Source organism: Sphingomonas lacusdianchii, assembly GCF_022664395.1.
Lineage (GTDB): Bacteria > Pseudomonadota > Alphaproteobacteria > Sphingomonadales > Sphingomonadaceae > Sphingomonas > Sphingomonas lacusdianchii.
In genome coordinates this window covers 1-53,791 of the sequence record NZ_JAKRET010000022.1, presented here as the reverse complement: position 1 = coordinate 53,791, position 53,791 = coordinate 1, and the positions used below count along the sequence as shown (strand labels likewise).

The 53,791-nt window shown below is 63.9% G+C and carries 52 protein-coding genes and 1 pseudogene; 41 read left to right on the top strand and 12 right to left on the bottom strand.

Annotated elements, in window-relative coordinates; genetic code table 11:
• The first annotated feature begins 195 nt into the window (after positions 1-195).
• Positions 196-765 (top strand): annotated as a pseudogene (locus MF607_RS19965) (tyrosine-type recombinase/integrase).
• Between the two features lie 628 nt (positions 766-1,393).
• Here MF607_RS19965 and MF607_RS19960 read toward each other — a convergent pair.
• Together MF607_RS19960 and MF607_RS19955 are read right to left on the bottom strand one after the other, a co-directional pair.
• Positions 1,394-2,233, bottom strand: a complete 840-nt coding sequence (locus MF607_RS19960; RefSeq protein ID WP_242121914.1) for a hypothetical protein — start codon at positions 2,231-2,233, stop codon at positions 1,394-1,396.
• Entirely contained in the window at positions 2,233-2,667 is a 435-nt protein-coding gene (locus tag MF607_RS19955) for a hypothetical protein (protein ID WP_242121913.1), read from the bottom strand. The genes MF607_RS19960 and MF607_RS19955 overlap by 1 nt, the downstream gene beginning before the upstream one ends.
• A 475-nt stretch (positions 2,668-3,142) precedes the next feature.
• On the opposite strand from MF607_RS19955, the gene MF607_RS19950 reads away from it, so the two are divergent.
• The 3 genes from MF607_RS19950 to MF607_RS19940 all read left to right on the top strand — a co-directional run bounded on the left by MF607_RS19950 (position 3,143) and on the right by MF607_RS19940 (position 9,725).
• A complete protein-coding gene (locus MF607_RS19950; protein ID WP_242121916.1) occupies positions 3,143-4,162 on the top strand; it encodes an IS110 family RNA-guided transposase in 1,020 nt (339 codons plus the stop codon).
• Positions 4,163-4,687: 525 nt separating this feature from the next.
• The gene (locus MF607_RS19945; RefSeq protein ID WP_242121912.1) at positions 4,688-8,422 is read left to right on the top strand and encodes a hypothetical protein; all 3,735 of its coding nucleotides are present in this window, start codon (positions 4,688-4,690) and stop codon (positions 8,420-8,422) included.
• A 137-nt stretch (positions 8,423-8,559) separates the two neighbouring features.
• Positions 8,560-9,725, top strand: a protein-coding gene (locus tag MF607_RS19940; protein ID WP_431311980.1) for an IS3 family transposase whose coding sequence is annotated in 2 segments (ribosomal slippage) — positions 8,560-8,821 and positions 8,821-9,725 — 1,167 coding nt in all. Because the reading frame shifts where the segments join, the coding sequence is not laid out codon by codon here.
• Positions 9,726-9,777: 52 nt separating this feature from the next.
• On the opposite strand, the gene MF607_RS19935 is transcribed toward MF607_RS19940, so the two are convergent.
• Both MF607_RS19935 and MF607_RS19930 read right to left on the bottom strand, forming a co-directional pair.
• Positions 9,778-11,208, bottom strand: a complete 1,431-nt coding sequence (locus tag MF607_RS19935) for an SIR2 family protein (RefSeq protein WP_242121910.1) — start codon at positions 11,206-11,208, stop codon at positions 9,778-9,780.
• Positions 11,209-11,303: 95 nt separating this feature from the next.
• Positions 11,304-11,801 (bottom strand): TIR domain-containing protein, encoded by a 498-nt coding sequence (locus tag MF607_RS19930; protein WP_242121909.1) that lies wholly within the window; start codon positions 11,799-11,801, stop codon positions 11,304-11,306.
• Between the two features lie 406 nt (positions 11,802-12,207).
• Here MF607_RS19930 and MF607_RS19925 point away from each other — a divergent pair, with 406 nt between their 5' ends.
• Positions 12,208-12,648: a hypothetical protein gene (locus MF607_RS19925; RefSeq protein ID WP_242121908.1), complete on the top strand. Its 441-nt coding sequence runs from the start codon at positions 12,208-12,210 to the stop codon at positions 12,646-12,648.
• An 81-nt stretch (positions 12,649-12,729) separates the two neighbouring features.
• Here the strand turns inward: MF607_RS19925 and MF607_RS19920 are convergent, their stop codons facing one another.
• The gene (locus MF607_RS19920) at positions 12,730-12,900 is read right to left on the bottom strand and encodes a hypothetical protein (RefSeq protein ID WP_242121907.1); all 171 of its coding nucleotides are present in this window, start codon (positions 12,898-12,900) and stop codon (positions 12,730-12,732) included.
• A 310-nt stretch (positions 12,901-13,210) separates the two neighbouring features.
• Positions 13,211-13,831 carry a recombinase family protein gene (locus MF607_RS19915; RefSeq protein ID WP_082450963.1) on the bottom strand — a complete coding sequence of 207 codons (621 nt, stop codon included), beginning with the start codon at positions 13,829-13,831 and terminating at the stop codon, positions 13,211-13,213.
• A gap of 233 nt (positions 13,832-14,064) precedes the next feature.
• On the opposite strand from MF607_RS19915, the gene MF607_RS19910 reads away from it, so the two are divergent.
• The 3 genes from MF607_RS19910 to MF607_RS19900 all read left to right on the top strand — a co-directional run bounded on the left by MF607_RS19910 (position 14,065) and on the right by MF607_RS19900 (position 16,048).
• Positions 14,065-14,358, top strand: coding sequence for an AbrB/MazE/SpoVT family DNA-binding domain-containing protein (locus MF607_RS19910; protein ID WP_062126271.1), 294 nt, complete (start codon positions 14,065-14,067; stop codon positions 14,356-14,358).
• Entirely contained in the window at positions 14,355-14,741 is a 387-nt protein-coding gene (locus MF607_RS19905) for a type II toxin-antitoxin system VapC family toxin (protein ID WP_062126268.1), read from the top strand. Before MF607_RS19910 ends, MF607_RS19905 begins: the two co-directional genes overlap by 4 nt.
• A gap of 191 nt (positions 14,742-14,932) precedes the next feature.
• Entirely contained in the window at positions 14,933-16,048 is a 1,116-nt protein-coding gene (locus MF607_RS19900) for a site-specific integrase (protein WP_242121906.1), read from the top strand.
• On the opposite strand, the gene MF607_RS19895 is transcribed toward MF607_RS19900, so the two are convergent.
• The 3 genes from MF607_RS19895 to MF607_RS19885 all read right to left on the bottom strand — a co-directional run bounded on the left by MF607_RS19895 (position 16,045) and on the right by MF607_RS19885 (position 18,490).
• Positions 16,045-16,713, bottom strand: coding sequence for a hypothetical protein (locus tag MF607_RS19895; RefSeq protein WP_242121905.1), 669 nt, complete (start codon positions 16,711-16,713; stop codon positions 16,045-16,047). The two genes, MF607_RS19900 and MF607_RS19895, sit on opposite strands and share 4 nt — an antisense overlap.
• 120 nt (positions 16,714-16,833) lie before the next feature.
• Entirely contained in the window at positions 16,834-17,328 is a 495-nt protein-coding gene (locus MF607_RS19890; protein ID WP_242121904.1) for a DUF4411 family protein, read from the bottom strand.
• 10 nt (positions 17,329-17,338) lie between these two features.
• The gene (locus tag MF607_RS19885; protein ID WP_242121903.1) at positions 17,339-18,490 is read right to left on the bottom strand and encodes an ImmA/IrrE family metallo-endopeptidase; all 1,152 of its coding nucleotides are present in this window, start codon (positions 18,488-18,490) and stop codon (positions 17,339-17,341) included.
• Positions 18,491-19,115: 625 nt separating this feature from the next.
• Between MF607_RS19885 and repC the strand changes: the two genes are divergently transcribed.
• From repC to MF607_RS19870, 3 genes are all read left to right on the top strand, one after another.
• Positions 19,116-20,465 carry a plasmid replication protein RepC gene (gene repC / locus MF607_RS19880; protein ID WP_242121902.1) on the top strand — a complete coding sequence of 450 codons (1,350 nt, stop codon included), beginning with the start codon at positions 19,116-19,118 and terminating at the stop codon, positions 20,463-20,465.
• 185 nt (positions 20,466-20,650) lie between these two features.
• A complete protein-coding gene (locus MF607_RS19875) occupies positions 20,651-21,538 on the top strand; it encodes a replication initiator protein A (protein ID WP_242121901.1) in 888 nt (295 codons plus the stop codon).
• Between the two features lie 92 nt (positions 21,539-21,630).
• Complete coding sequence (locus tag MF607_RS19870) at positions 21,631-21,906, top strand: hypothetical protein (protein WP_242121900.1); 276 nt, start codon at positions 21,631-21,633, stop codon at positions 21,904-21,906.
• Here MF607_RS19870 and MF607_RS19865 read toward each other — a convergent pair.
• Positions 21,873-22,748, bottom strand: a complete 876-nt coding sequence (locus tag MF607_RS19865; protein ID WP_242121899.1) for a lytic transglycosylase domain-containing protein — start codon at positions 22,746-22,748, stop codon at positions 21,873-21,875. The genes MF607_RS19870 and MF607_RS19865 overlap by 34 nt on opposite strands.
• A 255-nt stretch (positions 22,749-23,003) precedes the next feature.
• Here MF607_RS19865 and MF607_RS19860 point away from each other — a divergent pair, with 255 nt between their 5' ends.
• From MF607_RS19860 to MF607_RS19790, 15 genes are all read left to right on the top strand, one after another.
• Positions 23,004-23,678, top strand: coding sequence for a ParA family protein (locus MF607_RS19860; protein ID WP_242121898.1), 675 nt, complete (start codon positions 23,004-23,006; stop codon positions 23,676-23,678).
• On the top strand, positions 23,675-23,986 hold the full coding sequence (locus MF607_RS19855; protein WP_242121897.1) for a hypothetical protein: 312 nt from the start codon (positions 23,675-23,677) through the stop codon (positions 23,984-23,986). Before MF607_RS19860 ends, MF607_RS19855 begins: the two co-directional genes overlap by 4 nt.
• A 42-nt stretch (positions 23,987-24,028) precedes the next feature.
• Positions 24,029-24,865 carry a DUF7146 domain-containing protein gene (locus MF607_RS19850; protein WP_242121896.1) on the top strand — a complete coding sequence of 279 codons (837 nt, stop codon included), beginning with the start codon at positions 24,029-24,031 and terminating at the stop codon, positions 24,863-24,865.
• Between the two features lie 60 nt (positions 24,866-24,925).
• A complete protein-coding gene (locus MF607_RS19845; protein ID WP_242121895.1) occupies positions 24,926-29,167 on the top strand; it encodes a strawberry notch-like NTP hydrolase domain-containing protein in 4,242 nt (1,413 codons plus the stop codon).
• Between the two features lie 134 nt (positions 29,168-29,301).
• The gene (locus tag MF607_RS19840; RefSeq protein WP_242121894.1) at positions 29,302-31,386 is read left to right on the top strand and encodes a ParB/RepB/Spo0J family partition protein; all 2,085 of its coding nucleotides are present in this window, start codon (positions 29,302-29,304) and stop codon (positions 31,384-31,386) included.
• 99 nt (positions 31,387-31,485) lie between these two features.
• On the top strand, positions 31,486-32,448 hold the full coding sequence (locus MF607_RS19835) for an ArdC family protein (RefSeq protein ID WP_242121893.1): 963 nt from the start codon (positions 31,486-31,488) through the stop codon (positions 32,446-32,448).
• Between the two features lie 24 nt (positions 32,449-32,472).
• Positions 32,473-32,961, top strand: a complete 489-nt coding sequence (locus MF607_RS19830) for a hypothetical protein (protein ID WP_242121892.1) — start codon at positions 32,473-32,475, stop codon at positions 32,959-32,961.
• Positions 32,958-33,155, top strand: a complete 198-nt coding sequence (locus tag MF607_RS19825) for a hypothetical protein (RefSeq protein WP_242121891.1) — start codon at positions 32,958-32,960, stop codon at positions 33,153-33,155. The genes MF607_RS19830 and MF607_RS19825 overlap by 4 nt, the downstream gene beginning before the upstream one ends.
• A 71-nt stretch (positions 33,156-33,226) precedes the next feature.
• Positions 33,227-33,871: a hypothetical protein gene (locus MF607_RS19820; protein ID WP_242121890.1), complete on the top strand. Its 645-nt coding sequence runs from the start codon at positions 33,227-33,229 to the stop codon at positions 33,869-33,871.
• 4 nt (positions 33,872-33,875) lie between these two features.
• Positions 33,876-34,313, top strand: coding sequence for a hypothetical protein (locus MF607_RS19815; protein WP_242121889.1), 438 nt, complete (start codon positions 33,876-33,878; stop codon positions 34,311-34,313).
• Between the two features lie 27 nt (positions 34,314-34,340).
• Positions 34,341-34,631, top strand: coding sequence for a hypothetical protein (locus tag MF607_RS19810; protein ID WP_242121888.1), 291 nt, complete (start codon positions 34,341-34,343; stop codon positions 34,629-34,631).
• 591 nt (positions 34,632-35,222) lie between these two features.
• Positions 35,223-37,145 carry a reverse transcriptase domain-containing protein gene (locus MF607_RS19805; protein ID WP_242121915.1) on the top strand — a complete coding sequence of 641 codons (1,923 nt, stop codon included), beginning with the start codon at positions 35,223-35,225 and terminating at the stop codon, positions 37,143-37,145.
• Positions 37,142-37,510: a DUF6927 domain-containing protein gene (locus tag MF607_RS19800; protein ID WP_242121887.1), complete on the top strand. Its 369-nt coding sequence runs from the start codon at positions 37,142-37,144 to the stop codon at positions 37,508-37,510. Before MF607_RS19805 ends, MF607_RS19800 begins: the two co-directional genes overlap by 4 nt.
• A 33-nt stretch (positions 37,511-37,543) precedes the next feature.
• Entirely contained in the window at positions 37,544-37,753 is a 210-nt protein-coding gene (locus tag MF607_RS19795) for a hypothetical protein (protein WP_242121886.1), read from the top strand.
• Positions 37,750-38,265 carry a thermonuclease family protein gene (locus MF607_RS19790; RefSeq protein WP_242121885.1) on the top strand — a complete coding sequence of 172 codons (516 nt, stop codon included), beginning with the start codon at positions 37,750-37,752 and terminating at the stop codon, positions 38,263-38,265. The genes MF607_RS19795 and MF607_RS19790 overlap by 4 nt, the downstream gene beginning before the upstream one ends.
• 64 nt (positions 38,266-38,329) lie before the next feature.
• Here the strand turns inward: MF607_RS19790 and MF607_RS19785 are convergent, their stop codons facing one another.
• Complete coding sequence (locus MF607_RS19785) at positions 38,330-38,851, bottom strand: hypothetical protein (RefSeq protein ID WP_242121884.1); 522 nt, start codon at positions 38,849-38,851, stop codon at positions 38,330-38,332.
• A gap of 76 nt (positions 38,852-38,927) precedes the next feature.
• Here MF607_RS19785 and MF607_RS19780 point away from each other — a divergent pair, with 76 nt between their 5' ends.
• Positions 38,928-40,238, top strand: coding sequence for a DUF8535 domain-containing protein (locus MF607_RS19780; RefSeq protein ID WP_242121883.1), 1,311 nt, complete (start codon positions 38,928-38,930; stop codon positions 40,236-40,238).
• A gap of 39 nt (positions 40,239-40,277) precedes the next feature.
• On the opposite strand, the gene MF607_RS19775 is transcribed toward MF607_RS19780, so the two are convergent.
• Positions 40,278-40,466 carry a hypothetical protein gene (locus tag MF607_RS19775; protein ID WP_242121882.1) on the bottom strand — a complete coding sequence of 63 codons (189 nt, stop codon included), beginning with the start codon at positions 40,464-40,466 and terminating at the stop codon, positions 40,278-40,280.
• Positions 40,467-40,553: 87 nt separating this feature from the next.
• Between MF607_RS19775 and MF607_RS19770 the strand changes: the two genes are divergently transcribed.
• From MF607_RS19770 to MF607_RS19705, 14 genes are all read left to right on the top strand, one after another.
• A complete protein-coding gene (locus MF607_RS19770; protein ID WP_242121881.1) occupies positions 40,554-41,195 on the top strand; it encodes a DUF7007 domain-containing protein in 642 nt (213 codons plus the stop codon).
• Between the two features lie 69 nt (positions 41,196-41,264).
• Positions 41,265-42,056: a hypothetical protein gene (locus MF607_RS19765; RefSeq protein ID WP_242121880.1), complete on the top strand. Its 792-nt coding sequence runs from the start codon at positions 41,265-41,267 to the stop codon at positions 42,054-42,056.
• An 80-nt stretch (positions 42,057-42,136) separates the two neighbouring features.
• The gene (locus tag MF607_RS19760; RefSeq protein WP_242121879.1) at positions 42,137-43,813 is read left to right on the top strand and encodes an ATP-binding protein; all 1,677 of its coding nucleotides are present in this window, start codon (positions 42,137-42,139) and stop codon (positions 43,811-43,813) included.
• Positions 43,810-44,745, top strand: coding sequence for a hypothetical protein (locus MF607_RS19755; RefSeq protein ID WP_242121878.1), 936 nt, complete (start codon positions 43,810-43,812; stop codon positions 44,743-44,745). The genes MF607_RS19760 and MF607_RS19755 overlap by 4 nt, the downstream gene beginning before the upstream one ends.
• 38 nt (positions 44,746-44,783) lie before the next feature.
• On the top strand, positions 44,784-45,143 hold the full coding sequence (locus MF607_RS19750; protein WP_242121877.1) for a DUF3768 domain-containing protein: 360 nt from the start codon (positions 44,784-44,786) through the stop codon (positions 45,141-45,143).
• 23 nt (positions 45,144-45,166) lie between these two features.
• Positions 45,167-46,201: a deazapurine DNA modification protein DpdA family protein gene (locus tag MF607_RS19745; protein WP_242121876.1), complete on the top strand. Its 1,035-nt coding sequence runs from the start codon at positions 45,167-45,169 to the stop codon at positions 46,199-46,201.
• 69 nt (positions 46,202-46,270) lie between these two features.
• The gene (locus MF607_RS19740) at positions 46,271-48,673 is read left to right on the top strand and encodes a DNA cytosine methyltransferase (protein ID WP_242121875.1); all 2,403 of its coding nucleotides are present in this window, start codon (positions 46,271-46,273) and stop codon (positions 48,671-48,673) included.
• Positions 48,661-48,921, top strand: a complete 261-nt coding sequence (locus MF607_RS19735; RefSeq protein ID WP_242121874.1) for a hypothetical protein — start codon at positions 48,661-48,663, stop codon at positions 48,919-48,921. The genes MF607_RS19740 and MF607_RS19735 overlap by 13 nt, the downstream gene beginning before the upstream one ends.
• A 31-nt stretch (positions 48,922-48,952) precedes the next feature.
• Positions 48,953-49,759 (top strand): Mom family adenine methylcarbamoylation protein, encoded by an 807-nt coding sequence (locus MF607_RS19730; protein ID WP_242121873.1) that lies wholly within the window; start codon positions 48,953-48,955, stop codon positions 49,757-49,759.
• Between the two features lie 62 nt (positions 49,760-49,821).
• A complete protein-coding gene (locus MF607_RS19725; protein ID WP_242121872.1) occupies positions 49,822-50,112 on the top strand; it encodes a hypothetical protein in 291 nt (96 codons plus the stop codon).
• A 31-nt stretch (positions 50,113-50,143) separates the two neighbouring features.
• A complete protein-coding gene (locus tag MF607_RS19720) occupies positions 50,144-50,458 on the top strand; it encodes a hypothetical protein (RefSeq protein WP_242121871.1) in 315 nt (104 codons plus the stop codon).
• Positions 50,459-50,857: 399 nt separating this feature from the next.
• Positions 50,858-51,367 (top strand): hypothetical protein, encoded by a 510-nt coding sequence (locus MF607_RS19715; protein WP_242121870.1) that lies wholly within the window; start codon positions 50,858-50,860, stop codon positions 51,365-51,367.
• A gap of 27 nt (positions 51,368-51,394) precedes the next feature.
• Positions 51,395-52,099 (top strand): hypothetical protein, encoded by a 705-nt coding sequence (locus MF607_RS19710; RefSeq protein ID WP_242121869.1) that lies wholly within the window; start codon positions 51,395-51,397, stop codon positions 52,097-52,099.
• 64 nt (positions 52,100-52,163) lie between these two features.
• Positions 52,164-53,486 (top strand): hypothetical protein, encoded by a 1,323-nt coding sequence (locus tag MF607_RS19705; protein ID WP_242121868.1) that lies wholly within the window; start codon positions 52,164-52,166, stop codon positions 53,484-53,486.
• Positions 53,487-53,791: the final 305 nt, after the last annotated feature.

Below are 53,791 nucleotides of genomic sequence, written 5' to 3'. Positions count from 1 at the left end.
GCGCTTCGCCAGGTCGATGGCGAGGATGTGGACGTCGGTCATCTGCTCCTCCTTCGCTTGGCACCTCCCGGTGCCGGTCCGGCATCATACGACGCCGCTCGAAGGGGGCATCCACCCCATCAGTTCAGATCGATGGGGCACTCGTCGTTGGACCCCGCCTTTCACGAACTTCGACCCTAGAACGAGGGCCGGCTTATCGGTGCGAAGCGGGCGCTGAAACAGCAACAGGTCTGGGCTATTTGCTTCTGGCTCGACCAGCATAGACGACTGCGTGACCGAGCGTTGTTCGACTTCGCCATCGGTAGCAAACTGCGCGACTGTGATGTGGTCAAGGTGAGGATCGGCGATGTAGTTTCCGGCAGACGCGTCCGTGACCGCGCCGTTGTGGTTCAGCAGAAGACCAAACGGCCGGTCCAGTTCGAGCTGATGGATACGGCACGATAAACGATGCGAGCATGGTTGGAGCGACGTCGCGGGACGCTGAACGACTTCGGCTTCCTGAGCCGAAACGACTACATGGCCCACATGAGCACGCAGCAGTATGCCCGCCTCGTTCATGGGTGGGTGGTCGGCATCGGCCTTCCGGCTCAGGATTACGGGACGCACTCGCTCCGGCTCACGAAAGAATCGATTATCTACAAGGCCACGGGTAATCTCCGCGCCGTTCAAATCCTTCTAGGCCATGCCAAGATCGGCAGTACGGTCCGCTACTTGGGCGTCGACGTGGAGGACGCCCTAAAACTGGCCGAACGCACTGAGGTCTGAGCCGACCCAATTTCAGTCGTTCGATGTGCCGCATGGCTGTTCCAACTTCAGTCACTCGTTCAGCTTAAGCAGACCTTTCGCATGGCTGAGCAGAAGCGGTCGGCCGGCGGCACATTTGGGTGATACGCAGGACAAGAAGTTGGAGGCGCCGCATTGCCGTTAGCGGCTCCTAGCTACCGAAGGTGAGCCACTGGAACCGGCGTTCTTTGTGACCGATCAAGTCTCACATTGTCGAGCTCAGCGCCCGATCACAGCACATCGGGTCCGACCGCGCGGTCCTCACGAAGGATGTGATCCCGGACACGATCTCAAACGCGTGTCGCTGAGGAGCGCTGCGGCCGGCAGGCCAGATTCAAAGCGGTCGCTGGGCTCGGAGGAGGCAAAAGGGGTACTTTTAGGTGCTCTCGGGACCAGAAATCTTGACTTTTCCTCGTCTCTGCCATAACTGCAACCCGTCTACCGATTCTTCATGTGCTTCGAGAGCCTTGAGCCTGGAAGCACCGAGCGATCGTACGGATGGGTCGAAATAGGGAGGTTCACCTCATGCTCAACCCAGACCGCTTTCGGTGAAAGATACTCGTTAGACCGGCACCAGGGAGCTACATCGCTACTTCCCTGTGCACGTGATCTAAAAGTAGTCGTTCGTGAACATGTTGACGTGCGACGCGGTCGGATGACCCCGCACCGTCCCATGGCAGTCGGGGTACTGCCCAACCATCGATCCACCGCCGTCGCGGCTGACGTTGAAGTGACGCCTGCCGTCGAACGCTCTCCCAAATCGGAACGCGTTTCCCAGGATGCAGAGCTCGTTGTGCGGCGGCATGGCCGTCTCGGCCTGCGCATGGAGCTCGTGTCCTAGCGTGAAGTGCTTCGCCGCGTCGTCGACGAGATAGGTGGCGGGGGCGGACTGCGCCTTCTTCGGGCGCTGACGCCCACGCAGCCGCTTGAGCACCGCCTCAAACTCCTGACCGAAATTCGCTCGGTTCATCATGTCGCGGCACGCAGTCTGCAGTTCGCTGATCTCGGGCGCGTCGAAGTTCCGTAGCGGCAGGCGCAACACCTGCTGATACTTCAGGTCGTCAAACCGGTTCTTGTAGACCCTAAACGTTCTCAGCGCCTTCGACAGGACGGCCTGCAAAAGATTTACGACCTTCTGACCGTAGCCGGGAGACGCGAACCTGTTGACGCTGAACACGTCGCCGAGAAGCGCGACAAGCCCAGCGAGGGCATCGTCCGTAAGGATCACGACTCCTGACGCGCGCCCCAGGTCTAGGCTCTGGAGATGGTCCAAGAATGTCTGATGAGTGCACCCAAGCTCGACCCTGAAACCCGACACGGAAACCTCCTCGCCGCCAAGAGCCGCGAAGGCGTTGTCGCGAAGGTCTACCGGCACGAGCGAGGAGCGACGCTCGTTGACGACATCGATGACGTCCCCGCTCCCGGTGACGAACACAACAAGCAGGGGCATCAGCGTTGCAGCAGGGCGATCAGTGTCTTCGCGGGAACGCTGAGGTCGGCAACGGCGTCCTCAGGAAGGTCAGCCAGGGTTTGGACGAACTGGACCAACGAGCGCGTCCGCACGTTGAGTCCCTTCGGCCGGCTTTCGCCTTCCGACGCCGCCTCGGCCGTATCGAACTCAAAACCGGAGTCGGAGGGCACGAAGCCAATGCGCGCGCGCTGGGTCGGATGCGATACGAGCACCGTGTCTGGAACCTCGCTAGAAGCGGCCCATTGGCTGAGCTTCAGAGGGCCGACGAACTCCCTGTAGTCGACGCCGAGCTTCTTCAAGTCGGTCGCGACGTAGCTCAGGTAATAGGGAGATTGCCGCTCATCCCAAGTCTCCCTCGTGCGATCGCGGAGGAAGGTCTTAAAGGTGTCGAGGTCTGTGACTGGTTCGCTCATGCCGAAGGGGGTGTCCTGAATCGTTCGCCGCACACTAGCCGTTTGAGTCTGCGAGCCCAACCGCAAAGGAAGTCGGGGGAGACCCTATGAGCGTTGTCAAAGCAAAGGCACTGGCAAGTTTCAAGGCGAGATTCTGCCCCGTTTGCCTGCCCGTCGGCAGCCAAACGGCAGCGATCACTGAACGAAATCGAACAAGTCAGCAGCACTGACGGCGTGATCGACATGCCAGATGCGCTCTGAAGAAAACGTCAGCGGAGAGCAGATCAAGCCGATGCATTACGTTTGACAGCACTCCGACAAGCGCTAGCAGCCGTCACCCAAAGCTGACAATCTGACCCAAACTCGGCCGTTCTGACCGCCATCCCCGCTCCCCAACTCCTGCCATTATGGGATGGCTCGCCCCTTATCCAGCATCGGATATGATGCGGATCTTTGAAAATGAAGGAGCGAGTCGATGTCTATCGCGTCTATTGCAATCCTTGGAATTGATCTGGGCAAAACCTCTTGCAGCATGGTCGGTGTCGATGAGCGGGGCACAGTTGTCCTGCGCCGGTCGCTGCGACGCCAGACACTGATCGACTACGTGGCAAAGCTTCCGAGCTGCGTGATCGGGATGGAAGCCTGCTGCGGAGCGCATCATCTTGGCCGGCTGTTTGCTGCAAGCGGTCACGAGGTACGGCTGATGTCGCCGGAGTATGTCCTTCCGTACGTGAAGGCGCAGAAGAACGATGATCGGGACGCGGAGGGGATTGCTGAAGCGGCCTCTCGACCGACGATGCGCTTCGTCGAGCTGAAGACGCAGGATCAGTTGGACATCCAGACCCTACACCGCGCGCGGTCCCGTCTGGTGGCTGAACGGACCAACTTGATAAATCAACTTCGTGCGGTTCTGTTTGAACGTGGGGTGAGCTTTCCGGTCGGACGGCGCAAGCTCGAGCAGGGCATCGACGACTTGCTCACTGACGGTGACAACACCCTATCTTCGCGGATGAGCCGGTTGATCGCGGAAATGCGTGCGGAATGGAAGCAACTCGATACGAAGATCGAGATGTTAAATGGGGAGTTCGTCGAGATGGCGGGCAGCGACGCTGCGATGCGTCGACTGACGACCATTCCAGGCATTGGCGTACTCAATGCAACCGCGCTGGTAGCCGCGGTCGGCGATGGTAGCAGCTTCAGCAAAGCCCGAGATCTCGGCGCTTGGCTCGGCCTAGTCCCTCGCCAACACACAACGGGCGGCAAGCCGCGCCTCTTGGGTATCTCGAAACGCGGCAACACGTATTTGCGTACGCTGCTCATCCATGGCGCCAGAGCTGCATTGCCGTCCCTGTCCAAAGGCGACACGCCGCTTGGACGATGGTTACAGGGGATGATCGAACGAGACGTGCATCGCAATGCCATCGTGGTGGCGCTTGCCAACAAACTCGCTCGCATCGCGTGGGCTGCCCTGCGAAGGGACATGCCATTTCAGCGTAACTACCCCGTTGCAATATAAACAGTTCGGCAGCGTGAGGTATCACGCGTAGCCCACGAGGTTTGCAGGAAGGATTGGAGATGGCCTGATAGTCGATCGGCGTTTGGAAGGCCCGATGAATGAATTGGCACTCGATGCCGTGGCCATTATGAGGCTCCAAACGCGCGGATTTCCATCTTGGCCGTGGGCTTGCCTACGAGACCGCATACGTTGGCGCAGACTAATCAGCTCATCAAAAATCTCACTTGCAAACGGGGCGAGCCATACGTTCATTCATAATCTGAATTGGGCTTTGAGGCCTAAGCGGCTTCCGATACTGACACGGCGAGATTTGGAGACTTCCCTGCCGTTCCCACTTAAATTTTCGAACGGCAGGTCTTGCCAAGAGCCGACGTCCGGTGTTTCCCCGACCGATCATCGGAGTGCGGCCGGTGAGGACCGTGAGGGGCTTGGCGGCTTTCGGCATTGCCACGGCTCAAGCAGACGTTGCTTGGCTAAAGGTCCAGACGACGGCAGAAAGTAGTCAAGTCCGTCGAGAGAAACCTTATGCAGTGGATTAATCAGGCCGAGCTCCGGAATTGGGCGGACCGTATTGGTTCACGCGAGCAGTTCCCCGTCATGATCCGCGACCTCATTCTCGCGTCGGTCCGCGACGTCGGTGACATACATCACATGCGGTTTCCCGGAGGCGAGGCCGGACAGGTTCGCGGATATGACGGTGACCTGACGATGGCAGTGGGAACACCATATACGCCCGTGGGCCGGTCGATCTGGGAATTCGGGACGAACGACAAGCCGGCCGCGAAATTCAAAAGCGACTATGAAACTAGGGTGGAAGACACCGATGCGGAGGTCCGCAGGGATCTGACCTTCGTGTTCGCGACGCCGCGAAACTGGGACAACGCCAACCTCAAGCTTCCGGACTTCGTCAAAGAATACAAGGATAAGGGCGATTTCGCCGACGTCCGCTACATTGACGGCGCTATGCTCGACACTTGGCTGCAGGAACATGGCGCGGTCGGCGCGAAGCACGCGCGCCTGGTCCTCGGCACGGTCCCGAACCGCGGTGCGCGCAGCACCGAAGAATTCTGGAACGAGTTCTCCAGCCGATACAGGCAGCAGCTTACCGAAGAGGTCGCGCTCGCCGGCCGCACCGACCAGGCTAAGCAGATCGTCGATCACCTGATGAGTGCCCGAGGCCCCCTCGTGTTCGTTGGAGACGGCCCGGACGAGGTGAGCGCCGTAGCTGTAGCCGCCATCCGGAAGGCGGACAAAACCACCCGGGAGTTCATTGAGGCTCGGACGCTGATCGTCGACACCGACGATGCTGGGCGGCTGCTCTCGAAGGCTGACCGCTACGGATACATCCTCTCCCCAACGGTGAAGGAGGTTGGGGAATCGCTAGCGAGCTTCGGCCCGACCGTCTCGACCCTCGACTACCGACCGACAGGCTCCGGCTACTCTCGCCTGGAACGGCCCTCGATCCGGGAGATGAGCGAGGCCCTCAAGTCGATGAGCTACGGCGAGGAGGAGGCCGAGACGCTCGCGCGGAAGTCAGGCCGAAGCCTCACCATCCTCCATCGTCACGCCCACCGATCCGGGTTCCGCCCGCCTTCCTGGGCGCAGGGAGGAGAGCGGTTGGTGCCGGCCCTACTCGCCGGCGCCTGGAGCACGCAGCAGGCAGGCGATCTCGAGATCATCGCCCAGCTCAGTGGTTCAAGCTACGAGGATTACGAGCAGACGCTGCGCAGCTATCTTCCTCTCCAAGATACCCCGATTGACCTGAGAGGCGGGTTCTGGAGACTGGCGGCGCCGGTGGACGCCTTCGTAAACTTGTCGCACCTCATCACTCGCCGACACCTTGAAGCCCTCGGTGAGGCGACGATCAAGGTGTTCACGGCCGAGATACCCCCGGACATTGCCGAGGAGCGCTTCGGTAGATCGACAGCGCCATACAGCTCTCTCCTGCGCGAGGGTATTGCCACGACGCTGCTCATCATCGCCGCGATGCATGAGGAGGTGGGCCTTGAGGTCGGCCTAAATCCGGAAGATTTCGTGAACAACCTCATCGCGAGTATTCCTGGGCTTAGCGACGACGTGCGGGTCGTTCTGGGCCTCGAGCGTCAGCTGACGTATTTGATGGAGGCAGCCCCCCGCCCTTTGCTCTCAGCCCTCGAGCACCTGCTCGAGGGCGATGAGGCGCCTGCGCTCCTGTTCAAGGAAACCAGCAGCTACGGCGTGGCGCGTTCGCAAATCCCAAACCTGCTCTGGGCACTCGAGCTCCAGGCATGGGACCCGGCCTTCTTCAGGCGGAGTGCGCTTCTCCTCGCCAAGCTGGCATCCAAGGATCCAGGCGGCAAGTCCGGGAACCGGCCGATCTCAAGCCTGCGCGACCTGTTCACGGCCTGGTCGCCCGGCACTAACGCGCCGATGGCGGAACGCATCGCGGTCATCGACGAGATCATCGCCGAGCACCCGCAGATCGGATGGCAGCTTGTCACCATGCTGCTTCCAAAGCTCCAGGACGTGAAAGGGCCGACCCAGCGCCCCCGCTACCGGGATGCCGGGGCGTCCGACAAGGAGATCCTCACATACGGCATCGTCGGGGAGACCTACAACGCGATGGCCGACCGGGCGCTTTCGCTCGTCGGCGACGACAACGCACACTTGATCGAGGTCGCCGAGGCCTTCCCGCGTTTCTCGCCCGATCGGCGCGCCCAGTTCCTGGCGATGCTTGCCCCACACGCCGAGCACACCGCCGGCGAGGAGCGCGTCGAGCTCCGCCGCGCCCTTTGGCGGCTTGCGGACCGCCACGCGCGCTTCAGGCAGGCGGACTGGGTCCTGCCGGACGAGGAGCTGAGACGCCTGCAGGAGATCGTCACGTCCATGGACACCCTGGACCCGTTCGACCAGGCCCGTACGCTCTTCGACGATTGGGCCCCCTACCCCGTCGAAGACATCACTGCCTCTGAGCGCGCGATCGAGCAGCGACGCGCCAACGCGGTGGCCAACCTCGCCGCGACATCTGGAGCCGAAGCCGTCATACGGCTCGCGGGGGCTGTCCGCTTCTCGCGCGGCGTGGCCTTCTCGGCCGCCATGGGCATCGAGGATGAGTCCATCCTCGAACGCATTCTGGTCGATGGCGACCCGCAGGCTCCCGCACCTGATCTGTCGACGGCCGTGGCCGGGATGCTTCGGCGCCGTCGCGGCGACGGATACGATGCGGAGATCCTTTCGCTAGCCGAGCGATCGGGCTGGAACGCCGTGCGCACCGCTTCGATGCTGCTGGACTGGCCCGAGGAACGGCGCACCTGGGACCTGATCGCTACGCTGGGCAGGGAAGCCGAGCAGTATTTCTGGCAGAACCGCCGTCCCTTCAGGTTCGAGGGTTCGGCGGAAGAGCTGGAGGAACTGGTGCACCGGTTCGTTGCCGCCGGCCGCGCCGGCAGCGCACTTTCGATCGTCCATCCGCGCGAGCGCGAACTCTCGTGGTCGGCCATCACCGCCATGCTTGGCGGGCGAGTCGCCGAGATCAACGATGGCAAGATGGACAGCGATATCGACGGCTACCTCCTCGGCGAGCTCTTTAAATCCCTCCGGGGCCGTGAAGATGTCGATCCGCTTGAACTTGCGCACTGGGAGTATGCCTTCTTCCCGGTTCTCGAATATCAGGACGGAGATCTCGCACTCTATGACCGGATGGCCAGCGATCCGGAATTCTTCGTATCGATTATGAAGGACGTGTTCGTCGCCGACGATGTCGATCCCGGCGAAGAGGAGACGACGCCGGAGCAGCGCAACCGCGGCTCCATCTCGCACAGGATTCTCATCCACAACGAGCGCGTCCCGGGGCAAAAGAACGGGAAGATCGATCAGGCTGAACTCGACGCCTGGATCGACGGGATGAACGAGGAAGCAGTCAAGCAGAAGCGCACGAAGATCGTCCCAAGCTACATCGGCCGCACGCTCGCTCATGCCGCCGAGGCGGATGGGACATGGCCGCCGCCCGAGGTCGCCAGCGCCATTGAGCGCCTGCGCTCTGACGATGTCGAGCAGTCGATAATGATCGAGCGCTTCAACATGCGAGGCGTCTACAGAAAGTCACTTTTCGAAGGCGGGGTTCAGGAGCGTGAACTGGCCGCACAGTATCGCCGCTGGGCTGCAGCGAACGTGAAGTTTCCGCGCACCAAGGCGATGCTGGCCGCCGTCGCCGAGCGCTGGGACCGGGATGCTAAGCGGGCGGACGAGGACGCAGAACGCGACAAGGTCCGTTTCGAATAGCTGCCGTTGCGCTTCAGATGAGAAAGCGTCGCTTACGCCATTGAGCGGCCGAGCCGATTCCACCTATGAAGATGACGTGCCCCCCGTTTCTTCATCCAGGTGGAACTAGAGACCGTCCCCTTGAAGGGACGGACGGAATGAAGCGGAAGCAGTTTTCGGAAGAGCAGATCATCGGCATCCTGAAGGAGGCCGAGGCGGGTGCGGTGGTGACGGAGCTGTGCCGCAGGCACGGCATGTCGAGCGCGACCTACTACGCATGGAAGGCGAAGTTCGGCGGCCTGGAGGTGTCCGACGCAAAGCGTCTGAGGTCGCTCGAAGAGGAGAACGCCCGGCTCAAGCGGCTGCTCGCGGACACGATGCTGGACAACGCGGGGTTGAAAGACCTGCTGTCAAAAAAGTGGTGACGCCCGCCGCGAAGCGACAAGCGGTCGCGCATCTCCAGGCGACGTTGGGGATGAGCGAGCGGCGGGCGTGTGCTGTCGTCGGGGCGGATCGCACGAGCATGCGGTATCGCTCGTGCCGGGCAGATGATGGCGACCTGCGGTCGCGGCTATGCGAGCTGGCGCAGCAGCGCCGGCGGTTCGGCTATCGACGGCTGCACATCCTGCTGCGCCGCGACGGCATCACGATCAACCGCAAGAAGACCCAGCGGCTCTACCGTGAGGAGGGGCTGACGGTCAGGCGCCGGAAGGGACGAAGGCGCGCGGTTGGCGCGCGGGCACCCGCGCCGGTGCTGGCGCTCCCCAACCAGCGCTGGAGCCTGGACTTCGTGCACGACCAGCTCGTTACCGGTCGACGGTTCCGCGTGCTCAACATCGTCGACGACGTGACGCGCGAATGCCTCCGGGCGGTGGTGGACACGTCGATCTCGGGCCGGCGGGTCGTGCGCGAGCTGGCCGATCTGATCGTCGAACGTGGCAAACCGACGATGATCGTCAGCGACAACGGGACCGAACTGACGTCGAACGCGGTGCTCGCCTGGTCCGGCGACGTAGGCGTCGAGTGGCATTACATCGCGCCGGGCAAGCCAACGCAGAACGGGTTCGTCGAGAGCTTCAACGGTCGCATGCGCGACGAGCTGCTCAACGAGACGCTGTTCTTCACCATCGGTCAGGCCCGCTCGGTTCTTACCCGCTGGGTCGAGGACTACAACACCGAGCGGCCGCACTCGTCGCTCGGCTACGCTACCCCGGCAGCCTTCGCTGCCGGGCTCGAACAGCAACGGGCGGGGTTGACCCCGCCCGTTGCTTCACCTGCGCTCATGCGCCACAACACCGGTCGGTCTCTGGTTGCCGCTGGATGAAAGACCGGGGTCACGTCACCGCGTATACGGACCACAATGGCGGACTTTTGAATTATGCGGCGTCTGGCGACGGCTCGCGCAAGCGCGCAACTAAGGCGGCAATGGGCTCGACGAGGTCTTTTAAGTCCTCAACCGGCTGTGACAGCTCCTGAATTTTTGCCAGCGCGGCGTCGTCCAAATGTAGTCGGGCCGCACCGTCATCCGCCTGGAGGGCAGCCAGCTTGGCCGCCATGCTGCCCGTGGCACCAATTGGGATGAGGATTGCGTCGAGTTCGCGGGCGATGTCCCACTCGCTCCGCATGCCGTTCGCTTCCACAATGGCGTCCCCGGCCTTCTTGTTGCCAAACAGGAATAGAGCAATGCCAGCTTGGCCAATCAGGTCGCGACGATAGGCAGCCCAGAACGCCTCGCGCTGGACGGGGTCGGGAATTGCTTGCGGGAAGGGTCTGAGGACGAGCGTTTCTTCGATTCGCGTTCGCCGGTCCCCGACTACCCGCTCCACGGCACCGGTAAACAGCGCGTTTCCCACGCCCAAGCCCAGCCCTGTGGCCACCCGCATGTCGCGGGCGACTAGCGCATTACCGAGCGCACGCATGAAGCTGGTCACAGCCTCTTCACCCCAAGGTTCAAAGTCGGCCGCGCTGGAGGACACGAATACGGTGCGGCGGCGGTAGCGGCGTTCGAGTTCTCGGAGGATCGTCGTGATCTCGGCGTACTCCTTCACGAGCAATACGCGGATGTTGAAGCGCTTCAGGTCCTCAACGACGTGAAGCTGGCGCGCCTTGGCGTGAGCATACTGCTCTTCGGTTTCCTTGTCCGGATTGCGTGTACGTTCCTTAAAGATGGCAAAATGTCGACGCTGGTTGTTTGTGAAGCTGATCCTGACGCGTGATAGGATCAGGTCGAGGTTGGGATCGGTGAAGCTAAAGCCCAAGAATAGAAACGTCTTAGAAACGAGGTCGCCCGCGAGCGCCGTAACGAATGCGCCGCGGTCGGTTGAGTAGCGTTCGTAATCGTCACGGGTGACAACCGCCTCATTCGGGCGGTCGATGTCACCATGCATCTTGTAAACGATAGCATCGCGTCGTGGCCGGGTGTTGGCGAGCTGCGCGACATCCGATTTCACGTCCACGACCTTGCCCGCATCGCGAAGGGCGCGCTCGATCAGCTGGTCGTAGTTGGTCGTCCACCAGGTGGTGATCGGAAGGCGGGAGAGCAGCCGGTGGTTCTCCGTCGGCTCACGTTCTGCTGAGAGCGCACCAATTATCGCTTGGTTGATCTGGTGACGGTTGTTGCGGTGATGGTTAACGTGAAACTGGGCAAGCGACACCAAATCCGTCTCGAGGTCGACATCTAGGTCGAGTTCGTCAGCTACGTCGCGCAGAAGGTTGCGCCAATCGACGTGGCCGGCGGCTGCGGAGAGTCCGGCACCGGCGAAGACCGCAGCATCCCCCGCATCCACTTCTTTAAAAAAAAGCGTCAATGAAGCGAAGAGTATCGCGATTCAAGCTGAGCCTCCTCTCAAAAGTACGCCTTGGCCATATGACCAAATATTTATAGTAGACAAATGATTTTTGGCTAATTCAAGTTGCGGACTCGAATTGCCTCCTCAATCCAATCACCGATGTTATCGCGTATAGACGCGTAAACTGCCTTGCTGTCACTTCCAGCCGGGGTTTTAAGTGGCGCAAATGCAGACAGCTTCTTGCCTGTTGATCCGTGGGTAACGCTGTCGAATGGGTTGTCACCCGCTATTGAGGCGCTGCCGGATGTGTCTAGCAACTTGTTAATCCGGATGCCGAGCACTCCCTTCTTGGCATCCCAACCTTTGACGATCTCGCGTTGCACCCAGGGCCGTGAAGCGGTCTGCGATCCGACCAGCACGACAACGCAGCTCTTGCCCCACATGTTATCGTCGATCCATTCTTCGATGGCGGTCTTACCCTTACGTTTGACCTCCTCCCAAACGTTGGGGGTGCATACTTGACCGCCCTCCAATGCATTCATGTTGCGAACCTGCTGGGTACGCCAGAAGTCATTGTCGAAATGAAAGCTGAAAAAGACCTTCCGCGCCATAGAGCCAGCTCCAATCTGTCCGAGTGCTTATTACCCATTCTGGAACAAAGCGGCAACCGGTCACGCTTTAAGATAGGGCGTTTGCGAGAGGTCAAAACCAGACGGTTGTAGCCCTGCCCGTTGATGCACGAGTTCGTGCCGGTTTCAAAGTGTCAAAAGGGCGCATCACCAGTCCGCTCACGTTTCAAGGGGCGACCCGTTCACGCCTCATGCCCTCCCGACTGAACGAGCGTCCGCTTTGTCGTGATCGACGCCCGAAAGTGGAAAGGCAGCTATCCACCATGAACGCACGTCTGCTTCCTGCGCCTGAGCCTACTTTGCTTGGCCGCAACCGTTCGTCGCGGGAACGATTCGTATCGACTCATAGGATTTGGCAGTCGGTGGGCGATGCGGCAGCCTCGGAAGCATGGAACAGCAGATTATTCATGCCTGCGGCCACAAGCAGGTTCATGTCATTTACGGCTTCGACTCTCAGGTCGCGCGCAAGGCACGCTGGCTGCGGACAACCAAATGCCGAGCCTGTTTCGTCGCTGACAAGAAAGCCGAACAAACCGAGGCTGCGGCACGTGACAGTGCGACGATAGCGCATCTCGTCCTGCCGCCACTGACCGGGAGTGAGCGGCAGGTGAGTTGGGCCGAAACTATTCGCATCAATCGTTTGGCCGCGCTGGTGGCGACCCCACACACAACCACCGATGCCGACTGCAGCCTTTGCCTGCGCATAAGCGATGCGAAGTGGTGGATCGATCACCGGGACCTGCCGAACGCAGATCTCGTGGTTCAGGCGACCGAGCAGCTGCAAATTGCTGCCATGCCAGCTAATGGGCAACAGTCCGCAGCGGCATGATCAGGACCCCAGCGCTTACTTACTCAATAGCACGAACCTGCCGGCATACCATCTGAACTCCAACGCAACGCGCCGCTTAGCTCAGACCTGAAAGTAAAGTAGCCGTGGATCATCGAGCATGCTGGCTGGCGTCGGAGTAATCCAATCGGCACCATGTTCGGGATAGGGGCCGTAGAACAGGTCGCCCAGCGCCCGACGGAAATGGGCATTCATCCACCGACGTCGCCGATGCTCGGGGGCATCGTGGATCATGTGGCATCGCTGGCAAAGCGCAGCCAGCTTTTCGAAGCGACTGTCGCTTGGATCGTGATGGAGATGGGCGCACGCTAGAACCACCGATGTCCACTTACCAACGTGCAGAATATCGTTGGTCGGGCGACGAACCCGCCTGCCCTGCCCGTTCCGCCAATAGCCGCGTTCCGCATCCCACCACCGTCCGTCACCCATGTGGAAGACGCGCTTCAGATGTCCGCGACCACAATGCTCGCAGCACCCTTTGGCACGGACAAACCGAACGAAGTCGGAAATATGCCGCCAATCGATCGGGTACAGAAAAACATGCTCAGGACGGATCGGCATCGGTAGCAGCGCTATGCAGTAGAGCGGATTCCGATGGCAAGGCACCGTTTGGCCCGAGAGACGCTGCAGGTAGGAAGCGATAAACCGTCCCTCGCGAGATCCCCAGTTCGCGGGCGATGTGCGCCGGGCGCATCCCCTGCGCCGCGCGCGTGCGCACCGCCTCCGGATCGATACGCGGTTTGCCGCCCTTATAGACGCCGCGCGCCTTGGCAGCCGCGATCCCCTCCGCCTGCCGTTCCTTACGCAGATTCGTCTCGAACTCGGCAAAGACGCCGAGCATATCGAGGAACGCTTTACCGGCGGCAGTGCGGGTATCGATCGGCTGCTCTGTAGCCTTTAAGGCTACCCCCCTGCCCTTCAACTCGTGGACGATGTCCTGAAGGTCCTTCATCGACCGTGCGAGCCGGTCGATCCGCGTCACAACCAGCGTGTCGCCCTCGCGCAGAAAATCGAGCAGGACTTGTAATTCGGTTCGAGCTTCGCGCCCGGACCCGGACTTTTTCTCCGACCGGATCGTCTGACATCCAGCTGCGCGTAAAGCGGCTTCCTGGATGCCGAGATCCTGATCCGTCGTAGAAACACGGGCATATCCAAAAAGCGCCATCGAACCCTCATTCTGTTCGAACAGCTTCTAAACCCAACGGATCAACTGTTCAATATCCCTGCAACCCACCCCGATTAGACGCTACCAGCGTTTCATACTGATTGTCCGATACGGGTATACCCAGATGGACGGACAATGAAGACTGAGTCCGCGTATCTGCCCCACCGATAGGCTTTGCCATAGTCCTGGATGTGGCATACTACGCCTATGACGTAGATGTAGGACGAAGAACGATGGCAACGCAAACCATGGATATTAAAGTGGCGGGCAACGGTCGCATGGTCCTGCCTGCATCAGTGCGGAAAGCGATGGGGCTGCATGGCGATGCTAAGGTCATCCTGACTGTAGAGGATGATCAGGTCCGTCTGACTCCGATCGGACACGGTGTGTCACGTGCACAGGCGCTCTACCGCGAACATGCCAAACAGGCGCGCACGACCGACGACTTCCTCAGTGACCGGAAGGCCGAAGCTGCCGTCGATCTCGGTGAGGTCGCATCCAATGATAAGGATCGGGACGCGCAATGACGTCCGTCGTCTTTGATGCATCCGCGGTACTGGCACTGGTTCGGGACGAACCCGGTGCCGACAAGGTCGCACCTCATGTCGGGCGTGCTGCAATCTCGGCGGTCAACCTCCAGGAGGTCGTCAAGGAGCTCCTGCTCAGCGGGCTCGACGAACCCACTACCCGCGAACTGCTGGACGAACTCCGTCTCGACGTCCGCGCGCACGACGTTGCTGCAGCCTATGCGGCCGCGGCGTTGCACGCCCAGACGCGCCAGTACGGCCGCGGTCTAGGTGATCGGTCCTGCCTGGCGCTGGCCATGCAACTTGGCGTCCCCGCCCTCACCGCCGATCGCGAATGGAAGAAGGTGCGGGTCAAGAACCTGAAGCTCGAGCATATCCGCTAGTCCGAGATGCCCGCATCTGCGGCCGAGCCAAGGGCAGCGAAATCGGCAAACGTCCACTGCTTCAGGCAAACGTCCACTATTTTAGAGAACGCTTCCCCTTGGTGAGAGCGTCCACTGTTTCAAGAGAACCGACAGTGATCCGGTAGCCCGTTCGGCACCCCGAATGACCGGACGGACCCGAACGACCCGACATGCGCAACGACACCACGGACAGTGCGGCAAACGACGGGAGCGAGCTCGATGCGAACGTGGCTGGCGCGGTGGTGGTGCTGGATCAGGTCACGTCGCTCGAGCCCTATCTCCCCGATCTTGCCCCCGGCGATCGCGAACGCGTCGACGCCTATGTCGGCCGCGCCTCGGCCGACGCGACACTGCGCGCGTACAAGTCCGACTGGCGGCTCTTCTGCGCGTGGTGCGGCGAGGCGGGCTACCGGCCGCTCCCCGCGACGCCGGCGACCGTCGCCGCGTTCCTGACGCTCCTCGCCGAGACTGGCTTCGCCCCGCGCGAGCCGCTGCGCACCAAGCGCGGGCGGATCATCACCCGCCAAGACCCGCGGCCGCTCGGCAAGGCGACGATCGGGCGGCGCCTGGCCGCGATAGTCTTTGCCCATCGCGCGGCCGACATGGAGCCGCCCACCACTCAGCCCGACGCCGCGCGGCTCGACAAGGCGATGCGCGCGATCCGGAAGGACAAGAAGGACGAGCTGCCTGCCAAGAAGCGCGCCGCCGACGGCGACGTGCTGCGCGACATGCTGCGCAGCGTTACCGGCGAGGACCTGCGCGCCTATCGCGACCGCGCGCTGCTCGCGATCGGGATGGCGGGCGCGTTCCGTCGCTCGGAGCTGGTGGCGATCACGGCCGGTCGGGTCACCGAGGACAGCCGCGGCTTGTTGGTGCGGATTGGATCATCGAAGACCGACCAAGAGGGCAAAGGGCATACCGTCGCCATTCCGGACGGGCGTCGCCTCGAGCCGGTGCGCCACTATCGTGCGTGGCTGGAGAAAGCCGGGATCAGCGAGGGGCCGGTCTTTCGCAAGCTCACCCCGCAGGGCCGCCTCACCGACAAGGCGATGAGCGCACAAGGCGTGGCGCTGGTGGTCAAGGCCGCAGCGGTCGCAGCGGGCTACCCGCCTGAGCTCTTCTCAGGGCACTCCCTGCGCGCGGGCTTCCTGACCGAGGCAGGGCGACAGAACGCCAACTTGTTCAAGATGAAGGAGCATAGCCGGCACAGCTCGCTGGAGATGGTCGCGGAGTACGTGCGGGATCACGAGCGGTTTCGTGAGCACGCAGGAGAGGGCTTCCTTTAGCGAAGCCTGCTCTTCGACTGAATTTCGGTTACGCTAACGACCTGTCTCGCCTCGTACGGGAAGACAGTTTGCCCATTCGAGATCAGCGCTCGGTCCCTGTCCATAGCCACGATGCCGCCAACAATTCGCTCTATCTTGCCATCCGGCCCTCGGATGCCGATGATCGTGCAACCATTCTTTCGCCCTTGCGCTGCAACGCAGGCGCTGATCGCCGCTCGGTGCCTCCGTGCATCGCGCTGCCCGTCCTTTTGCCCAAAGCTCATGAGGCCGAGCCAGCCGAGAAATAGAGCGAGTGTCAGCATGCCACCTAAGAGGCCGGCCAAAGGCGACAGAACCAGGCCAAGATCCTCGATCTGCCTCTTAATCCACGTCCAAACATCGGAACTCTTTGATCGCATGCGAGCGGCCCGGATGTCGCCCGATTTAGCTATCCAGAGGACGGCCGGAACGAAGAAAAAGAGGCTTACACCGCCCCACAACAGATAGGGAACTGCGTTCGGCAACGTATTGTTTGCGAATATGTTGAAGCCGCTATAGATTCGATCTCCGGCAGAAGATGCGAAGCCGAGATCACCGGCTCTGAGCTCCTTGAGCCGAGCAGTCTCGTATGACGCCCCCGTGAAGTAGAAGTAAGGCGCCGTCACAAACGCGAGGAAGCCGGGCAAGCGCCCCCAGCTGCCTAGAATCCTGTCACGCCAACGGGTGGGGGTCGGGGAAGCTGAGTGCGTCATCCCGACTATGTAGATCTGGCGCTGATTCTGTCTAGCGCACGACGCGAGGCGCTCTCACGGCCGCCAGTCAGTCGTGAAGTCAAGCGCCTCGATCATATCGAACAGCGAGCAGCACGGCACCCCGAAGCCCCGGCAGACGTCAGGCACCTTGCGGTTGGGGCCCTGCTTGCTCGGTTTCGATACCTCAAAGCTGACCACGGTGCGTTGGCCCGGCTCGACACGCCCATAGGAGATGAGAAAGGGATCGCGGCCAACCAGCTCGACGCCGTTTTCGTCGAGTGCGCCATAGCCGCCCATGATGGTGTCAGCGACCAACCCGGGATCGAGCTCCTCGTTGAGGATCAGGGCAGCCTTGCTCTCCTCCGTGCAGAGCCAGTCGACGATGTCGCCGCGGCCGGATGTAACCTCTTCATACTGCTCGAGAGGCACCTTCACGTTGCCGATCGTGCCCTGGTGACGCAGCCACTCCCAGAACACGGGAAAGCGCTTCACCGGATAGGCACGGCGATCACCGGTGATGAGCGTGTCGGCGTCGAGAAGGTAGAGCAACCCGACCCCGCTATGCCATCAATTCGGTCATGCGGCCGATCGCAGTCGGCTTCACGCCGAGCACCTTGCCCGCCTTGGTCGTGGTGAGCGCGCCGCCCGCGACCATGCGATCGACCAGGTTGAGCAGGCCCTGCCCCACTCGATGACGGCGAACGACATAATAGTCAGGCGCCCCCTTCCCCACCTTTTGTGGAAACTCGCGGCGGTCCTCATCGAAGCGATCGGCCAAGCGCCGGTACAGCGCCGCATCGATCAGGCGCTCGCGGAGCAGATTGTAGGCCACCATCTTGCGGCTGACTTTCCGAGCATTTGCGAAGGCGCCGATCTGCTCAACCAGGTCATCGAAGGCGACACCGACGTCGATCTCGCGTAGCTCGGCCGGAACAAGGAGGAACCGCGCGGCCGCGTCATCGCAGAGGCGTTCGACCGCCTGCTCGCTGTCGTAGCCGCTGATACCGCTCTGTCCGAGCAGCACGTGACCAAGTTCGTGCAGCAGCGTGAACGGCCACGCCGTCTTGGAGTCCGTCTCGTTGATCACGATGAATGGCGCGACGTCGTCCGCGAGCGCCATGCCACGGAAAACACCCGGACTCAGATTGCTCCGGTAGTTTCCCAGATTACCGATCAGCAGGACATAGACCCCGGCCGCTTCGACCGCATCCCGAAGAATGCGAAAGGCCTGCTCAATGGTACGGGCCTCGCGATAAGCGGTACGATCGAGCGCCAAAAGATCGACCATTGCACCTGCGAGGCCGTCCGCTCCGACCCGCGGATCCACGGAGCCCACAAATGGACGAGGCTCCGCCTCTTCGGCATCCTCCAGCGCGCCGCGAACCAGCGCCTGCCGCGTACGAACGTCACGCACCAAGGCATCGACAGTCGCCTCGGCGCCAACCTCCCGTTGCCGCAGCGTACGGAAGTCGTGCGCTCGTGCTGCAGGCGCGGGCGGCGCCGGCAGGTAAAAAGTCAGCAGCGGTCGCCGATACCGATCCGCCATCTTCAGCAGCTGAGGACGGCTTGGCTCTCGAACCCCGTTCTCCATGTCCGCCAGCCGCGCAGCCGCGTTCTCACCGCCGAGCCCGATGCCCCGTGCGGCGTCCTCAAGCGTCAGGCCCGCGCTTTCGCGCGCCCATGACAGGATCTGAGGATTGACCTTTGGCATCTTGGTGCGTCGCAACTCCGGGCTACTTGGGACGCCGTTATGGACACGGCTGCCTGACTTGTCAGGCCCTTGATCCACCTACACGGCAACAGAGGACCTGGTCGACGTTGCCGCTGCCCAGCTTGAGGGCGATCGCGGCTGACCGCCCAATCGAGCCCACGAGATAGATATACTGAAAGCACGAGCCCCGCTTCGAAGGGCCGAATCCGCCCCGGGAAACCGCTTCCACAGTGTGTAACCCGGTTACACACCCCCCCTCCCCCGGCCCTCACGGACCGTCTGGCCGACATAGAAATACTGAAAGCACGAGGATTTCCGGGATAGATTAACCGAAAGCACGAGGCAGCGCGGGCGACGATCCTCGGCCACGCCGTCTACGCTGGCTGCGCCGACGCGTCTGCGATTCACAGACGCACCGCCTCGCGATCGTCCGATCGCGTGTCACCAGCAAGGGGAAGCCGTGCAGAAATGAAAAACCCGGCACTAGGCCGGGCTTTTCGGAACCTCGGTGAGGTCGTGTCGCAGCGAAGCCTTTAGCCGAGATCCGATGACGCAGCAATAGAGAGCGCGGTTCGCGCCACGGACTTCTGCGTCCGCACGGGCTCCCGGAGGGGGTTTCCGATCGATGAGTTATGCCTACGCTCCTGGGGCGGGCCACCGCCGGCTCGACGAACGCACTGCTGCAACCGACCAGCTTGCGGTGCAGTTCCAAGGGCTTCCCGCGGATCTCAGTCACCGACAGGTCCTCACTGTTTTCAAGCGTGCGGCGCCATACATCGGTATCCCCCCTCGCCTCGTTCACGCCGTCGACACGCTGATGAGCTGGTCGCGCTCGATCGACTGGTCGGACGGCCAACGCCCGATCGTCTTTCCCTCTAACGAGAAGCTGACCCAGAAGCTCGGCATCGGGGTGCGCCAAGTCCAGAAAGTGCTCGCCAGCGCGGCGCGCTACGGCCTTATCACCCACCGGGATAGCGCGAACGGCAACCGGGTCGGCGCTCGCGGAAAGGACGGACGGCTGATCTACGCCTACGGCATCGATTTAAGCCCTCTCGCGGTGCGCTACCAGGAGTTCGTTGAGGCCGCCACCAAGGGCGCCGAAGCAGACCTCCGGATCAAGGTCCTGCGTCAACGATTGGCCGCCGCGCGGCGCCGGATAAGAACGCTCGCCCAGCTGGTCGACGACGAGCAGATCGACAGCATCGATGCCCGGACGGCTGTGGAGATCTCGCTTCTCGCCACCAGCCAAATGCGCTGCGTGCGTGACGAGCAACTGTTGGGCGCTGTTGTCGAGCAGATGGAAACGCGGGCCGATGAGCTCGGCAAGGCTGTCGCGGCTGTGATTGAGGGTGTCCCGCACTCGATGATTTCACAAAAAAGTTCGCCCTCGGGCGAACAAGACGACGCCCCTATTACAACTACAAGCCAACCTGAAACTGCTAAAGCAGCTTACAGTAGTGGCTTTCCGAGAAGAGGTAGCAAGACTGGGTACGACGTCCGCGACCCTCAGCCCCAGACCGAGGTTGAGGCCGACTTGGAGAAACACGGCGTTGACCCCGAGTTCATCGCGGCCGTCGTTCCAGAGTTCATCCTGACCGATAGCCCGCGGCCGACCTGGGGAGATTTGATCGGAACGGCAGAACGATTGGTCAATCAGACTGCTATCCACCGAAACGTGTGGCACGAAGCCTGCCGCCTCATGGGCCAGAAGGGCGCAGCCGCGTCGGTCCTTGCGACGGCTCATAAGCACATGCGGGGGGATGTCGACCGGCCGGGTGCCTACCTTCGCGGGATGAATAAGCACGCCGCGTCAGGCCTGCTCAACCTTGGCCGAACCTATCATGGTCTGAAGGACAACGCCCGGTCGAGCGGGATGCGAGCACTCTCCAGCGGCAAGGATCCACGCTCGATCGGCCAACTCGCGGCAGCGGCATTGGGGCTTGCGCGGACCGGTCGGCCAGCCCGGCTGCTATGAGGAGATAGATATACTGATAGCACGAGCCTACGCCCCCTGCCCGACGATACTAGGAGAGCGTGCCGGCGCCGGCCGAGGCTCGAACGGTGCAATCCTCGTGCTTTCAGTATTTCTATCTCGGTTCGGGGATGATCGACCGCGCCGCTCGGAGTATGGTCCTCCGATAGGTTCGGAAGGGAGCGAAGATGCCAAGGCTGAAAGCCATGCCGCAGCAAATCTCGCTGTTCGATATGGATAGCCCGCTACACGGCAAGGTGCGTGGTGAGCGTTCGATCATGCACTTCCCGTTCTTCACGCTGTCGAAGAACCCGCACATGGAGCGGATCGAGTACCGTCGTGAGGGCGTGACGATCGAAATACGCCCTAGCGACACCGGGGTCGCGACCATGTGGGACAAGGAAATCCTCCTCTACGTCGCCTCCTTGATCGCACAGTCGATCGCAGACGGGCAGCCGGCTCAGGAGGAAGTGACGTTCGCGGCGCACGACTTCTTCCGGATCACAGGCGTCGAGCGCCCCTCGACACGGGACTATCGTCGCTTCGCAGAGGCGCTCGAGCGTCTGCAGGGCACCCAGATCAAGACCAACATCGAGACCGGCAACAAGATCGACCGAGGTTGGTTCTCATGGCTTGCGGAAGCTCAGGTAGAATATGAGAAGATGGCCAACGGTGAGGAAATACTTCGGTATGTCCGGATCAGGCCGTGCAACTGGCTGTTCCGCGCGATCCAGCGCGATCAGCGGATGTACCATTACCATCACGACTATTTCCGCCTCGGTCCAATTGAGCGCCGCATGTACGAAATCGCGCACTGTTCCGGCGAGCCGATCGAGATGTCAGTCGAAGAGCTGCACGCCCAGGTTGGATCGATGGGCCCAATCTCCCGATTGAAGAGCTTGGCGAAGGAGATAGAGGCAGAAAACCGCCTCCCCGACTACGACGTCACCGTCATCAACACGATCACCGGCGAACACGTCGACGCGCTCGGTCGAACCCGCAAGAAGAAGGGTATGGTGATCCAGATGCGGCCGAAAAAGCGTAACACGACGCAGCCGAAGGCCTTGGTCGCGTAGCTCCCCTGCCCTCCCGCTGACCTGCGCGCGCAACTGAATCCGCTTCTTTGCCGTTAAGCATCCGAAAAGGGTCTTGACGTATAGGAGCGTTTATGCCGCAAGTCACCCTCGACGCCTGGATCTCGCTCTACGCCGCGGTTGGCCTGCTGGTCGCGATGTGCGCCACGATCGCCGTCATCAAAACCGTCCACGACTATCGCTCCGGCTCGCGGACGCTGGCGACCACAAGCGTTATGGACAAGGTGCTGGCCGCGCCGCGTGTATGGGTGCGCTGGCAGCTCAATTATCTGCTGGGTGCGCCGGCGATCCTGATGATCGCCACGCTCTACGCCCATCACCTCGGGTTCGCGACGCTCGTCGACGTGTAAGAGAATAGCTGCGCACCCCTAAAAGCAGGCGGCTGCGCAAGGTTCGAGGCAGTCTGAATCGTCGCGGTCCTGAAAGCACTCGCTCCCCAGCCCCGCGTAATGGCCGAGACATAGCCGATGGTCTCCCGGAACGGCGGGATCCGCCCGTTCAGGCGCACCCTACCCGGCCCGGCATTGTAGGCAGCGAGCGCCAGATCGACGCGCTTGAACTCGTCCAGGTGGGCGCGAAGATAACGCGCCCCTCCCCTCAGGTTCTGCAACGGATCGCGCGAGTCATAGACGCCGAGAATCGCCGCGGTGCCGGGCATCAGCTGAGTGAGGCCAACCGCGCCTTTCGGGGATACGATGAACGGGTCGTATCGACTCTCCTGCGCGACAAGCGCGTCGAAGAGGCCGACCGGCACCCCTGCCTCGCACGCGACGGCCGAGATCAGCGGATAATATCGCGCGCGGCGCTGCTCCAAATAGGCGGGCAGGTCGCCTCGCGGCCGGTAGGGGCTCATCGAGCATGCGGCGGGGCTGTAGAGGTAAGGCGCAACGGCAGCCGCTGCGACCAGCCCCGCCGGACTTGCCCTTCCGGTCTGCATCCAGAGCGGGACCGGGATGGCCGAACGCTCGATCGGCGCCGGTGCAAGAGCCGGCGCAAAGGTTGGCGCCGGTGCCAGCCCCGCAAAGTCCTGCGCTAGCGCGTCCGGAGAGACCCCCTCCCCCTCGCTGACCGGCACAGGCGAGGCGCGCGGGCTTGTCTTGCCAACCTCGATGACGACCCCGTCGTCGACGCTGCGGAACGGGACGAGCTCTACCTGCTGCGCGCGAGCGGCCGACCAAGTCAGCGCCGCCATAGCGACACCAACGAGGCTTCGAGCCGCAAAGGTCGATCCCTTCATCACCCCTAAAAGGGACCACAGCTTTCCAGGTCTGACAACGTGGAAACTTTTTACACACTCGCGGTGCAGAACGCATTACACAACGCGGTGCAAGCGCGCCGCGCATTGCGGTTGCCACGCGCCGCGCGTGGTGGCATACACTCCGAAAGCACGTCGCACCGCGCATTGCACTACAATGCACTGCGCTTCCGCATTACAGGGAGCTTCGCAATGCCGGTCATATTGGTGGGGTCGATCAAGGGTGGCGTCGGCAAGTCCACCACGGCGCTCGCGCTCGCATCCGAAATGCGCTCGGCCGGACAGAGCGTCCAGATCATCGATACCGACGAACAGCGCTCACTCCTGCGCTGGTACGAGGACTGGAAGCTGAAGGACCGCATCGTTGTCGAGGATGGCCACAAGCTGTCGCAGAAGGGATTGCAAGCGGCAGTGATGAAGGCTTCCGAGCAGCATCCTTTCGTGATTGTCGACGTGAAGGGCGCGATGAACGAGCTCATCATGTACGCCACGCTGCAGGCCGACATGCTGATCATCCCGCAGCGCGCCTCGGCTGCGGACCTCGAACGATCCGTCGAGTTCCTCGATCAGATGAACTTCATCGAAAGCGCTCGCGGGAGGCCCCTCCCCCACCGCGTGCTGATCACCCAGCGCAGCCCCGCGATCATGTCGCGGGCCGAACGTGAGGTCATGGACCAGACGCGAGAAGAGATCGGGGTGTTCAACTCCGAGCTCTCGCTCGGCGACGCATACCGGGCCATGTTCCTCTACCGGATGACGCTCGAGGAGCTCGACGCGCATGCGTTATCACGGACCGAGCGAGCGCGGCAGAATGTGCAAAGTCTTCTTCGCGAGATCGTCGCAATCATCAAGGAGTCGCAGGCATGAGTGACGCACCAGCTCCCAAGAAGTTTGGCCGCGGCGCTCGGACGCCTGCGCCGACCGACCTCGACCTCTCGGACTTCAAGCCGACCCCGGCAACCGCCCCTAGCGCGCCGATGGACCTCCCAGAAGGCTATCGCCCTGGCTCGCCCGCGCGACGGCGCCGGGTGCGGGAAACGAAGAGCAAGTCGCTGACAATGCGGATCACGCCAACGACGTTCGACCGCTTCAACGACTACTGCGATCGCGAACAGATATCCTACGCCGACGCCTTCGATCGCTTACTCAACCTGGCCGACACGGCCAAGGAATAAGAGTGAAGGGGGCGGGTGCATCTTGAGAAAGGATGCACCACCATGGCCCTAGTCGCACTCAAACCCACCCAGCAGGTCGTCGACATCGTCGGCACCCTAGGCGGCACCTGGCGAGGCTATCTGGCGATGTGCCCCTGCCCCGCTCATCAGGACGCCACTCCGAGCCTTTCCATTCGTCAGGGGCACGAGGGCATTCTTGTCCATTGCTTCGCCGGCTGCGATCCCGACGACGTCCTGCGGGAGATCTCGCGGATCAAGCCCGGCCAGAGATATGCCCCCCCTGCCCCGTCGCGTGCCTCAGGTCGGGCCAACGTGGAGCGGATCTGGGGCGAGGCGGTCCCGGTGCCGGGCACGCCTGCGGAGTCCTACCTGACAGGCCGCGGCATCGTCGCCCCGTTTGAGGAGCTGCGCTTCCATCCTCGGTGTCCCTGGGGACCCAAGCCAACAACGCGCTTCCTGCCCGCTCTGCTCGTTGCCGCCCGAGAAGGGCGGGCCTTGCGTGCGATCCAGCGCGTTTTCCTCGATCTCGGCCGTGGAGGCTACCTCGATAAGGTCATGCTCGGCACCCCCGCGGGCGCGAGCTGGCAGGGACGCCGGATCACCGACACGCTGGCGCTCGCCGAGGGGTTCGAGACGGCCGCCATGTTCACCCAACTGAACGACATTCCATGCTGGGCGACGCTTGGCGCGGCGCGTCTCGACCGGGTTCACATTCCCGACAGCGTCCGCACCTTGATCATCGCCGAAGACAACGATGCGGAAGGTCGCCGGGCACGGCGCAGAGCGTGGGCCGCCTATCGGCCTCGCGGCTTCGACCTTCGACGAATGCCGCCCCCCGGGCGCTTCGGCGATTGGGCCGACGTAAGAGCCGGAGCCTAGAGGGAAGGGGGAACTGGTCTGGGGAGCTGCAGAGGGCAGCCACACAGCCAGGAGATCCCCATGAGCGACCTGTTCGACACCGCGCCATGCCGTGCGTCCTCATTCACCGCCGCAGCGCGCGAGCTCGTGCCGGCCGTACTCGGCGAGGAGAAGATCACGCGAACGCTGCTGAACGCTGCGATGACAGCAGCCTTCGGAGGCTCCGACGCCGACGGCCGCTGGACGCAGCGCGAGAGCTTCGAAGTGCTTGAGCATGCAGTTGCACTTGCAATGCGAAACCGCAGTGCAATGCGCGATCAGCTTGCAATGGGCGATGTCCTGCAGGCGTCGGCGCTGCTCGCCCGCTTGCCGACCCAGACGGTGCGCAGCGAAGAACAGATCGAATGGCAGCAGTTCTCGACGCCGCTCGACCTCTCCACGGTCGCCGTGCTGCTCGCGTCGCCCCGCGGCGACGATATCGTGCTCGAGCCGAGCGCCGGGAATGGACTCCTCGTGGCTCAACTCGGTCCCGTCGGCTCGCTCCAGCTCAACGAGATCGACCCGTCGCGACGCGCACGCCTCGCGGCAACCTTCCCCGATACCACAGTCTCGGGGCATGACGGCGCTACAATCGCGAGCACGATGGCATCGCTCCCCCGTCCCAGCGTCGTCATCATGAACCCACCTTTCTCGCGCTCAGTCGGTCGCGGCGACGACGACCTCGCTGCTGTGCGCCACCTCCAGGCGGCGATCCGGCGCGTGCGCCCGAACGGACGCGTCGTTGCGATCATGCCGGACTGGTTCAGCAACTCGGCCCGGATGGGAGAGATCTGGAACGCAACGCTGGACCAGGTCACCGTCCGGACGTCGATCCGCCTCACTGCTGCCTATGGGAAGCACGGCACCAGCGTCGCGGTGCGTCTCTACGTCCTCGACAAGGCGGCCGGTCAAAGCAACAGCGTTGTGCTGCAGCGAGCGACCGTCGCCGATCTAAACGACGACCTAGTCGTTCCCGATCGCCTCGCGTTGACCAGTGACCCAGCAAAACAGGCGACGCCGAGAGGCGGCAGCGTATCGCTTTTCCGGAGCGTGCGATCCAAACCCGCAGCCGCGCCGCGTGTCTTTCGGGCGCCCTCACGAAACGAGGTGGCGCCGGTCACCTACAAGGTCCTCGAGACCCCGGCGCCGCTCGCCGAACAGACCGGCGTCTATCTCCCATACCGACCAAGCCGGATCGTGTTCGACGCTGCCGGCGAGCACCCGACCGCCCTGGTCGAGTCCGTCGCCATGGGTTCGATCCCCGCGCCGATCCCGGTTCACGTCCCGGCCCTGCCCGAGCGAACGGTCAACGAACGCATGCTGTCATCCTCGCAGCTCGAAACCGTCGTCTACGCCGGTCACGCGTGGACGCAGTACATTCCCGGCCGTTTCCGTCCCGATCCGGAGGGTGTGGGCCTGATCATCGACGAGAATGGCAGTCGCTACCGCAAGGGCTTCTTTCTGGGCGACGGCACGGGGGCGGGGAAGGGGCGACAGGTTGCGGCCGTGATCCTCGATAACTGGCTCGCGGGACGGCGTCGCGCTATCTGGGTATCCAAGAACGAGGCGCTCCACGCTGACGCCATCCGCGACTGGACGGCCCTGGGCGGCCTTGCCGCCGATGTGCAGCCGCTCTCGCGCTGGAAGATCGACGAGCCGATCAGCATGTCTGAGGGCGTCCTGTTCGTGACCTACCCGACGCTACGCTCGACGCGCGGTGACGCCAGCCGGCTCGAGCAGATCATCACGTGGGCCGGCGACGACTTCGAGGGCGTCATCGCCTGGGATGAAGCCCATGAGATGGGCGGCGTCGCAGGAGGCGAGGGGAGCATGATCGCCAAGAAGGGCTCGCAGCAGGGCATCGCCGGCGTCCTTCTGCAGAACCGCTTGCCCGGCGCGCGCGTGCTGTACGCCTCCGCAACGGGCGCTTCCGAGGTGAACAACCTCGCTTACGCCGTCCGGCTCGGGCTCTGGGGGCCGGAGACCTCCTTCGCCAATCGGGAAGCGTTCATCACCGAGATCCGCCAGGGCGGGATTGCAGCGATGGAGCTGGTGGCGCGCGACCTCAAGGCGACAGGCCTTTACACCGCGCGCGCTCTTAGCTTCGCAGGGGTCGAGTATGACATCCTCCGGCACGAACTGACCCGCGAGCAGATCGAGGTGTACGACACCTATGCCGACGCCTGGGGCATCATCCACCGCAACATGGAAGAGGCGCTGAAGCTGACCGGCGTGGTCGACTCCCTCAGGGGAGACACGCTGAACTCCGGTGCCAAGGCGGCCGCCCGATCGCGGTTCGAGAGCTGCAAGCAGCGCTTCTTTGGTGCGCTTCTTCTATCCTGCAAGTTGCCAACGGTCCTTGCCGCGGTTCGGCAGCATTTGGAGGCCGGGCAGTCCGTGGTTCTGCAGCTGGTCAGTACGGCTGAAGCCATCCTCGATCGGCGCCTCGGCGAGCTATCCCCAGACGAAAGAGCAGACCTCGACCTCGACCTGTCCCCGCGCGAGGCGGTAATCGATTATCTGCAGCGCGCCTTCCCGGTCCAGCAGATGTCGTACTATCTGGACGATACCGGCGAAACGCGGTCGCGACCCATGTTCGACGATCGAGGCACCCCGGTCACCAACCCGGAAGCGGAAGCGGCCCGAGACACGCTGATCGAGCAACTCTGCGCGCTCCCTCCGATCGCAGCCGTTTTGGACGGCATTCTGGAGCATTTCGGCCATGACAACGTCGCCGAGGTGACGGGGCGCACCAAGCGGCTCGTAAGCACCGCGGGCGGCACCCAAAAGCTCGAATCCCGGTCGGCCCGCGCGACCCAGGCGGACTCCGCAGCCTTCATGGAAGGGACCAAACGGATCCTCGTGTTCAGCGACGCGGGCGGCACCGGCAGATCCTATCATGCGAGCCTCGCCGTGAAAAACCAGGAACAGCGGGTTCACCTCCTGCTGGAGCCGGGCTGGCGTGCCGATCGGGCCATCCAGGGTCTCGGTCGAACCCATCGTACCCATCAGGCCTGCACGCCCCTGTTCCGGCCCGTCACGACCGACTGCAAGGGCGAACTCCGCTTCACGTCGACCATCGCGCGGCGTCTCGACAGCTTGGGCGCTCTCACAAGGGGCCAGCGCCAGACAGGCGGCCAGAACCTGTTCGACCCGGCCGACAACCTCGAAAGCGAGTATGCCAAGGCGGCGCTCATCAGCTGGTATCATCTGCTCGTTGCCGGCAAGTTGAGCAGCACGAACCTGGTCGACTTCCAGCACCGCACAGGGCTCGAGCTGCAGGACAAGGATGGTGTCCTCAAGGAAGACCTCCCACCGATCCAGCGTTGGCTAAATCGGCTCCTGGCGCTTCCGATTGGCCTCCAGAACCTCATCTTCGACGAGTTTCTCGCCTTGGTCGAAACACGGGTCGCAGCCGCGCGGGACGCCGGCACGCTCGATGTCGGGGTCGAGACCATGCAGGTCGATCGCGCCACGGTGCTCGATGACACCATCCTGCGCACCGACCCGATCAGTGGCGCAACGTCTCACCTCTTGACCATCGAGGTCGCACGGCGCCGTCAGCCAGTCTCGCTCGATCGCGTGCTTCGCATCGCCGACAGCGACAGCACGGCCATGTTCCTGCGGAACGGTCGATCGGACAAGGTAGCGCTTCGGACAGCGGCTCGGTCCGGCATGACGGAGGATGGCGTCGCGGTCCTGCGGATCGAACTGATGCGTCCGACCCGTCGCGAATATCTCGCGGCCGACGACCTGTTCGAGACAGCCTGGGAGGAGTGTTCCCGTGAGACCTTCTCGGCCGCATGGGAAGCCGAAGTGGAAGAGGCGCGTACCAAGGTCGACACCGAGACAATCCGGCTCGCGACGGGCTTGCTGCTGCCAATCTGGTCGGCCCTGCCGAGCGACCATCTCGCGGTCAATCGCATCGTGGACGAGGAAGGCCGTTCGTGGCTCGGTCGCATGGTTTTCCCGCGCGACATCCACACCCTGTTCAACAAGCTCGGCCTGGATGAACCACAGGTCCTGAGCCCCGACGAGATCACGCAGGCGGCATTGGGAGGCGGCTCGATCGTCCTGAAGCGACCGTTCGCATGCGAGGTGAAGCGGGCGAGGGTCAACGGCAAGCCGCGGATCGAGATCGTGGGGGCGCCTGCCGCGCAGCTACCGTGGCTGAAGTCGATCGGCTGCTACGTTGAGATCATCTCCTACAAGACCAGGATCTTCGTACCCAACGAGACTGCCTCGGAGGTGATCGCCCGCATGACGGCGCAGCCGGACGGGTGATACCAAAGCATCGCAGGGCGCGGTGCAATGCGCGGTACATGTCGCTGCGCGAACGGGAGCAGGAAGGGAAGGGGGAGCGAGGGGGTGTTCGGCGAGGGACTTCGCCGGACATTCCCACGCTCAGGAGACTGGCAATGACCCAGACCGTCAAACTCGCAAAGCTGAAGCAGTCCGAGAAGAACGTCCGCACGACGCAGCCCAAGAACATCCCGGCCATGGCCGCGAGCATCCGCGCGCGCGGCATCATTCAGAACCTTCTTGTCACCCCGTCCAAGCCGCGCGGCATGTTCGAGGTCATCGCCGGCGAGCGGCGCTTTCTGGGAGCGATGATGCTCGCCGAGGCGGGCGAGATCGTCGCGGCGGATTACGACGTGCCGGTCAAGATCGTCGCGGGCGACGACAACGACCTCCGCGAGCTCTCGCTGACCGAGAACTTTCAGCGCGAGGTAATGACGCCGGCCGAGGAATGCCGTGCGTTCCAGCACTTCCTCCAGTCTGACGGCGACATCGACGCCGTCGCCAAGCGGTTCGGCCAGACACGCCGCTTCATCGAAGGCCGCCTCCGCCTCGCCAATCTGGCGGAACCGGTGTTCGAAGCTCTCGCCAACGGCGACATGACGCTCGACATGGCAAAGGCCTATGGCTCGACCGAGGACCGCGCGAAGCAGGAGCGCGTATTCGCGCAGTACCGCCACAGCTCCTACATCACCGCGGACCAGATCCGGCGCGCGATCTCGAACGACACCATGAAAGCGACCGACCCCGTCGCCATCCTGGTCGGTGCCGACGCCTATGTCGCCGCTGGTGGCCGCGTCGAGCGCGAGCTGTTCAGCGAGGATGGCGACCGCTGGTCGGATCCCGAGATCGCCCAGTCGCTCGCCAGCACGCTCATGGAAGCCGAGGCGAAGCGTCTCGGCGAGGAACAGGGCCTCGCGTGGATCCGCCCGATCGCAACCACCAACCTGTACGGTGCGACCGCGGATCTGCACCGTGTCGCTCTGCAGCCGGCCCCGCTCACCGAGGCGGAAGAAACCCGCGCGTACGAGATCTCCGAGCGGATGGAGGCCCTCACCGAGGAGATGAGCGACGAGAGCCTTGAAGAAGAGGCCTACGGCATTCTCGAGAGCGAGTACGACCGGCTTCAGGAAGAGTACGAGGGCATCCACAACAAGCCCCCCGTGCTCCCCGACGACATCAAGGGGCAGGTCGGGACCTTCCTGATGCTCGACCGCAACGGCAAGCTGGTCCTCGAGACGACCTACTACAGCGAGACGCCGCTCCGCACGCCCGGCGATGCGGACGACGCGAAGCCGACCGGATCGACACGGGACACGAGCTCGCTTCCACCCGAGGCGGTCGCGCCGGGCGGAAAGCCGCTGAGCGCTCGTCTCCACGACGAGCTCGCCGTGCAGCGCCGCGACATCCTCGCCGCCTCGATCCTCGCGGATCCCGGCCTCGCGCTCGACTACGCGCTTTTCGCGATGGTGGACCGCACCCGCAACTACGGCCGCTCGGGCACGACCATCACCGCGGGCCGGCCCAACGATCCGCAAATGCCGGCCGATTTCGCCCCCACCCAGGCGAAGATCACGATCGCCGAGGCGCGGGAGGCACTGGATACCTCGTGGACCGAAGGCGCCTCGCCCGTCGAACGGTTCGAGGCATTCCGCGCCCTCGGCGACGATGCCAAGGCAGCGTGGCTCGCGATCGTGGTCGCGGACTCGCTCGAGGCCAAGCAGGACTATGGCACGGTCACGACGAACCCGCTCCACGCCCGTCTCGCCTCCATCCTCGAGATCGACGTCGCCAAGTGGTGGCGGCCGACCTGCGCCAACTTCTTCGACCGGGTGTCGAAGGGCACGCTGCTCGCGACGCTCACCGAGGTTGGCGGATCCACGCTGGCAGCACGCTATCTCGGCTCCAAGAAGGGCGAGATCTCGACCAGCTGCGAGAGGCTGTTCGCCGGCGAGGCCATTACCGAGGCGGAGACCAAGGAGGCCGCTCTCGCCTGGGTGCCGGACGCGATGCGCTTCGACGTGGCCAGTACGGCTGAGTTGGTCGAAGACGACGGTCCCGATGACGAAGACGCCGGCAGCGATGTCGACGGTGACCCCGACGGCGACGACGGTGCCGATCTTGATGGCGACCAGAGCACCGAGCCCGGCGAGGACGACGCCGGTGCGGTGAACGACGACGCGGAGCTCGTCGCGGCCGAATAACCCCGCCCAACCGTCTCCTGGGCAACTGGCGGTCGTCCCGATGGGGCGGCCGCCTTCTTTTTTCGCGGGCGCCATGCCGCCCAACGGGGAGCACCCATCATGACCTTCCGTCGCAAGCCCGATGCGCCGCGCCGTGACGTCGCGGCCGAGATCACCAACCTCATTATCGAGAAGCTCGAATCCGGCGTTCTGCCGTGGTCACGCCCTTGGGGGCTCACCGGGGCAGGTGGGCGTCCGCTACGCCATTGCGGAACCCCGTACACCGGCATCAACACGCTCTACCTTTGGGCGATCGGCGATGCCCGCGGCTATAGCAGCCGCACCTGGATGACCTATCGCCAAGCCGAAGAGTTGGGCGGCCAGGTGCGGCGCGGCGAGCGAGGCTCGCTGAGCGTCTACTTCTCCAGTTTCTCCAAGACGGAAACCGATCGCGTCACCGGTGCTGAGGCCACCAAAAACATCCGCTTCCTGCGATCCTACATCGTCTTCAACGTCGACCAGATCGACGGCCTGCCGAGCTACTACTATCCGACGATCGCGCCGCCCGAGCCACGCGTCGAATCCGAGCACCGCGCCGCCATTGACGGCTTTTTCGGCACCCTGCCGGGCACGGTTCGCCATGGCGGCGACCAGGCCTACTTCTCGCCGATTGGCGACTACATCCAGATGCCGAACCGCGGGGCGTTCCGGTCGGACGACCACTATGCCAGCACGCTGGGGCACGAATACACCCACTGGTCAGGCGCCGCGAGCCGGCTCGACCGCGAGTTCGGCAAGAAGTTCGGCGACAACGCCTACGCGTTCGAGGAACTCGTCGCCTCCATCGGCCAGTGCCTGATCTGCGCCGAACTCGGCCTACCCGGCGATCTCCATGACAATCATGCCAGTTACATCGACCACTGGCTTCGCATCCTGAAGTCGGACTCCAGCGCGATCATCAAGGCCGCGTCGAAGGCCGAGCAGGCCTTCAATTACCTGCGCGACCTCGCCCGACCCGCCAGTCACGACGCCAGCGGCGATGCCAAGGTCGAGTGGCACGAGCCCGAGGCGCTCGCGGCATGACCAGTCAATCAAGGAGTCGCACTCATGCGCATCGAACTGAAGAAGCTGAAGGTCGTGGTCGCGCTCTCGGAGGAGACGACCTGCTATACCGCCGAGATCTGGATCGACGGCGCTCGCGCTTTCCTGGCCTCGAACCGCGGACATGGCGCCGCGGACGACTTCCACCAGGTCGGCGCGCTCACCGAAAAGGAGGTCGACGCGTGGCTCGCCGCCAACCGCCCCGCGCGCGAGTTCCACGGAACCACTCTGCAACACACGCTCGAGTTCGAGGTAGCCGCGATGATCGGGAGGATCGAGGAGACGAAGCGGCTCCGGCGCTCCTTCAAGAGGCAGCTCATCGTGATCGACGACGGGAAGGTCTACGGTTATCCCCTGAAGGGGCACACCCCTGCGGCCGTCGCCGAGGCCGTCCGCAAGCACCGCCCCAATCTGCGGGTCGTGAACGACGATGAGCAGGCGATCGAGGACGCCATCGACCTGATGATCGCGCAAGCCGATCAGGATCCGACATGACGCTCGACCTGATGCGGCTCCTCGGGCCGTCCAGGCGCGATCCCATCTGGGAAGCCGAAAAGCAGGGTTGGCGGGGGTACGTGCTCGGTAGCACCGGCTGTCACTATCGACGTGGCAGCCGGCTCGCCGATGCGTGGCAGCGTGGCTTCGCGGCAGCCGCTCGATCGTCGGATCCTGTGGGTCTGATGCTCTGATCCGGGACCAGGGAAGGGGAGGGGGAAGCGGGCCGGTGAGCGCGAGAGGCGCTCAGGATCCGGAGATCGCCATGCCCTACGACGTTGCTTTTCGCCATCAACAGGCGCTCGACCCGAGCGCCTTGTCCACCATCACCGCCGGCGTCCATGCCTTGACACGCGCGATCGAGGACTGCCGCAATGCCGGGGTCGACTACGAGAGCGACGCCGCAGTGATCCTGCTGGCCCGACATCTCACCACGGTGACGCAGAACCGGCCCGCCGAAGCGATCTTACGACGCCGCTGTACGGAGCGCATTGCGGAGCTGCAGCGCTTCCCGGCCCTTCTCACGCTCGCCATCCGGGGCGTCTCCTACGATGCCGTCGCCAAGGACCTTTTTCATGCGGACGGGCGCAGGGCGATGCGCAATCTGGCGAATGCGCTCACCCTTCCCGAGGGCAGCTACACCATCCGGTCGAACCGGTCGGATCCGTCCGTATCGGGTGAAATAACCCTTCACGGCGAGGAGGTCTGGGTGCAGCTGTCGCTTGGCGCGCTCGGCCCCGAGAACGAAGTGTCGTTTCGCCGGGTCAGAGGTCAGCACGACCTCCTGGGCGACCGCCGGCGGTTTGCCGCCATCCGCGAGCTCCTCAACCCTGCTCGGTTCGCAGACCGCCTACGACGCGAGCTGCATCTCGCCCCTGCGGCAGCCGAACCCGCCCTTTTGGTCGGGTGATGTGATGGACGTCCTTGCCACCCGCGTACGCGTGACGGGCGCGCCCCCTCGCTACCAGTATCGGCTCTACGCGCCGTTCGATGCGCTCTCACCGGAACGCCAGTCGCTGATCCACTACCACAGCGATTTCGGCCACGGGCTCGGCCTGCTCGCTCGCATGAGCGAGGCAATCGCTCCCATGACTTGGCTTGAGATGTCCCCCGGGCACGAGAAGCTCGCACAGGGCCGCGCAATCCACGACCTCGCTCAGCAGATCGAGGCGCGCGTGCTGTCGATCCTGTTCACCGAGGTGACGAACACGCGGGTGCCACCACTCACCGAGGGCCGGTCCGATCTTCCAGACGAGCGCGTCCGCGCCCGCGTCGCGCAGCTGGTGAGCCACGTTCACCGGCCCGCTCTCGAGACGTCCGCGATTCACCTCCTTGACCCACGCCGCCTCTGATGCGGCCCAGATCTGAAAGGACTAGCAATGGGCTGGCTCACCATGCCGCTGTCGTCGATGCAGCCGCATTCGACCCCGAAAGCGTATCTCGACGCCCAGTTCACCTATGACCAGCGCGACCCTGCCGGTAAGGGCAGGGCGCTGCGGATCGTCGCGTCCTCCTGCCTGCGCAACAAGGTCTACTACGCGGCCGCGGTGCCGAGCACCGACGGAGTCGACGAGCCAACCTTCGCGATTGTGTGCCTGGTCAAATGGAACCCTCGCGACCGGGAGGGCTACGTGTTCGGGTACAAGGACAGTGCGCCGTTGCGGCGCTGAAATGGAGTATCAGTGATGATGAGGTAAGTTGAGAATGCCTCTGCTCGCCGGACTAACCTCGGGCCTCACAAGGTCTGAAATCCCGAAAGGGACGGGGAACAATAGCATGTTCGGAAAAGGCCAGATGCGTCTTAGTCGCAAATGGAGGCGATGACGGTCAGGGCAAGGTGCGTATGGTGAAGGCTACACTGCTTAAATCCCAGTCTGCAGCAATCTATATAGCGATACTGGCGAAAGCGACTGTCACGCCAGGTCCGGATGATGACAGCGGTCTCATGTCTTGGCCGCCTGTTTCTCAGCCCATCCGGTGCGCCTCTCGTCGAGGGGTTTAGTGGACGAACGGGACACCTAACCGCGCCGCATCTCCATTCAGCGTAACTACGGGATGCCCTAAACAGGCGGCTTCTGCCGGCCTGCATGGGTACGGAGCCGCCATATTACTCAAATGCCCGGGGTAATGCCCGGGACATCGACCTCTTCGGAGGCGGCGGTGCAACTGTATAAGGTCTCGAGCGATCGGGCCGAAAGCGGGGAAGACCGGGGGAAGGGCGGCAGCTGTGATTCTTCAACCACCGATCATGGGGTGTGCTGATGCTGCCAGAAACTGTGAAAGGCCGGTTGGAGGCCATTCCGGCGCTCGTTGCGTCGGGCAAAAGGGTGAATGGACTCTATCGTCTGATGGGGTCTCGCCTCCTTTGGGAGGAGGGGCTCCAGAAGATCGGATCCAACAAGGGTGCGATGACGCCGGGTATTGACGGCGAGACCTTCGCGGACTTCGGACCGGAAGACCTCGACCCGATTATCGCCAGCGTGACGGCAGGGACCTATGATCCCAAACCAGTGCGTCGGGTGTTTATCCCGAAAGGCAAGGGCAAACGGCGTCCGCTGGGCATTCCCACGCGCGACGACCGCCTCGTTCAGGAAGTGGCGCGGCAACTGCTCGAACGGATCTATGAACCGGTGTTCTCGAACGCCTCCCATGGATTCCGGCCGGGCCGGTCGTGTCATACGGCGCTTGAACACGTCAAAGCCGTATGGACGGGGGTGAAATGGCTCGTAGATGTGGATGTCGCGGGGTTCTTCGAGAACATCGACCACGACATCCTCCTGCGGCTGTTGCGGAAAAGGATCGATGACGAGAAATTCATCGGCTTGATCGGCAGCATGCTTAAGGCGGGTGTTATGGAAGACCGGGTTCACACCCGGACCTACAGCGGCACTCCGCAGGGCGGTATCGTCTCTCCAATCTTGGCCAACATCTACCTCCATGAACTCGATATGTTCATGGCGGAACGGATCGCGGCTTTCGAGAGGGGGAAGGTCCGTGCCACGAACCCGGAATATGGGCGACTGGCTGGGCGCATCCAGAAACAACGGAAGCGCGTCACCATGCTGCGGGCCAAAGACAATGTCGACGAGGTGAAGGTTGCGGCCTCCTTGGCCAAAATCCAAACCTTACTGCCGCAAGAGCGGTCCATCCCGTCGAGAGACGCGATGGACCCCGGTTATCGCCGACTTCGTTACTGTCGCTACGCGGACGACTTCATGATTGGGGTTATCGGTAGCAAGGAGGATGCACGAAGCGTGTTCGCCGAAGTCAGGGCATTCCTGACCGAGGCGCTGGCGCTCACGGTGTCCGAGGAGAAAAGCGGTATCCGCAAGGCGAGCGATGGAGCCGCCTTCCTTGGATATGAGGTCCGCACATATACGACACGCCAACGGGTTGTCCGGAGCCGACAAGGTTCCGTCAGCTTCCTTCGTAGGCCGCCGTCGGAAGTGATGCAGCTGCATGTCCCTTGGGAGAAGGTCCACGCGTTCGCTTCTGCAAAAGGTTATGGTGATCTGTCGGTGTTGAAGCCGCGTCATCGTAGCCTGCTGCTCAGCTGCAGCGACGTTGAGATCGTCCTAGCTTACAACGCCGAATTGCGGGGTTTTGCGAACTACTATGCTCTCGCCAAGGATGTGAGCTTCAAGCTGAACAGGCTTGAGTTTCTCCAGCGGTGGAGCTTGTTCAAGACCTTGGCCAGCAAGCACAAAACCAATGTGCGAGCGGTCGTGGCCCGCATGAGGACGGGGCAGGAATTCACCATCGGCTACGACGTCGATGGCCAGCCCCGATCGGTCAAAGTCTGGAAACTGGCTCATCTGAAACGTGATCCGGCCACCTCGTCCAGGATTGATATCCAGCCTTGGACGCAGGTGTTCACCCACTCACGTACGGACTGGGTTGATCGTCAGAATGCCAAGCAATGCGAGGCTTGCGGTCGATCCGATGTTCCGTGTCAGGTGCACCATATCCGGGGGATGGCCGATGTTTCGCACCGCGGTTTTGTCGTGAGAATGAAGGTGGCACGCGCCCGCAGGACGGTGGTCCTGTGCGAGCAATGCCACTGGGATACTCACAGAGGCCGCCTGCCCGATCTACGGCAAAGTGATGGTTCGTCACAGTGGAGAGCCGCATGCGGTGAAAGCTGCACGTGCGGTTCGGCGGGGGGATCAGGGCTGACTCCATGAGCAGCACCAATCCTACCCGACTGACTGAACACATGGGGCCGTGCGAAGCCGAATGCCCGGAGCGGATCCTCGCCCTGCTTGGCGATACCGACGAACCGTCCGCGCTCAACTGGCGACGCCGCTGCATCGACAATCTGGCCCGCGCCGCGCGCCCGCTCGAGCATGGCATGCGGATTCGCCTGCCGTCCCCGTTCAGGTTCACCGACGGCTATGAGGGCGCAGAGTTCACCGTCCACAAACGAGGCCGCAGGGTCGCGCTGTCCAGGCCCGGCGTCAGCTACCCGGAGTACCGGCTAAGCGGCTTGCGCCATCTGTCCTGGACAGTCGTCCCGGAGACGAAGGTCCACAAGACGGTGTTCGCTTGATTGCCACCCACCACCTAACTCAGGATCACGGTCATGATCGCGCTTCCCGACCACGTCCCTCTCAGCCCCAAACGCCGGGCGCTCTGCAGCAACGACAATGCAAGGCGCATTGCAGCGCGCATGGCTGATGACGGTGCAAGCTGCATTTCGGTCGTTCGCACCGGCAACCCTCTCCAGCCACTTCGGATCATCCCGGCCGTCGTCGACGGCCCCGACGTCGTGCTCGAGATGCGGCTCGCATGAGAGCGGCCCTATTCCTGCTTCTGGTCGCCCTGACGGCTTGCGGCGCCAGTCCGGAGAGCGGTCGGAACGAACCCACGATCCGGGGCGATGCGCGGGCACTGGACGGCGACACCGTGTCGATCGATTTCCGGTTTTCCGGCGCCGATGCGGTCGAAAAGAAGCAGCTCTGCGAGCAAGCAGGCTCCTGCTATCCGTGCGGAAGGCTCGCCCAAGACGCGACGGCAAGAATGCTGAAAAGCGGCGAGGCAACCATCCAGCTGGTCGGCAGCAGCAGCTACGGCCGCCCCGTGGCAATCGTCAGTGTCGACGGCTCCGATGTTGGCGAGCAGCTGATTGCGCAGGGCTTCGCGGTGCCGGCTGTCAAATACCTGAAGAGTGATCCCGAACGCGCTACCCGCTATGTCGCGGCATTCGAGGAGGCACGCAGCCACGGCCGCGGGATTCATTCAGGAGAGTGGATCGACCCGGAGAAATGGCGACGGGGGGAACGGCTCGCATGCGAGCGACGTTGAAGCACCACCCCCGAAACAAGACGGGCGGCCCCGGCTCCGGCCAGGGCCGCCTTTCTTTTTGCCGTCAGCGCGACAGCTTCGGATCGACGACGTGATCGACCGCATCATAGCCCGGTCCCGGATCGAACGACCAGGACGCCCCGATCTCGAAGCCGGTGTCGAACCGCCCGACAGGGCCGTCAGGCTCGGCCGCCACATAGGGCGAGACCAGCGGCATGGTCGGTCGCTTCATGCGGAACAGCTCGCCAGCGAACCGGCCGCGCGCTTCCAGCACGCCTTCCAGCCACAGCAGGTCGTCGAGGATCAGAACGATGCCCTTGCCCGCCAGCGCGTAGTAGATGCACCGCTGAAAGTCGTCGCACTGGTTGCCGAGGATCTGCGTCAGCTTGCGCTTGCCCGAGGGCTCACCCTCGTGGATCCACTCGATCGCCTCGCGTAGCTCGCGCACGGAGTAGTAGGCGTCCTCCGGCCCCATACCGATGCACGCGACCGCGATCATGCGTCGTGTCGGACGGATGATCGGATCGGTCGACGCGTCCTTGAGCGTCAGATCGAGGTCGAAAGCTTCGATGCAATCGGTCTTCATGGCGCGCTTCTCCTTGGCGGTGAACGTACCGTGAACATCGTGGACCTTGCAAGTATAATATCGTATAGTCGCACGCATGTGGTTGGTCCCGCGCGACACTCGTGGACTCCAGCAACGCACGCCCCTGCCGGACGTCGTGCGGCGAGCGCTCGTCCGCTGGTACATGGGGGAGGGCGAGGACAGCGACCACCGCGCATCGGTGATCATGGTTGTGAAGGCACGCGACCACCATCAATGGATCGCCTGCGACTGCCTGGGCGAGACGGAAGCCCCGCCGCTCCTGTCCCCGGCCTACCTCTCCGAAGCCGAAACCTACTATCTCCGGCGACTGACCAGCGTCCGGCAACGGCGACCCGAGCATGAACTCGACTGCCCGTTCTACCGCGAACAGGCTCCTCCCCGCATCCGCGAGAAGGCAACAGCGACACCGCGCACGATCAACGAGCCAGACGGCATGTTCTCCGCGCACCGGCTCGCGCCGGAGAAGCTCGCGCAACTGCCCGACGAGGCTGAACCTGACGATCGCACCCGCGGCGTCGCCATTCCGCGCCTCGCCCGCCTGCTATGGCTTCTCATGGAGATGGCCCACGTCAATGTCGTGGAGCCACTCGAGGCCGGAGAGCCGCGGACGACGTCGATGGCAAGCGAGTTCGCCGCGATGCGCCGCGCGGCCGAACGCGTCGAAATTGCCCCGGGCATCCCGCTCGCCCGTCACTTCTACACTCACATCGATCCCTATGAACGCGGGATCGTGTTCGCCAAGCTGCGACAGGCGGCCAAGAAGTGGCCGACCGGCCATGCCCCACAAGCCTTTCTCCTGCTCTACGCCGTCGACATATCAGGAACGACCATCACGCTCGCCGAAGGCCGCGAATTGGAGGTTAAGAACCGGATCCGGCACATCGGCATCCACCAGCGCCAGATCGGCGCCCCGTACCTCGTCCTCGCCGTCGTGGGCGAGCACAATCCGCGCGAGGGCTATGCGGCACTGCGCGCCTATGCTCAGCCAATCGCACGTCCCTCCAACTTCGTCGCGATCCACAACGCGGCCGAACGGCAAACCATCGTCGGGCTGCTCGATCTCCAATACCGTCTGCGCCGTCGCGGAATCGGGATCGGCTTCAAGCGCCTTCTCTTCGACGTCGCTACCAGCATCGGCGACATGCGCCCCGACATGCTGCTCGACCTTCGCGACTTCACGACCGGCGAGGTGATGGAAGCGGCCTTGGAAATCGTAACGGCACACGACGCCGACACGCTCGGCGTCAAGCTGCGGCAGGTCGAAAAGCTACGCACCGTCGCGCCGGTGGTGACCATCCACGGCGAGGATCTCGAGGCCGATGGTCTGGAAGCGGCGATACTCGATCAGCTGCACATTGGTCAGTAGTCGCGCGCGGCGACGATCTGGACCGCAAGAAGCGTCCGATCAATCGAAGCAGCAAAACCCGTGTTCGGCGATCAGCTCGATCGCCTGCTGCTCGTCCGACGCGTCCTCACGCAGAACCACGGGGCGCACCGGCACCCACGGCCCCAGGTCGTCGGGCAAGTTGCTACCCTCGCTATCGTTCGTAAGCGCCCAAAGCTTCTCCGGCGCCGAATAGAGCCACACGTCCATGCGGCCTACTGCCCCGCACTCGGCCCAACAGCAACGAGGCTGGAGGGGAGGGGGAGGAGATCTGTCGATCCATAGAGGAGCCGACAGATGACCCGCTTTACCGCCGTCCCAGCACCGCAGGACACGAAATGGGGTGTTCCGCAGACAACCGACCAGGTCCTGCCCGGGATCTGGCACGTCACCACGCCCGATCATGGCGGGTACGTCCTTTCCGACGAACGGCAAGCCGCGATGCCCGAGGCGTTACGCCGCGACGATATCTACTACGAGGAGGACGTGGATTGGGCGCTCGTCCTGCTCGGCTTCGCGACCGAGTTCCGGCGTCTCCCCACAGCCGGGATCGCCCTTCAGGTCGAGAACGCGCGCCGTTCGGTTCGAGCGTGGCACCCTGCACGCTATGGCGCCTTCACTGGCGAAGAAGTGCCGGCGACCGAGAACAACACGCTACGCCGTCGCGCCGCCTATCAGGCTGTCATCGGTCAGTACGCTTCGGTTTCCGCATCCGGTGACTGGGCCGATTGGGTTCCCGCCGGCATGGTCGGTGTTGTGTTTCGCCGGGTCCAGAGCGTCGATGCGCTCGGCTTTGCCCGCTACTCCGGAGATCCGATCTACGGGCTCGTCGCCAAGGACCGCTACGCCGAGCGCAACGACGTCGAGACCTTCGACAGTCTCGGCGCCACCCGCGTCGAGAGCACCGCTCCGATCACCAAGGAAGTCCACCTGGCCTGAGGTCGCGGTGCAACTGCACTGCGCCATCCCTCGCGGCCACAGCGCCGCTTCTCTCGGGAGTGAGCTCCGATGAGCGTCTATCTCTATCTCTTCCACGGCCGCGCCAGCATCGATCAGGACATGACCGACTGGGGCGCCGAAGGCCCGAAGATCGGGCCGCTCAGCTACGTCCACACCACCTACGGCAGCGACGTGAAGATCCGCGGCTCGCGCGAGGTCCTGGAAAGGTTCTTCCCAAAAGCGGCAGTTCATTTCCACAATGGCTTCGGCGAGCATTCCATCCAGCTCGAGGGCGACTGCCTACCGCACGAGGGCAAGCTCTACGGCGATTGGACCGTCTGCACCGCAGAGTATCTGCAGCCCCGGACAACGACGTCCGGGTTCCCAGCCTGCGCCGCCCGCCACGACCAGCCCGACCCCTTGTCCTGGGACTATGCTGGTTTCCTACGAGCCGTGCGCGACAATCCGCTCGTGCTGCGGGTCTGGCGACGCTTTCTCCGGCCGCAAGCGGGTCAGCGCTTCGACATTTCGAGCGGGATGGGAGGTGTGCTTACGATCAAGCTGCTGCGCCAGCAGGACGATGGCCGTTGGCAGGCGCGGGTCGATACGCCGCTCAATCCTGACTGGCACGGCTACCTGATCGATCACGTCGCCGTCTCGGCTCTCCTGCCCGTTCGCGCAGGCACGAGCCCTGAAAAGGCACCTTTCGCCAGCGACACCGCAGCAGCCACCTACCATGGCCACCTCCGCGCCGGGCTCACCGCCCTCGGTTACGCCGCCAAGGACAGCGGCGAGAACGGACAATTCGTGATCACCGGCTCCGCCGAGACCGGCCCTGCCAGCGACGATGACGGGCTGTAGGTCGGAAGCACACCGAGGCCGAAGGGAAGGGGGAGCGGGCGAGCAGGCGTGAACAGTCACGCCAGCTTCAGGAGCTTGCCATGATCCCCGCCATGATCGCGACGGCCGTCGCGCCCGAGACCATCACCAAGGTCACTCGGTTGTTCAACAACACCGCGTACGACGTGATCTGCGAGCTTTTCCAGAACGCGCGCAGGGCAGGGGCCACGATCGTCGCCGTCACGGTCATCACCGCAAGCGACGCCACCTATCTCCAGGTCGTCGATGACGGCCACGGCATCGCCGATCCCGCCTCGATCGTGACGCTCGGCCGCTCCGGTTGGTCGGACGACACACGCCGGGCCGAGGATCCTGCCGGCATGGGCGTCTTCAGCCTCGCTGGCCGCGATGTCATTATCCGCTCCTACTCGCGGCCCGATCGTCAGGGCTGGATGGCTCATATTCCCGCTTCAGCCTGGGAGACGAGCCGCCCAATCGCGATCTCCTCGGACCCGATCCCCTACGGGACGTCGCTGACCGTCAGAATGCCCGAGCAATGGCTGACTACCATCGAGCGCGATGTCGCAACAGCGGCTCGCTACTTCCCGGTCCCGGTGACGTTCAATGGCGAGCCCCAGGAGCAGCACGATTGGCTCGCCGACGCCGTCCATGTCGAAACCTGGAAGGGCACCCGTATCGGCATCCGTAGAGTGCCGGCCTCGCATTATTCCTCCCGCGACGCGGCGCTGAACTTCCACGGCGTGACGATCCCCTGCCGGTTGCCTCACCTGACCGAGGTCGACCGCGGCGACCACTGGATCGCGCGGGTCGACATCGTCAACGCACCCGACATCCAGCTCGTCCTTCCGGCTCGCAAGGAAGTCGTCGAGAATGAGGGCGTTTCGGACCTGAGAACCGCGGTGCAATGCACCTTGTACCGCGCCATCGCAGCGAAAGGCACGCATCGCCTGTCGTTCGAGAACTGGACCGAAGCCCGTGATCTGGGTGTCCTGCTTTCCGAGGCCGAGCCTTACCTCTTCACCTGGGCTGCGCCCGCGGCAGACCAGTACCGCAATTACGAAACCGGCGTGCGAACGACCGACCCGGCCATGGTGCTGATGCCCGACCAAGAGGCACTGGTAGCCATCCCGGCCGAGCGTGCGATCACCAAGCACAATCCTTTCGGAGGACCGCTGGTCGACGCGAATGACGCCCTCAAGGGATATAGCTGGTACGACAAGCTGGCCCGGGTGGAGACCCTCGAGTTCGCCATCATTCAGGGCGAACGCCAATTCACGATCTCTGAAGGGGTGGAAGCGCCCGCCGACGCCGACGACGGATGGGTCGATGCGATCACCCTGCACGCCACGCTGTCACACGCCGGCGCCTTTGTCGAAGTCGCCTGCGACGCTGACGTGGCCTTCGGTCCCGACCAGTTTTCCTGCAACTCCGTCGATGAGACACGCGTGTTCGTCCGCCGCGGCTCGGACCTCTCCGCAATGGATGTCGCGGACCTGTTCGAGAGCGCCGTCTTCTCGGCCAACGAGGACTCCGCGGCCGACAGCTACGACACCCAGCAGGAGCGGTTCCAACGCGATGCGGCCGAACGGATCATCGGCCTTCTCGAAGGCGGGGACGCGGCGCTCGACAACCGTCTGCGGGACCTACTCTCGGGTCACTACTACCTCGTCCCGGAGGACCGCACCGTCACCATCACGGTGACTCGCAAGAACCTGGCGATCGCGATTGCACCGCTCGCGCCGGCAGACGCGGCATGATCCCGGCCCCGCCCGTCGTCCTCGCCTACGGCATCGGTGTCGACAGCACCGCGCTTCTCATCGAGAAACACGCCCGCGGCGAGGCGCCCGACCTCTGTCTGAGCGCCGATACCGGCGTCGAGAAGCCGGCGACCTACGCCTATCTCGACGTGATCCGGCCATGGATGCGCGATCGCGGCATTCCTTTCGAGCTGGTCTCCTACACTCCGAAGCGGTTCAAACACTGGCCCCCGTATTACGGGATCCTGGAGATGTGCCTGACCAATGCCACCCTTCCCAGCAAGTCGCTGGGAGGGTCCAGCTGCAGCTTGAAGTACAAGAAGGCGCCACAGGACGCGTACCTCGCCCGATGGCGTCCCGCGCTGGACGCATGGGAACGCGGGCAGCGCGTCACTCGCCTGATCGGCTACGACGCAGGGCCGCGCGACACCAAGCGGGCAAACCATGCGCTCTCGATCGATGATCCGCGCTATGAGTGCCAGTACCCGTTGCGTGAGTGGGGCTGGGATCGCGACGCCTGCATTCGCCGGATCGAGGCCGAGGGTTTGCCCGTCCCTCCAAAGAGCGCGTGCTGGTTGTGCGTGGCCAACGCGCCCAGCGAGATCCGCGAGCTCCCCGCATGGTGCCTGCGCCTTATCGTTCTGGTCGAGGCCCGGGCAGCACCGCGCCTCCACACCGTCGAAGGGCTCTGGCGCCGCAGCACTCGCGCCCGACCTGGATCGATGACCCAGTTCATTCGTCAGGAGCGGCTCCTCCCCGCCGACGAGGTCGACCGCATCGCTCGGGATGCCCCGACCGAGCTGATCCGCTTTCAGGACGTCGCCGGTGCCATCCCGCTCGACGCTCGCCCGACGCTCGCCAGCTGGCTCGACCGCTTCCACGCTGCCTTTCCGGACCGAGGCCGACGCGAGCAACCCGCCCTCGCTGCCTGATCGCCGGCAACCCCCTCCAGGTTCAAGGGAGCACTCCCATGATTGATCACGATACGACCAGCCGGAGCGAGGCTATCGCCCGGCTCAACGACCGTTGCCGGCAGGGCTTCGACCGCACCGCCCGCATCGTCGTTACGCGCACGTGCCTTGCGAGCCTGTCCAACGACAGCCTGGCCTCCCAAGCAATCGCGCAAGCCCGCCTTCTTCAGGAGATCCGCCAGTACCAATTCCCCGACGGCGTCCCGGAGCGCAACCGCGGCGACTTCGCCATCGACGAAGTGCGCATCTATTTCGCGATCGACTATTACGACACGGCTCTTGAGTACGGCTCGGAGAATCCGGCCGATGCCAGCGTCACCCGCCGCGTCCTCACAATCATGCTGCGTGAGGACCTCTGATGTCCGCGCCCTTTCGTCCCGTCATGACGACGCTGCATCCGTCCGGGATCGAGATCATCATCGGTCTGCCGCATCTCGCCCGCGGTGCGCTCCTCGAGCGCGCCGCCGCGCTGCGCGCGCCCGTACTGATCTCTGCAAACTGCCTTTCGCGCTGGCGCAAGGTCGATGGCTGGCGCGACTGGAGGGGATGGCGGACCAGCACACTCGCCAACGCGTCCGACCTCGCCAGCATCGACCTCGATAGCGCCGGCTATACCATGACCGTTGCCTACAACGGCATGCCGTGGTCGATCGACGACTACATGGCGCTCGCCGCCTCCTTTCCGTTCAGACGGATCGCCAGCGCCGACTACTGCTGCGAAGTACAGGTCGCCCACGACCGGGAAGAGGTGCGCGACCGCATCTCGCGGACGATCGCCACCAACCGGGAATGCCACGCCCGCGCCGTCGACCTCGGCATCCGCGAGCGTTTTATGCCCGTCCTGCAAGGGCGGACCCCATCCGATTACATCCGCTGTCTCGACGCGCTGGAAGGCCTTATGCTGCCCGGCACCGTCGTCGGGGTCGGAAGCATGTGCAGACGCCCGATACACGGCCCAGAAGGCCTGATCGCCGTGGTCGAGCGGCTGAGCCGCGAGCTGCCGATCGGCACCAAGATCCACGCCTTCGGCGTCAAGGGCGACGCCCTGCCATACCTTGCTCCGTTCGCGCGCTGGATCGCCTCGATTGACTCGCAAGCGTACGGCATCGCAGCCCGACAGGACGCACTTCGGCGCGGTGTACGCAAGACGGATCACCTCGTCGCCGATCATCTGGAACGCTGGTATCGCCAACAGTGCGCCCGCACGTCCTCGCCTGCACGCTTCCTGGCCGAGGCCGACGAACCGGTGCCATCGTCGCCGACAGCATCTGACCCATGGGAAACCGCGATCGCGCTTGCCCGCCAGCAGATCCGGGACCTGATCGAGAGCGGCGACCTCGACCATGACGAAATCACCGCGGGCTGGGTCGAGTCCTGGGCGGCCGACATCTACCACGAGCGGCGCGAAGCAGCCTGAGAAGGGGAGGGGGAGCGGGAAGGTGCGCGGCGCGGGCAACCTTGCCCCCGCGACACCTCCGGAGGTCCCATGCTTCAAGCTCCCATCACCCGAGTTTACCGCCACGGCCATCTGTTCGCGGGAATAGGGGCTGGCGCCAAGGGCTTCGGCATGGCGCGCCCAATGGTCGGCAACATGGTCGCCCACTGGGAATGCGCCGGCGGAATCGACGTCGATCCAGGGGCGATCCGTAATTTCGAGCGCCTGACGGGGGTGCCCGGGACGGTCATGGACCTGTTCAGCCGCGACCAGTACCGCGCCTTTCACGGCCGCGAACCCGACCGGAATTGGCGCGAAGCCGTCCCGGCCGACATCCGCGCCGTCTTCGGCACCCTCACGTGCATGCTGCTCAGCCCGCCATGCAAGGGCTTCAGCGGCCTTCTGTCGCAGGCGAAGAGCCTCACCGACAAGTACCAAGCCCTGAACGCCCTCACCCTTCGCGGGATCTGGCTCACCCTCGAGGCCTATAAGGACGATCCGATCAGGGTCATTCTCATCGAGAACGTGCCCCGGATACAGACGCGCGGACGCTGGCTGCTCGACCAGATTATCGCCTTGCTCCGCGCCTATGGCTACTCGGTCAACGAGAGCCGTCATGACTGCGGCGAGCTCGGGCACCTCGCGCAGAGCCGCAAGCGATTCCTGCTGATCGCCCGTCATACCGAGCGCGTCCCCCCCTTCATCTATCAGCCCCGCAAGTTCCGGCTCCGCGGGGTGGGAGAGGTCATCGGGCAGATGCCCTTGCCCGGTGATCCGCTCGCCGGCCCGATGCACCGCGTTCCGTCCCTGCAATGGCAGACATGGGTTCGTCTCGCCTTTGTCGAGGCCGGCTCGGACTGGCGATCGCTGAACAAGCTCGCCGTGGAAAACGGGGTCCTGCGCGATTACGGCATCCGGCCAGAACTACCCCTGCGCGATAACGCCTACGGCGTCTGCCGCTGGGAAGATCGCAGTCCGCTGGTCACCAGCGCGCGCGCACCTGGCCAGGGACGTTTCTCCGTTGCCGATCCGCGTGCCTTCTCCTCTCGCGACGGCACCGGCTATCTCGGCGTGCGGCACTGGGTCGACCATGTGGGCGTGGTCAGCAGCCGGGGTGGCCCAACCAATGGCGGATACTCTGTTGCCGACCCGCGCCCGGGTTACCGACCTGATACGCACACCAGTCTTCTATCGGTCGCCCACTACGATGCCACCTCCCGGGTAGTGAGCGGCGCCGCGCACGTGGCGGGCGGCGCGCTCAGCGTTGCCGATCCGAAGATCCATGCCCGAGGCCGTAGGGCGGAAGCCCCGGTCACCGCGGCGAATGGGGTGGCCACCTTCTCGATCGCCGATCCGACGCCTGCCTATGGACCGGCGACGCACCGCCACGTTCTCGGCGTCATCGGCTGGAACGGCTCGACAGGCGTCGTCAGCGGGTCACCGAAGCCTAGCACCGGCGCCCACTCGGTCGCTGACCCACGCATCAACGGGCACCCCGCCAGCGTCCAACTCGGTATCCGGACCTGGGACGAGCCCGCCGGCGTCGTCACGGCGAACATGTGGGTCGGCTCAGGACCCAACGCCGTCGCGGATCCGAGACAGGACCGCCCGCGCTTCAACAACACTTTCAAGATCGTCAAATTGACGCACCCTGCGAGCGCCGTACCCGACCCGCGCGCTCGCGAAGGTCGCCACACCAACGGCAAATACCGGGTCTGCGCCTATGACAGCCCAACCAACGCCGTGATCGGCGCCTCGACAACAGGGATGGGCGCGTTCGTCGTCGCGGATCCTCTCTATCGCTCGGGTGAACTCGGCCAGCACGGCAACAAGATGCGCGTGGTGCCGGCAAACGCGGCCGCTCCGACGGTGACCGGTTCCGACCGGGTCGGCTCTGGTGCGCTTTCGGTTGCCGATCCGAGGCCGCGGGCGCTCGGCCGCGCCGACCGGCAGAACTACGTCTCGCAGACCCATTACGGCATCGTCGGATGGGATCAGCACACCGGCGCGATCCCCGGCTTCGCCAAGAAGTGCAACGGCAGCTGGTCGGTTGCCGACCCGCGCGAACCCGAGCTGGAGGACCTTCCGGCTTCGTTGCCGGCCAAGGACGATCGCCTTGTGGCCCGCATCGTCGCACTCGACGGCACCTGGCATCGCCCGTTCACGTCGGCCGAGCTTCTGGTCATCCAAGGTATCCTCGATCCGACCGAGTACATCGACCTGATCGGGACATCGGACGCCGAGAAACGGGAATGGGTCGGTAACGCGATTCCGCCGCCTGCATCGCGTGGCATCGCTGAAACGGTAGGAGAAACCTTGCTCCTGGCCGATGCCGGCGAGCGCTTCACGCTGTCGCCGCGCGAGATCTGGGTGAAACCCGGCGCGCTCGCGCTGACCATCGACAACCGGCAAGCCGCCTTCGAACTCGACGGGATCGACACATGGTTCATGTGACCCAGCGCTCATCGCGCGCGGAGATCCGCAATCCCGTCCTCGGCCTGCCGGCCATCAACGCGCTGCGCGACCTAGACCCTGCCGCGCAGGAAGCGCTCCGCCTCGTCCTGCTCGACCTGCAGCGCGATGCTAGACGCCGCGCCGAGAAGAGCTGGCACACCCACAAGCCGCCCTTGGCGGCGTACTGGTCCGCCGTGGGGGTGTACGCCGGCCACATCGCGCGCACGCTCCGCCTTCCCCGCCGATGACCGAGGCCGCAGACCAACGAGGGCGACCATCATGCTGACCACCCGGAGCCAACGCTGGCGCGACCGGCGAAGCCTGTACGTGTCCAACGACACGCTAATCGATCCCCGCCGCTACGCGGTCGATATACTCGGTCACGAAACGGCCCGCGCTTTCCTGGCGGACCACCATTATCTTCCACGCTACCCCGCCGCGCAGGTCGCGGTCGGCCTGTTCGGACCCGGCAAGGGCGGTGCTGCTTCGCTCGACGGCTTGATCGTCTTCGGCGTCCCCGCGACCGGCGCCGTCATCACGCGCCACACCGGGTTCTCAGACGCCGCGCGCGGCTGCGTGCTTCAACGACTGCTCTGTCTTCCGAGCGTGGCCGCGAACGGGGAGAGCTATTTCACCTCCCGCGCCTTTCGCCTCCTGCGTCTGGCGCGCCCGCGCATCGAAGCCGTCGTCAGCTTTTCCGATCCGGCGTACGGCCATTGCGGGGGTGTCTATGCCGCCCTCTCCGGGGCGTATCGTGGTCGAACAAGGCCGCGGCAGGTCTTGCGCATCGCCGGCGAGACCATCTCCGAGCGGACCCTGTCCAAGATCCGCAATCTCGAAAGCGGCCACGCCGGCGCGATCGATCAACTGGTTCGCCTCGGCGCACCACGCCCGAGGCCGACGGAGCATCCCCGCGTCTGGCTGGATCGATGCCGAAGAACCGGCGCCCTCACCAGCGCGCGGCAGAGCCCACTCTTCACCTACTGCTTCGAACTCACCCGCGAGGCACGCCGCACCGGCCACTCGCTTCCGCGTCTTGCCTATCCCGTCCGATCGGACGTCCTGCGTGAGCAGCTCGGAGCCTGACCCGTCGTACCGACGGGAAGGAGAGGGGGAGCGGAGATCGTGTCCACGAGAGGAGACGAGCCATGCGCATCCACCAGGCTATCGCCATCGCCAAGGCCGACGAACACCGTCTGATCCGCTTCATCGAGCGGCGAAACCGCTTCCTGGACGCCCTCGACTGGGACGCCTTGCCGGAACAGATGGCCCGCGAGGCGTCGATGATGGACGAGTTACTGGCGACCGAACTCGCGGAATCGGCCTGCTATGTCATCTGGCTCGAGGAATGCGTCGCGTTCGGAGTCGAGGACATCGTGGGCGTTCTTCGCTTTGAGGCCGCCCCGAGAGCATGGCAAACCGCCTGGGTCACACTCTGAAACGCCAAGATGCCTACGGGAAGGACGACCAATGAGCAGGCACACCTTTACCGGCCTTCGTGGCGCGACCTCTGTTGCGATCGGATGGGACCGGCCGCTTGAGACCTTCTTCGTGCAGGTACTGCGTCCTGACCCCGAGGAGGTGGGGGAAGAAGAAACCGTCGTCTGGAGGGGCACAGACCTGCGAGAGCTATCGACAGCGGCAGAGGCCATTGCCATCGCGCGCCCCTGGGCGATCCTTCCCGCCGACCTCGCAGCTACGCTGGAGACCGACCGACTGAAGACCCTCGGTCTGTCCGACGGTGAATACCAGGCCGAGATGAAGCGCCGCCTGTTCCCAGACTAGCCAAATAGGCGCGGATTTGTTGAGACCGCGAATTGCAGGCCATGCTACACTCGCCGAGAGGAGATCACGCATGTCGGATTCCCAAGCCTCACAGAAGTCAGCCCGCTCGACCGCGGCTAAGGCGGTCACCGACCTCTCGCGAGGATCCCCCGGATTTTGGCGATCGCTCGCCTTCCTCCTGGCTGCAACCGCAGTGCTCGTAGGCACCATGGTCATCGATCCGAACCTTACCCTAGTAGCGCTCCCAATGATGACGATCATCTTCGTGCTGCTCGAGCGAGCCAACCATAAGACAACCCCGCGCTAAGCGCTAAGCGGCCGAAGACCGCTCCGGGTGCCCAAACGGGAAGGAGAGGGGGGAGGGATTGCGTGGTCCGATAGGGACCGACGGAGATCCCCATGCCCTATTTCGTCGACATTGGCGGCGCGCCCGCCAACGAGGACTGCGCCCAGCTCGGACAGACGCCCGACTTCGACGCCCTGAACAAGCTCGAGGTGCTGACCTATAAGTATGCGGTAATCGCCCGGTACGGCTCGCCACCTCCGGGATGCCGTCTCTCCGGCCTCGCCAATCGCCACGACTTCGGCACCTACGTTACCCTCGTGCTCCACGTCGAGAACGAGCTCGACGAGGCGGTTCGTACCTATGCCGAGGCGGTCGAGGAGGGCCTTGGGACTTGGCTGGAGGCCGGATTCCGTGCGCCCGTCAATTATGACGACGCCACCCCGACCCAGGTTCACAGCAATCCAAGCGAAATCCTGATCAGCGCCTTTCACGTCACCCGGCCGGGTGCGGACGGCCGATTCCCGGTCGCGGACTTCGAGACGCTCCACACCAATCTCGCCGCAGCCTTTCCCGACGAGGCCGCGGTCGCCCGCGCGCGCCTGACCAAGGCCGCAACCGCCTGACGGCGCTCTAAGCAAACGGAGAGTCCCATGTCGAACAGCTATCTCAAGGCGGCTTTCGCCCTCCTGATGTCGCGCGAGGACGCCGCACTCCTCCGGGAAGCGGAAAAGGCGGTCGACCTTCTCGATACCAACGGCACCGACGACGAGCTCGCCGCCGCCTACGACACGCTCGACGAACGCTTTCGCGCTGTCTTCCCACCCAAGGGCGACAATCGGTTCGAGAGCTTCCTCGAGCTCTTCGAAGACTGGAACTTCCCGTATCTCGACGCTCGCATCGCCATCGAGGACGCTGAGGGCGAGGACAACGTGCGCGTCACCTTCACCGGCGACCAGTTCGGAGTCGACCAGGTCGCCAAACTCATCTTCCGCGCCTGCAAGGCGGCTCTGCCCTGCGGCTTTGCCTGGTCCTACGGCAGCGATCGACTGAAGGTCGGCGACTTCGGGGGCGGCTGCGTCGTCATCACCGACGAGGGCATCCAGTGGCATACTACCCAGGGCATCCTCGAACGCGCCTTCAAGCGCCTTGATGTCGGTGCCCACGAGGGTCTCGACGGCTTCGTGCTCGCGACCCGCGATAGCACCCATGGGCTCTCCTTCTGGAACAACGACAACGGATTCGGCTCCCTCGCAACCGCCACGGTGTTCACGGAAGCCGAGGCCGCCGACTTCGACAAGCCGATCGCGAACGACGAACCCGAATGGCTCGCGCTCCCGGCTCCGACCGCCGTCTGACCCAACCGCGGCCGTCCGCCGCGCGATGCGTGGTGGACCGCTCGCTCTCTTCCGCGAGGCTGTCATGGCACAAGAGCGTCTCGACCCCGCCGACGTGAGTACATGGCTCACCCGAGGCCGGACCCCTGAACACGCAGCGGCGATCGCGGCCGCGTGGCGCGACTTTCCCGACCTGCCGCCCGACGCGCCCCTTCAGGACCGGACGGCTCGAGGCCGCGAACGCATCGCCGCGATGCGCCCGATCAACGACGCGATCCGCGATCAGACCGAGGCGCAGCGGCAGGCCACCAACTTCGCCTTTACCGAGCAGCAGGTCCAGTCGGGCCGCGGCAACGACCGCGACATCGCCATCCTGCACGGCCACGAGCAATACGGCTACGACTGGGACGTCAGCTGCCGTTACGCCGATGGCTGGTACGCCGCCCATGTCGGATGGCCCCACCATTACCCTGACGGCGTCCCCTCGAACGCCCCACTCGCGCTGCTCCATGCCGCTTACGACCAGGGCTTCACCGATGGAGGCGGCGACCGAACAGATCTGTTCGACGCTGCGCGCCGGAGCAATCTGGCCATCTTACGGGAGAGCAACTTCCCGCCGCCCGCGCCTACAGCGACGCCGAGTGGTCGGCCGCTTCCCAGCGCGTGGCCGAAACCGACAGACGAACCGAGGCCCGCGCGCTGGTCTCGCCGGCTCGCCATCATCGACGCCGCAGATGTCGCAACCGGCGACCCGTCGCGAACGGCATGGGACTTCCTGACCCTGATCCTCTCTCGGCCCGGCGCCGACGAGGCCATGATCGTCATCCTGACGCCTGCCGGATTCGTGGTTCCTGACAGCCTCGCCGCGGATCACCGCTCTGCCGAAAGCCCGACAATCGGGGCAATCGCGGCCGGACACCAGCTGACGCAACTTCTCGCCGGCCGCGAGTTCGACGACGTGCTGATCGCGCTGCAAGACGACGGGTTGCGCCTGCTGGACGAGATCGCCGACGTCCTGCCCCTTTGCCGGACCATGGAGCGGACGCGAAACACTCGCCTACAGCAGCGCGCCCATCTGCGAACCTGGCTCGACCGCGGCTACGCCGCAAACGAGAACATGGCTGCGGGACATATCCGCTGGGGCAAAGCGATCCACGGCCTCACCGGCAAACTCGGTGAGTTCACCGCCCGCCACGTCGGACCCGGTCCCAACGGAGGTCACCTTATCCGGGTGGAGACCACGATCGGCACACTCGCGACCGGCTATGCTGACGCGGACGGCGCGCCGCTCTCCCCGGAGGTAATCGTGTCGAGCAAGGCACGCCTCAGACCCACAATCGCGTCCACGCTACGCACCTTCGGGGCGGCGACCACCTTGATGGGCACGCTCGATCTCCGAGCGGCCTGACTGCCCACCTTGAGGCGCGGTGCAATGCGCGGTGCATGTCGCTGCGCGAAGCCCAGAACAGAAGGGAAGGGGGAGCGAGACGGGCGGGACGGCCAACCGGGCCAGTCGCACCAGGAGCCTGCCTATGCGTACCATCCTCGCCTTCTATGAGATCGACCGCGCGTATGGCGGCCCCGAAGAGGGGGGCTGGTGTGCGCCGTTGTGGCGCGAGAAAGGAGTGCGTCTGATGACGTGATGCTTGTTGGCAATGGCATCTGCCCACCGAGCTTACCGGTGCCCTCGGGCTGAAACTTCGAAAGGAGAAC

Excerpts from the sequence above, each read along its gene's own strand:
- MF607_RS19820 (WP_242121890.1), top strand. The coding sequence starts at position 33,227 with ATGCCCTACGACGTTGCTTTTCGCCATCAACAGGCGCTCGACCCGAGC.
- MF607_RS19745 (WP_242121876.1), top strand. The coding sequence starts at position 45,167 with ATGACGACGCTGCATCCGTCCGGGATCGAGATCATCATCGGTCTGCCG.
- MF607_RS19810 (WP_242121888.1), top strand. The coding sequence starts at position 34,341 with ATGGGCTGGCTCACCATGCCGCTGTCGTCGATGCAGCCGCATTCGACC.
- MF607_RS19760 (WP_242121879.1), top strand. The coding sequence starts at position 42,137 with ATGATCCCCGCCATGATCGCGACGGCCGTCGCGCCCGAGACCATCACC.
- MF607_RS19790 (WP_242121885.1), top strand. The coding sequence starts at position 37,750 with ATGAGAGCGGCCCTATTCCTGCTTCTGGTCGCCCTGACGGCTTGCGGC.
- MF607_RS19900 (WP_242121906.1), top strand. The coding sequence starts at position 14,933 with ATGCGCAACGACACCACGGACAGTGCGGCAAACGACGGGAGCGAGCTC.
- MF607_RS19960 (WP_242121914.1), bottom strand. The coding sequence starts at position 2,233 with ATGCCCCTGCTTGTTGTGTTCGTCACCGGGAGCGGGGACGTCATCGAT.
- MF607_RS19945 (WP_242121912.1), top strand. The coding sequence starts at position 4,688 with ATGCAGTGGATTAATCAGGCCGAGCTCCGGAATTGGGCGGACCGTATT.
- MF607_RS19805 (WP_242121915.1), top strand. The coding sequence starts at position 35,223 with ATGCTGCCAGAAACTGTGAAAGGCCGGTTGGAGGCCATTCCGGCGCTC.
- MF607_RS19710 (WP_242121869.1), top strand. The coding sequence starts at position 51,395 with ATGTCGAACAGCTATCTCAAGGCGGCTTTCGCCCTCCTGATGTCGCGC.
- MF607_RS19735 (WP_242121874.1), top strand. The coding sequence starts at position 48,661 with ATGGTTCATGTGACCCAGCGCTCATCGCGCGCGGAGATCCGCAATCCC.
- MF607_RS19905 (WP_062126268.1), top strand. The coding sequence starts at position 14,355 with ATGACGTCCGTCGTCTTTGATGCATCCGCGGTACTGGCACTGGTTCGG.
- MF607_RS19780 (WP_242121883.1), top strand. The coding sequence starts at position 38,928 with ATGTGGTTGGTCCCGCGCGACACTCGTGGACTCCAGCAACGCACGCCC.
- MF607_RS19840 (WP_242121894.1), top strand. The coding sequence starts at position 29,302 with ATGACCCAGACCGTCAAACTCGCAAAGCTGAAGCAGTCCGAGAAGAAC.
- MF607_RS19855 (WP_242121897.1), top strand. The coding sequence starts at position 23,675 with ATGAGTGACGCACCAGCTCCCAAGAAGTTTGGCCGCGGCGCTCGGACG.
- MF607_RS19730 (WP_242121873.1), top strand. The coding sequence starts at position 48,953 with ATGCTGACCACCCGGAGCCAACGCTGGCGCGACCGGCGAAGCCTGTAC.
- MF607_RS19770 (WP_242121881.1), top strand. The coding sequence starts at position 40,554 with ATGACCCGCTTTACCGCCGTCCCAGCACCGCAGGACACGAAATGGGGT.
- MF607_RS19875 (WP_242121901.1), top strand. The coding sequence starts at position 20,651 with ATGCCAAGGCTGAAAGCCATGCCGCAGCAAATCTCGCTGTTCGATATG.
- MF607_RS19860 (WP_242121898.1), top strand. The coding sequence starts at position 23,004 with ATGCCGGTCATATTGGTGGGGTCGATCAAGGGTGGCGTCGGCAAGTCC.
- MF607_RS19740 (WP_242121875.1), top strand. The coding sequence starts at position 46,271 with ATGCTTCAAGCTCCCATCACCCGAGTTTACCGCCACGGCCATCTGTTC.
- MF607_RS19755 (WP_242121878.1), top strand. The coding sequence starts at position 43,810 with ATGATCCCGGCCCCGCCCGTCGTCCTCGCCTACGGCATCGGTGTCGAC.
- MF607_RS19910 (WP_062126271.1), top strand. The coding sequence starts at position 14,065 with ATGGCAACGCAAACCATGGATATTAAAGTGGCGGGCAACGGTCGCATG.
- MF607_RS19750 (WP_242121877.1), top strand. The coding sequence starts at position 44,784 with ATGATTGATCACGATACGACCAGCCGGAGCGAGGCTATCGCCCGGCTC.
- MF607_RS19785 (WP_242121884.1), bottom strand. The coding sequence starts at position 38,851 with ATGAAGACCGATTGCATCGAAGCTTTCGACCTCGATCTGACGCTCAAG.
- MF607_RS19830 (WP_242121892.1), top strand. The coding sequence starts at position 32,473 with ATGCGCATCGAACTGAAGAAGCTGAAGGTCGTGGTCGCGCTCTCGGAG.
- MF607_RS19885 (WP_242121903.1), bottom strand. The coding sequence starts at position 18,490 with ATGCCAAAGGTCAATCCTCAGATCCTGTCATGGGCGCGCGAAAGCGCG.
- MF607_RS19725 (WP_242121872.1), top strand. The coding sequence starts at position 49,822 with ATGCGCATCCACCAGGCTATCGCCATCGCCAAGGCCGACGAACACCGT.
- MF607_RS19925 (WP_242121908.1), top strand. The coding sequence starts at position 12,208 with ATGGAACAGCAGATTATTCATGCCTGCGGCCACAAGCAGGTTCATGTC.
- MF607_RS19955 (WP_242121913.1), bottom strand. The coding sequence starts at position 2,667 with ATGAGCGAACCAGTCACAGACCTCGACACCTTTAAGACCTTCCTCCGC.
- MF607_RS19815 (WP_242121889.1), top strand. The coding sequence starts at position 33,876 with ATGGACGTCCTTGCCACCCGCGTACGCGTGACGGGCGCGCCCCCTCGC.
- MF607_RS19775 (WP_242121882.1), bottom strand. The coding sequence starts at position 40,466 with ATGGACGTGTGGCTCTATTCGGCGCCGGAGAAGCTTTGGGCGCTTACG.
- MF607_RS19915 (WP_082450963.1), bottom strand. The coding sequence starts at position 13,831 with ATGGCGCTTTTTGGATATGCCCGTGTTTCTACGACGGATCAGGATCTC.
- MF607_RS19835 (WP_242121893.1), top strand. The coding sequence starts at position 31,486 with ATGACCTTCCGTCGCAAGCCCGATGCGCCGCGCCGTGACGTCGCGGCC.
- MF607_RS19715 (WP_242121870.1), top strand. The coding sequence starts at position 50,858 with ATGCCCTATTTCGTCGACATTGGCGGCGCGCCCGCCAACGAGGACTGC.
- repC (WP_242121902.1), top strand. The coding sequence starts at position 19,116 with ATGAGTTATGCCTACGCTCCTGGGGCGGGCCACCGCCGGCTCGACGAA.
- MF607_RS19705 (WP_242121868.1), top strand. The coding sequence starts at position 52,164 with ATGGCACAAGAGCGTCTCGACCCCGCCGACGTGAGTACATGGCTCACC.
- MF607_RS19850 (WP_242121896.1), top strand. The coding sequence starts at position 24,029 with ATGGCCCTAGTCGCACTCAAACCCACCCAGCAGGTCGTCGACATCGTC.
- MF607_RS19800 (WP_242121887.1), top strand. The coding sequence starts at position 37,142 with ATGAGCAGCACCAATCCTACCCGACTGACTGAACACATGGGGCCGTGC.
- MF607_RS19845 (WP_242121895.1), top strand. The coding sequence starts at position 24,926 with ATGAGCGACCTGTTCGACACCGCGCCATGCCGTGCGTCCTCATTCACC.
- MF607_RS19765 (WP_242121880.1), top strand. The coding sequence starts at position 41,265 with ATGAGCGTCTATCTCTATCTCTTCCACGGCCGCGCCAGCATCGATCAG.
- MF607_RS19930 (WP_242121909.1), bottom strand. The coding sequence starts at position 11,801 with ATGGCGCGGAAGGTCTTTTTCAGCTTTCATTTCGACAATGACTTCTGG.
- MF607_RS19795 (WP_242121886.1), top strand. The coding sequence starts at position 37,544 with ATGATCGCGCTTCCCGACCACGTCCCTCTCAGCCCCAAACGCCGGGCG.
- MF607_RS19825 (WP_242121891.1), top strand. The coding sequence starts at position 32,958 with ATGACGCTCGACCTGATGCGGCTCCTCGGGCCGTCCAGGCGCGATCCC.
- MF607_RS19920 (WP_242121907.1), bottom strand. The coding sequence starts at position 12,900 with ATGATCCACGATGCCCCCGAGCATCGGCGACGTCGGTGGATGAATGCC.
- MF607_RS19870 (WP_242121900.1), top strand. The coding sequence starts at position 21,631 with ATGCCGCAAGTCACCCTCGACGCCTGGATCTCGCTCTACGCCGCGGTT.
- MF607_RS19865 (WP_242121899.1), bottom strand. The coding sequence starts at position 22,748 with ATGGCGGCGCTGACTTGGTCGGCCGCTCGCGCGCAGCAGGTAGAGCTC.
- MF607_RS19720 (WP_242121871.1), top strand. The coding sequence starts at position 50,144 with ATGAGCAGGCACACCTTTACCGGCCTTCGTGGCGCGACCTCTGTTGCG.